We start from the raw sequence: 56,352 nt of genomic DNA, 5'->3' as shown, positions 1-56,352 counted from the left end.
CTATTCAGATGACACTTTTTTTATGTGTGCCATCGGCTTTGGGTTTAATGGTTTTTGCAAAACCTATTATCAGCCTTATTTATCAATACGGGCATTTTACCGATTATGATGCTTATCAAACAGCTCTGGCGCTAAAGGCCTATGCGATGGGGCTTGGATTTTATGCCCTTATTAAAGTTTATCAGCCGGCTTTTTTAGCTTTTGATGATGCCAAATTACCCATGCGGGTGTCACTTATTTCCATCGCGGTTAATTTTGTGTTGGGATATTTAATGGTTTTTTATTTTCACTTTTCTCATTGGGGATTGGCACTGTCCACGTCTCTTGTAGCCTCCATTAATTTTGCGCTGTTGGCTTTTTTCTTTAAAAAGAAGGCGAGTGATGTTTGGGATAATGAGTTGATTGCTACTACGTTTAAAATTATTCTCGCATCAGCTGTATCGGTAGGAGCGGGTTTTGCTTTGCAGCTGGTATTACCCCACGGCAGATTATTTGTCCCCCTTGTTCCCATTTTACTGACCTCTCTTGTTTATATGGCTATTTCCAATGCGCTCAGGTTGGAGGAAGCTACGGCGTTAATGCAGTCCATCAAAAGAAAAATTAGACTTTGACGAAGATTTTAAAATCATTTAATTTTCCACAAATTTTAATTTGGAGGTCTTATGAAAAAGGGTGTGCTTTTTATTTTTCTTTTATCAGCTGTGATTAATGGTTGTGGTAAAAAGGAGGAAGCGGTTGCTCCCAAAAAAGAAGAGCCGGTAGAACAGAGTGCTCCGGCTGCAAATCCCGACAGGGCCATTTTGGCTGCTTTTGGAGCGTTGCCTCCCGTGATGGAGAGCACCGATAACCCTGTTACCGAAGAAAAAGTAAATCTGGGGCGCCAGTTGTATTTCGATAAACGTTTGTCCAAAAACCATGATGTTTCGTGTAACAGTTGCCACGGTTTAAGTACTTTTGGTGTGGATAACAAAGCGGTTTCGGAGGGGCATAAGGGGCAGAAGGGCGGGCGTAATTCACCCACGGTTTATAATGCCGCCGGTCATTTTGTACAATTCTGGGATGGGCGAGCTCCCACGGTGGAAGAACAGGCCAAAGGGCCGGTGCTTAATCCCGTTGAAATGGCCATGAAAGATGAAGCCAGTGTGATTGCCTTGTTGAAATCGATTCCTGGTTATGTGGAAAGCTTTGGAAAGGCTTTTCCGGGCGAAGCCGACCCTGTTACCTACAACAATTTTGGAAAAGCCATCGGTGCTTTTGAGCGCGGGCTTACAACCCCATCTGCTTTTGATGCCTATATTAACGGTGACGACAAGGCGCTGACGGATGCCGAAAAAGCCGGGCTTAAAAAGTTTGTGGATACCGGTTGTATTACCTGCCACATGGGGACTTATGTGGGAGGTGCCATGTATCAAAAGCTGGGGCTGATTATTCCATATCCCGATCAGAGCGATTTGGGGCGTTTTGATCACACCAAAAACGAAGCCGATAAAATGTTTTTTAAAGTGCCCTCACTGCGCAATGTAGCCAAAACGGCGCCGTATTTTCATAACGGCAAGGTGGCTTCTCTGGATGAAGCGGTGGTGTTGATGGGCAAACACCAGCTGGGCAAAGATTTATCGGGTGATGATGTGGCCTCGATTATTACTTTTTTAAACACACTTACCGGTAAGCTGCCCACCACTTATATTGAGGAACCTGTTTTACCACCGAGCAGCCCCACAACACCGGCTGCCGATCCGAATTAACCAATTGCTTATATAATGAATGTAAAAAGCCCCCTTATTGAAGGGGGCTTTTTGTTTAGGGTTTAATCTGATGATGACTTGACACCTGAAAACCTAATTTTTTTTGGGGGGATGGGGCCTCTTCTAGTTCTGGATATTTTAAAAAAGCACAGTAATTTCAATGGTTATAATTTGGCATATCTGTTGCAATAAATCCTACATGTTTAACTGGGCGGAAAATGGAAAAGGGGCATTTTTATGAAAAATACAATCTTAACAACTTTGGTTTTATTGATGGGTTTTAGCTTTATGAAATTTGCTTATGCTGGAGATTATAATTTTAATAAGAAGGTAGTTGTTCCTGATGTGAGTTCGAGCCAATTTGTTATGGCGAAAAATGCAGAGGATGCTTGTTGTGATGCTGCTGCTAATGTGGTGGCTGTGTGTCAGATAACTCATTATCCGGCTGTATGTATGCAAGAAATAAAATCTGCCGCGAAAGTGTGTGATATTGATGTTAGTGGCATATATTTGCAGGATTATCAGGGCTTTGTTAATATGGACAACACTTGTAGTTTTGATGATTCAAGTATTATTGAGCAGGCATCTCTATCAAACATGGTTCGTAACATGCCGCAGGACTAAATATAAAGTTTTTACTCTTGAATAGCCCCGGCTCAGCCCGGGGCTTTTTTATTTAAACTCAATCGTATCATTTTTCCCGAGCGTAGCCTTAATCGTATCGCCTTCCTTAAATTTTCCTTCGAGCACTTCAATTGCTAATGGGTCTTGAATCATTTTTTGAATGGCGCGTTTGAGAGGGCGGGCGCCGTAAACAGGGTCGAATCCTATCTTTGCAAGGTTATCCAGTACATTTTCATCCACTTTAATTTTTAAATTACGACGAGAGAGGAGTTTTTGCAGATGTCCCATTTGGATGGACACGATATGACGAATGTTTTCCTCACTGAGCGGGCTAAAGAAAATAATATCGTCCACGCGGTTTAAAAATTCGGGCTTGAATGATTTTTTTAAAATTTCCATCACGCCCGCTTCCGCTTTTTTCATGTTGCTTTCTTCCAGCAGGAGTTGCGAGCCGATATTGCTCGTCATGATAATCACCGCATTTTTAAAATCTACCGTTCTTCCCTGACCGTCGGTTAAACGACCGTCATCTAAAATCTGGAGCAGAATGTTGAAGACATCCGGATGCGCTTTTTCAATTTCATCGAGCAAAATAACGGCGTAGGGTCGACGACGTACGGCTTCGGTTAAATATCCGCCTTCATCATAGCCCACATAGCCTGGAGGTGCGCCAATCAGGCGGGATACAGAATGCTTTTCCATAAACTCCGACATGTCAATGCGCACCATGGCTTGTTCATTATCAAATAAAAATTCGGCTAAAGCTTTGGCGGTTTCGGTTTTACCTACACCGGTGGGCCCTAAAAACATAAACGAACCAATGGGGCGGTGCTCATCCTGCAAACCTGCACGGGCGCGGCGGATGGCGTTGGAAACTTTGATGACGGCGCTTTCCTGGCCTACCACGCGTTCTTTTAAGCGTTCTTCCATGCGGAGCAGCTTTTTGGCTTCGCCCTCCAGCATTTTGGAAACCGGAATACCTGTCCAGCGGGCTACAATGCCGGCAATATCTTCTTCGCCCACTTCTTCGCGCAGCATTTTTTGATCTTTCTGAAGCTCGGCCAGTTTCTTGTTTTGATCTTCCAGATTTTTAGCAAGCTCATGCAGCTTGCCGTATTTAAGTTCGGCGGCTTTGTTTAAATCTCCATCGCGCTCGGCACGTTCGGCCAAAATTTTGGTTTGTTCAATTTCTTCTTTAATAGCTCTAATTTTTTGAATGGCATTTTTTTCGCTTTGCCAATGTGCTTTAAGCGTGCCCGATTTTTCTTTTAACTCCGATAGTTCCTGATCAATTGCTTTTAAACGTGTTTTACTTGCCAGATTGTCTTCTTTAGAAAGAGCCTGTTTTTCGATGGAAAGCTGCATTACTTTACGTTCAATTTCATCGATAGGAGCAGGCATGGAAGCAATTTCAATGCGTAACTTGGAAGCCGCTTCATCCACCAGATCGATTGCTTTATCGGGTAAAAAACGATCACTAATGTAACGGTGGGAGAGGGTAGCGGCTGCTACCAAGGCGGCATCCTGAATTTTAACGCCGTGATGCACTTCGTATTTTTCTTTAAGCCCGCGTAAAATGGCAATGGTGTCTTCCACCGTTGGTTCGCCCACATACACCTGCTGAAAACGGCGTTCTAAGGCCGGATCTTTTTCGATGTACTTGCGGTATTCATCGAGTGTTGTAGCACCAACGCAACGCAGCTCTCCTCGCGCTAAAGCGGGTTTAAGCATGTTGGAGGCATCCATCGAGCCTTCGGCGCCACCGGCGCCTACCAAAGTATGAAGCTCATCAATAAATAAAATAATTTCACCGTTAGACGAGGATATTTCTTTTAGTACCGCTTTTAAACGGTCTTCGAATTCGCCGCGGTATTTGGTGCCGGCAATAAGAGCGCCTAAATCGAGTGCTACAACTTTTTTATTTTTTAAAGTTTCAGGTATGTCGCCATTGGCAATTCTTATTGCTAAACCTTCCACAATAGCAGTTTTACCAACGCCCGGTTCACCAATTAAAACTGGATTATTTTTAGTGCGGCGGGAGAGTACTTGCACCACACGGCGTACTTCCTCGTCACGACCAATGACGGGATCAATCTTGCCTTGGCGTGCAATCGCTGTTAAGTCGCGCGCGTACTTTTCTAAAACCTGATATTTTTCTTCGGGATTTTGATCGGTAATGCGTTGATTACCACGTATATCAACCAGCGATTTAAGCAGGGCATCGGCTGTTACACCGTTTTTGGTTAAAATTTTCTGAGCGGGCAAATCTTTTTGGCTTAAATAAGCCAGTAATAAATGTTCGGTAGAAACGAAATCGTCTTTTAAGCGGGTTGCTTCTTTAGTGGCTTCGTTAATGAGAATGCGAATTTTGGGCGACATGTATTCGCCGGCAGCTCCCTCAACTTTAGGGAGTTTTGCTAATTCACGTTCTACATCGTTTGTAAGGCTTATTGTATTTATCCCCATTTTTTGAAGGAGGGGAGTAATGAGGCCGTCTTTTTGTTTCAGTAAAGCATTGAGCAAATGCTCGGCATTCATTTCCTGATGGCTCATTTCAAGCGCCGTATTTTGCGCATCGGCCAGAGCTTCTTGTGCTTTAATTGTGAGCTTGTCGGTTCTCATTATTCTTTTCTAAACGCGATGTAAAAAATTTGCCCATCGCGCACTAAACTTAAGCGTACAATTTTACCGGGTTGCACGGCATTGTATTTGGCCACAAAAGTTTTCATACCATCCACTACCGTATTATTAATTTCTACCAGTACATCTCCTGCAGCTATACCCAAAGCATCGGCATCGCCAGAGGGTTTAACCTGAGTTACCAAAACACCGGCCCGGTAGCTTGATAATTCTTGCTGTGTTAACTCGCGCACCACCATGTCCATGCCGGCTATTGTGGTTTCGGCCAAATTACCACCAGCCAGCGAGGCGTTGGGATCGTCTAAGGAACCCAGGGTAATGGTACGCTCGTACTTGGAGCCTCCTTGCATAAACACAATTTTGGCCTGGCTGCCCGGCAGCGCCTTGGCTACCAACGTAGGGAGCATGTGGGCATTGTCAACCTTTTCACCGTTAAATTCTAAAACAATATCTCCGGCTTTTATTCCAGCTTTGTCGGCAGGGCCTCCCTTAACTACGGTACCAATAACCGAGCCTGTAGCCTGGGTTAAACCCAAAGCCTTTATTTCGTCGCTTGTCATTTCTCTAATAGCCACGCCCAGCCAGCCGCGCGAGACAGAACCTTTGCTAATAAGCTGCGGTACTATATCTTTTGCAATATTAATGGGGATAGCAAAGCCTAAGCCTTGGCCTGTAGCAATGATGGCTGTATTGATGCCAATCACTTCGCCGTTGGTATTAAAAAGAGGGCCGCCCGAATTGCCGGGGTTAATGGAGGCATCGGTTTGAATAAAATCGTCATACGGGCCAGCGCCCAGCACGCGTGCTTTGGCCGATACAATGCCAGCGGTGACAGTGTGACCCAAGCCAAAGGGGTTACCAATGGCCACCACCCAGTCGCCCACGTTCATGTCATCCGAATTACCCAGGCTGGTGTAGGGGAAGGGACCTTGGCCGTCTATTTTAAGCACGGCAATATCCAACTTTTGATCGCGTCCCACCGCTTTGGCGTTAAACTCGCGGCCGTCATCCAGTTTTACCGAAATTTCATCGGCTCCCTGAATAACGTGAAAATTGGTGAGTACATAGCCTTCTTCGTTAATAATAAATCCGGTTCCTAAGCTGTAGGCTTCTTTGGAAGCATTTTGCTGATTGTTGCGATAGGGGTTGTTAAAAAATGGATTGCCTGCATAAGGATTTTGACGCACTTCTTTTGCGGTAGAAACGTTAACAACCGCCGGTTTTACTTTTTTAACCAGTTCGGCAAAACTATTAGGTTGTGCAATGCCAATGGCAGCAGGCATGCCTAGAGGATTAGAATTGGTGTGAAAGTAGTTTTCGTCAGGCTTGGTATTTGTTGTGTTATGAGTTGCAGCAGGGTTGGGCGGCAGATTGGATTTTTGATCGAGCAGTGTATTGGCTAAAAAATAAGATCCAATAATGACGGCTAAAAAGATAATAATAAGCGATTTATTTTGTTTCATAAGTTTTTATTTTTTGGCTTCGTTAATTTTGTTGGTTACTTCTACATACACCATCCGTAATTCGTAAATTACCTGCTTTAACATTTGCGCTTCTTCTTCGTCTAAATTGCCACGTGTTTTGTCTTCGAGCATGGCTAAAATATCAATGCTTTGTTTGGCGCTGGCCAAATTGATGCGTACTTGATTGGTAACGGGGTTGGGCATAAGGCCCAACGCCATTTGAATGGAAGAGGCGAGTGAGAAAATAAATTGTGGAAAACTGATGTCGTAATCACCTTTTGGAGAAGGGGTCCGGGGTTCGGGGTCCGGGGTTCGTGAAGAAGGTATTTGTTGAGACTCAGGAGCAGCTTGTGGTGGCGGAGCTTTGGGTGCTGGAGGAGGTGTTTTGGGAAGTGGTTTTTGTGCAATTTCTTCGGGGGCCTCATCCCGCATGCTGCCATCGGTGTTAAATCTACGTCGGTCTACTACTTTAATAGGACCGTCATTCTTTTCTTCGTCACGCATATGCCCTCCAAGTATTTGGATTTATAGTCCTTATTTATTACACGTCAAGCTCCCGTTTGGTGAAATTTTTTTAAGGGAGCGTCCATAAACTAACCATAGGGGTTAGTTTGCGGTAGAGTAGGGTTTGGGAGGCGGTGTATGAGGCTTTAAGTATGAGCCCAGCATTTTTCGCCAGTTTTTGAACGGCTATCCATTCTTCATCGCCCTGGTTAATGATCAGCACCTGCCCATTGGCATTTAAGGTTTGCGCCACATGTTTAAAAAAAAGCTCCGGTTTAAACTCCGAAAGAGGAAGCCCCCAGCGAATAAGCGGTTCGGAAATAACAAAAGGATAAAAGAGAGTGATGATATCCGTTTTTTCGCTAAAATTTAAAAAATTGATGGGTAAATAACGGCTACGGCCTATTTGTTTTAAATAAAACTCGGCGTAACTCTTGCGGGTATGCAAGTCATCGTACAATACAAAAGCATCCAACTCAATGCCGGTAAGGCTTTGGGGCTTAAAAAATATTTCAAGTGTTTTGGCGTAATAAAAATTTTTACTGCCCACATCGCACACGTTTTTATTTTGTGGAAGAATCCAGTTCCATTTTTTTTGGACGGTGCCCAGTAAATGGAGGAGGTGGTAGTTTTCGAGGCTGTTGCCTCGATTGAGAGTATCTTCAAATTTAATTTGATACTGTTTAGAGAGTTTTTCTATTTCATTTTTTGTTTCGGGCTGAAGGTCGTTTAGGGCGCGAGCTGATACTTCGGAATAATTACTACGGCTTAAATGCACGTGACGGCGGATGAAATAAAAAATAGAGTTTAAGAAGGAACGGATTTTGAGGAAGAGAGACATAAGAGTAACCCACCACTGTCTCCTCCCTCCTCGAAGTGGCCCCTGTGGGGTAATTTAAGGGAGGAGGACTTTCTTCGCTCCTCCCACTTAAATTAAGGGGGAGGACGGGAGGGGGTTAGAGCCCCATCAACTTCGATATAATTTCATTCATCACCTCCGATGTACCGGCACCAATATTATATAAACGTACATCGCGATACATGCGGGCAATATCGTATTCTTCCATATAGCCGGCTCCACCGTGAAATTGCATGCATTCGTAGGCCACTTTGTTGGCCAGTTCCGTGGCAAACATTTTGGCCATGGAAATTTCTTTAACGGCCGGGAGTTCGCGATTATGCAAATCGGTGGCGCGATACACCAGTTCTTGTGCGGCTTCAATCTCTGTCGCTAACTCGGCAAAGCGATGTTTCCATACCTGAAACTTAATAATAGGGCGTCCAAAAGCTTCGCGGGTTTGGCCGTAGGCAATAGCATCTTCTAACATCATGCGCATGCCGGCCACACTCATGATGGCAGCAATGAGACGTTCGCCTTGGAAATTGGTCATAATATAATAAAAACCAAAATTTTCTTGTCCTAAAAGGTTTTTAGCGGGCACGCGGCAGTTTTCAAAACTGAGTTCGTGTGTGTTAGATGAATGATTCCCCAGTTTTTCGAGACGGCGGCCAATGTTAAAGCCGGGGGTTTGTTTGCCGTTTTTATCGCGCGTAGGAAAAAGAATAAAACTTACTCCCTTATGGGCACTATCCCAGTTTTCTTTGGTAAGGGCCGGGCCGGTGCGTACGGCTAAAATAATAAAATCGGCGCGTGAGCCGTTGGTAATATAAGTTTTAGCACCATTAATAATGTAATCATCGCCCTCGCGGCGGGCGGTGGTGCGGATATGGGCTACATCGGAGCCGGCACCAGGTTCGGTAACGCCCAGCGCGGCGATTTTTTCGCCTTTAATAGCAGGGACTAAAAATTCCTGTTTTTGTTCTTCGGTGCCCAGTTTATTGAGAGCCGGGGTGGTCATATCGGTATGTACCATCACATCCATTACAAAACCATTGGCGCGGGTGCGCACCATTTCTTCGCAAAAAGCTACTTTGTACCAAAAGTCGCATCCGCTCCCACCATATTTTTCATCGTAATTAATCCCAAAAAATCCCTGCTCGGCAAGCTTGGTAAACACTTCGCGAGGTACATTTTTATCTTTTTCCCATTGTTTGGCGTGGGGAGCGAGTTCCTTTTCTACATAGCTGCGGACAGACTTGCGGAAAATTTCGTGATCGGGGGTAAAGTAGGGACGGTTTTCGGTATGACTCATGGGGGTTCTCCTTAAAAATTAGTTCTAGCCATTTACAGGCAGATTTCTATAATGCAAAAAATTATGGCTAACCTTAAAGAACTCAATCAAAACATTCAATCCAAAAAATCAACCGCTTTAAAAATGGGGGGCGACGATGAAGTTAAGCGCCAAAAGGCGGCAGGCAAGCTTACCGTACGGGAAAGGATTAATCTCCTTTTTGATGCGGGTACTTTTATTGAAATGGGTATTTTAGGAACAGCCCAAGGCGATGACCCTACCTTAAAAGACAAGCTCACCCCGGGCGATGGTATTTTAGTAGGTCATGGTTTGGTGCAGGGACGCCGTGTGTGTGTAATAGCGTATGATTTTACCGTGATAGCCGGAACCATTGGTGAAGTTGGCGAGCGCAAATGTGACCGTATCCGTGAAATGGCGCTGGATATGCGGGTGCCTCTTGTATGGCTTTTAGATTCTGCCGGTGCCCGCGTGCAAGAAATTGCTTCTTCGCGTTTTGCCATGACAGGTAAAATGTTTCACGACCAAGTAAAAATGTCCGGAGTCGTCCCGCAAATTGCCGCCATGATGGGGCCATGTGCGGCTGGTACGGCATATGTTGCTGGCCTTGCCGATTTTGTACCGATGGTGAAAGGGACGTCGTCCATGGCCTTAGCCGGTCCTCCGCTGGTAAAAGCAGTGATTGGTGAAGATGTGAGTGTAGAAGATTTAGGTGGTTCGCGGGTGCATTGCGAAGTGAGTGGCAATGGTGATTTAGAAGTAAAAGATGATAAAGAATGTATTGAAATCGTCAAACAGTATCTCAGTTATCTGCCGTCGCATTCCGGTGAAAAACCCCCGGTAGTACAACCCAAAGCCAATGACAGTGATCGCTTGAGTCGTTTGATGTCCGGCGATGCGGGCAATGTAGAACGTATTGATGATAGTATTCTCGATTTAATCCCAGAAAATTCCAAACAGTTTTACGACATGCGCAAGGTGATGGAAAAAATTGTGGATGGAGGGAAGTTTTTAGAAATTAAACCTAAATTTGGACAAGGTGTTATTACGGCGCTATCGCGTATTGGTGGGTATTCCGTGGGTATTGTGGCCAGCCAACCGGCGTACATGGCGGGTGTGCTCAATGTAGACGAAGCCGATAAAGCCGCGCGTTTTATTAATTTGTGTGATGCCTACAATATTCCGCTCCTTTATTTACAAGACGTGCCCGGATTTATGGTGGGTTCGCAAGTAGAGCACAAAGGTATTATTCGTCATGGGGCGAAGATGTTATTTGCCACTTCGAGAGCTTCAGTTCCTAAAATGACGGTAATTGTACGCAAAGCATACGGTGCTGGTTATTACGTGATGTGCGGAAAAGCCTACGGTCCGGATTTAATCGTCGCGTGGCCTACGGCCGAAATTAGTTTGATGGGGGCAGAAGGGGCGGTGAATATTGTGTTCCGCAAAGAAATAAAATCCGCTGCGGATCCGGAGGCCAAAAGAAAAGAATTGGTCGATCTCTACCGCGAACGCATTGCGCTTAGTATGGCTGCTGAAGGTGGTTATATTGATGACGTGATCGATCCACGTGATACACGCCGGGTGTTGATTGAAACGCTCAAGCTTACGGCCAATAAAAAGATTAATACACCTGACCGGAAGCATGGCGTGGAGCCGGTGTAATATAAGGCTGTCTGCCGTTGTCTTCTAATACAATTTCAAAAGAACAGATGAAAAATTTAGATATTGAGCTTGTACTGGTGACGCTTTTAAAAATACCGGTGTATGCCGCCTGGTTTTATTTGGGATTACGTTGGATGTACAAGTGTTCCAGCAAGAAAATAGCGTTTGTTTTTGGTTTTTTTCGTGTTGTTGTGCCACCTCTTTTTCTTATTCCTTTGTTTTCTCTTAAGGGTGCCAAAATGACGGGATTTTTTATATCACCACTTTTTTGGATTATCTCTTTTGTGGTTCTCAATATTTATATGGTGCATCTTGGAAAACTAAAAATGGACAGGCTTTTTAAACCTCTTGCATGGATAATGGGTGGAGCTATTATTTCTTTTATAATAAATTTTATTTTAGCTATTTTTGAAGTGCGGCATGTAAATTTTTGCTAGCTGTAAGAGGGCCAACTCTTGAAACTTGAAATTTTTTCAGCTTTCAAGAGTTGGCTCCTAGGTAATTAACTGTGTTTTTATCGGCAACTAAAATAAAAAGTTGCCTTTAAAAAACTAAAAAGCTTAATAATTTTAATTAGTTATAAACTTAAAGCATTATTTAAAATCATACTAAGCGGCCGCTCCCTTATAAAATTAGCAACTTTCTTAAAGATATACCGAAAATATAAACGGGCATAATCTCGTAATTAGGTTTTTTACTGTCTTGGATTAATGTGGCTCTCAGTTGCTTGAGCGGCAATGAGGGTATGTTTGTTAAACTCGTGAGGTTTATATGGGATGGGCATTGTCTGAAATTGCGGAAAAATATTCATTGGGATCGCTTAGAGATTACTACTTGCTTCATAAGGGGCCATCTGATGACGAAAACATTGATACACTTCATGAGGCTCAAGTTGTTGAAAGTTATTTTATAAAAGTAGCTCCCAGTTATACCGCTGTATTGGTTCAAGATCTTAGACTATATGCGGTTACAAATTATGCTTCTCTATCTCAGGCTATAAAGCAGGCTAATAGTGAGCTCATATCTTTATGGAAAGAAATGCCAAACACACATAGCAACATGTATTTGGCCCCTCAAGAAGTCAGGTCGGAGCCTGACTATTATTCGAAAATTAGCTATACACTTGAAGCGGTGCCTAGTGGGTATGTAATTTTGAACAAGGAAACACCAAGACCAAGAAGCTCGAGAAATGATTCTGTTGAATTGAGTCGTCTAAGTTCTAGCGCCTATGATTATTATGATTATATTGAGGTTACCAATGAGCTTTTGCCAACTGATGTTAAAAAGGAGATTGATATTATTGATACGATACTTAGTTATGCTACTAGCCCAGTGACATGGAATTCCACTACAGCTGATGCTATTTTTAGCAAGCTTGCTCGCATAAAAAGCGTATTAATAAGGCTCGATGGACTTTTCACAAGAGTAAGCGCTTAATCATTGGTTAGGTTTTTACAGCGTAAAATTTTTTAAGTAACCAGGCCTAGTTACACCAAGTCTACCAATGATATGCCACATCTTCTAATAGTAACTTTTTTGGTTTTGTTAGTTATTCTTCTTAGAAATTTTAACTATTTAAAAATATGCCAGCGTTGTAAAAAGCTTAATTACTCTCTTGTTTTATGGCCAGATAAAATTTGCAGGCATTGCCACCAGCCCATTTTTGCATTTAAGCCAGTCAATCAAGTTTTAGAAAAAACAATGCAAGGGCATCTAGAATTATTCTTTGAGCAGGGAATGGAGTATGAAGGCGATTGGTGTTTTGTTGATGATAGCAAACCGACGTCGCGCGATAATCTCTGGCCTCTTAGCATAGGTGATTTTTTAACCATTTATGATGAAGATAAGGTGCTATGGGAGGGGTGGATTGAGCCTAAAGAAAAATGGCCTTATTGGGTACAGCAAGGAGTGGCTGAAGATGTATGGAGGGGATGGTTTAAATGTAAACCGCCTCTTAGATCAGTGTTAAAGCGATATTCTAATAGCATACATTGATCTTGGCAAAAAATCCCCTTCGCCTTCACACATTTCCTTTGCATAAGCTAATTCATGTGCAAGTATGTTTTGAGTTTCTTTTTCTGCATCCCATACGAAACAAATAAAGTATTTATCTTTAACCATATAATAGTATGTAGTTTCATTTTGGGACTGTTTGAAACGCCTGTGAGACTCTAGTAAAAAAACTTGATTGTACGCCCGTTTCAGCTACAAATCTTTTTATGGATAACAACCTTCATTCTTTTCGCTTGGCGAGCGGCTCTTCTTTTTTAGAATGCCGTGTTTTGGAGAGGGATGCGACCTCGCATGATTATTTAGTGGGGGTAGAAGTTTCTTCCTCAGGTTTTAGTGCTCAGCACGAGCTGTGGGTAGAGCGCTTTTCGGTGGAAGCTTTTAATCGAGACCTTAAAATTTTATCTTCGTCTTTTACCGGTAAAGCATTTTTAAAGGGGATGAGTCCTAATAGCTTTTTACTTTCTCTTACTCCTCTAACAAAAACCGGATATCTTGCTGTTACCGGTAACATTAAAAAGCTGGCCTATACTTATAACACCCATTTTGATCATGAAATGCACTTTTGTTTTGAATGTACCGTAACGGATTTGGAAAAAATCAGCCTTTAAAAATCAATCAATGACACTCAAAACCTTCTGTTCCTATGCGTTTCATGGCTTCTGTAGCCCCGATGCCTGGCACGCGTCGAGGAGTATGGAAAATAAAAAAACACTGATTTAAAATCGCTGACATTTCTCTTTTAAGAAGATAAGAAGCTGCAACTTATGATTAAGGCGTGGCTAAAACCTGTTTTTATCTTGTTGGTTCTTTTTCTGCTAACTTTCATTTTACCCAATACTCCCGTCGATCCGTGGGCCTTATTAAAGCCTAAAAAAATAGTATCCATTATTTTTGTATTAGCCTTCATACAAGTGATGGCGTCAGTTGCTGTTAAATTTTTAGGGGCTAAAAAGGGGGCACTGTTTAGCGGTTTTTTTGGAGGCTTTATTTCGAGTACCGCCACAACAGCTAATCTTGCTCGTCAGAGCAAACTATTTCCTTATCAAAATGTTTTTTCGGACACCCTTGTTTTTTTAGCGGCTACTCTCGCTATGTTGTTTGAAGGTGTTTGTATCCTTTATTTTGCTGCCGATAATTTTCATTTTTCATTACTAGTTATCTTCATTGGCCCTATAATTTTAACGATAAGTTTGATGATGGCTATATCTAAAAAGATTACAGATGCGCCTATGGCCATAACGGATCATCAGCTGGATATTTTATCTATCCTTAAGCTTTCAGCTTTTATTGTGCTTATTCTGGCGTTGTCAAAAATTTTACAAAATATTTTTGGTGAAGTAGGGCTTGCTCTTCTCACTTTTCTGGTTTCTCTATTTGAAGTGCATGGATCGTTTGTAGCTAATATTCAAATGCACGATGACGGGAGTTTGGGAGTGATTCAATTAGGTGGTTTGCTTGCTGTTTCCATTGCCGCTTCTTACGTATCCAAATTATTCCTTATTTACTCACTGGGAAGCGATGCTCTTAAAAAATATATTTTGAAGTATACTATTTTGTTATTTCTATCCCTGCTGGCAAGTTGGCTGTTTTTCTTTTTTGTGAATTAGGTTTTTACAACTGAAATTATGATTGCAGATTAAACACTTCCGATAGGCCCCAATAGTTGTTTGCAGATTTGTGAATAACAATGCGACAGGTTCCCTCTTTTGTCAGCTGGCACTCATTATCTTTTAAATTCCAGGTGAAAGACATTATTGTTGCAAAATTATTGAAGCTATCTACTTGTGTCTATAAAGGAGGCAAGGAATATGCATATTCCGATTGCTGCAAGGGTGACACCTCCCAATCTGAAGGTGTTGGCGTTCGGCATGTACAGTATATTAAGGAGGAGTTTATCCCTAATTTTTTTTATAAAAGAGGGTTGATTATATAAAAATATATATTCCTTACAAAATTTGACGTATCCGTAACCAATAAATGAAAATAATAGACCCAGTAAACCAATAAAAAAACGCTGCATTACACTACCATTCGAAGCAAAAGTTGTAAACGTGGTGAAATAAAAAAAGATAAGTAAAACAGTGGAATAAGCTGCCATGCTTAAGCGTTTCCACAATATTGCTTTTTTGAGACTTCTTTCATTAGGTTGACTGTCAGGCATAAAATTTAGAATGCTATAATGTTCTTTTTCTATCAATTAGCCAAATATTTTCTGTTGCTGCACATTTTCCCTTTAATCCGCCCGGTACCTCTACGCCTTCAATAAAAGAAATATGATAGGTCTTTTCATAATGTCCTTTTATTTCCTCTGTGCTAATTGAAAATGGAGGGCCTTCTTGTTTGGTTTGATCATATTCAAAAACGATCATCAGTTGCGGGGCTTTGTTGGTGATGGCTGTCAGATGGGCTGTGTATTGTTTGCGTAAGTCTTGAGGTAAAGCTAGTAAGGCGGCGCGGTCATAAATAGCATCGATTGATCCAAGTGTTGCGCTAGTTAAATCAAAAATATTCCCCACAAAAATATCAATATTGTTGGCGCTGTAATGAGTAAGTTTGCCGAGTGTATCAATTTTTGGTTGAACACCTAAATCGGTAAAAAGTTGATCGATAGCAAGAGAACTTAATTCCGCTCCGGCTACATGATATCCCTGGGAGAGTAGCCAATGGATATCGGCCGTTTTACCGCATAGGGGGACAAAGATACGGCTTCCTTTTACCAATGAGAGTTTAGAAAAATGTTTCACAAGCAGAGCATTAGCTTTTCCTTCATGAAAGGCAATCTCGTTATTTTTCCACCGGTTGTGCCAAAAGCTTTCATCCATAAAAATTCCTTTAAAATTAAAACAGCCGTGCTAGTTCTTTTACATGTATAAAAACTTATTACAACCCCTTGATCTTGGTTTCACCACCCTTAAAAACCGCGTACTCATGGGCTCCATGCATACGGGCCTTGAAGAAGAAAAAAACGGTTACGAACGTATGGCCGCTTATTTTGCGAGGCGGGCCGAAGGCGGGGTGGGGCTTATTGTTACCGGAGGTGTGGGCCCCGATTTTTTTGGCCGTGTTCATCCTTTTGCTGGTGATTTAACCAATAAAAAAACAGCGTACAAACATCGCGAAGTGACGGAGGCAGTGCACAAGGCCGGTGGAAAAATTTGTTTACAAATATTGCATGCCGGCCGTTATGCGTATCATCCCTTAGCCGTTGCTCCTTCACGTATTAAATCACCCATTAGTAAGTTTACTCCCTGGGCGCTTCCAGGTTGGGGTGTTAACAAAACAATCAGCAATTTTGCCCGTTGTGCCAAGCTCGCTCAGTTAGCCGGCTACGACGGCGTGGAAGTGATGGGCTCCGAAGGTTATCTCATTAACGAATTTATCAGTGCCAACACCAACAAACGCACCGATGAATGGGGAGGCTCTTACGAAAATCGTATTCGCTTTCCTATAGCTATCGTAAAAGCCGTGCGTGAAGCGGTTGGGAAAAATTTTATTATTATTTATCGTTTGTCGATGATTGATCTCGTCAACAACGGATCGACCTGGGATGAAGTTGTTACGTTAGCCAAAGAAATAGAAAAAGCCGGCGCCACGATTATCAATACCGGCGTTGGTTGGCACGAAGCGCGTATCCCTACCATTGGCACCATGGTACCGCGTGCGGCTTTTAGCTGGGTAACACAAAAATTAAAAGGCGAAGTAAAAATTCCACTCGTTACTTCCAACCGTATCAACACGCCGGAGGTGGCCGAAAAAGTGATTGCTGATGGCCATGCCGATATGGTGTCGATGGCGCGGCCTTTTTTGGCGGATCCTGATTTTGTAAAGAAGGCGGCAGAGAATCGCAGCGATGAAATTAATGTGTGCATTGCGTGTAACCAGGCTTGCTTGGATCATACGTTTAAGATGCAAACAGCCTCTTGTTTGGTTAATCCCGAAGCGTGTCACGAAACGGTTCTTACAATTAATCCAACAAGCTTTCCTAAAAACATTGCGGTAGTAGGAGCAGGGCCTGCGGGCCTTGCATGTTCTATCACACTGGCCAAGCGTGGACACAAAGTTACCTTATTTGAAGCCGATAAAGAAATTGGCGGGCAGTTTAATATTGCCAAAGAAATTCCCGGCAAAGAAGAGTTTAAAGAATCGATTCGTTATTATTTAAAGCAAATTGAAGTCACGGGCGTGACTTTAAAACTTAATACACGGGCTACTATCGAAACACTGAAGGGTTTTGATCATGTGGTGCTGTCTACCGGGGTAGTGCCGCGTACGCCCGAGTTTGAAGGGGTGACTCATCCCAAAGTTTTAAGCTACGTGGATGTGCTGAAAGATAAAAAGCCTGTCGGTAAATCTGTCGCCATTATCGGTGCCGGCGGTATTGGTTTTGATACGGCTGAGTTTCTCTCTACCGATCATAGCCCTTCGCTTGATAATAATCTTTATTTAAAAGAATGGGGTATTGATAAAACCATGCAAGCGCGTGGTGGTATTACGGGAGTAAAGCAGGAGATTGCTCCATCACCGCGGGAGATTTATTTGCTGCAACGTAAAGACAGTAAGCACGGTAATAGCTTGGGTAAAACCACCGGCTGGATTCATCGCACCACTCTAAAAAACAAAAAAGTAAAAATGCTGGGCGGTGTTACTTACAATAAAGTGGATGATGAAGGTTTGCACATTTTAGTGGGTGATCAGCCTCAGGTGTTAAAGGTTGATCATGTTGTTCTGTGTGCGGGTCAATTATCCGATAAATCGCTTGAAACACCTCTTAAAGAAGCAGGCCTCAAATATGACATTATTGGCGGGGCCGATGTGGCTACCGAAGTGGATGCCAAGAGAGCGATTAAACAGGGGACTGAATTGGGGGCAAGCTTATAGCGGGTTTCATTAACAAAAAAACCTTGGATTTCTCCAAGGTTTTTTTGTTTTAAAGTTTTTACTGCAAAGCTTTATTCAAAGCTGAAACGGATATCCTCGATGCTGCATAAATCGTTATCCTCCTCATCCGTTACCGATTCTAATCCGTTATTAATATCTACAACAAATGTACTCGACTGGTCGCCACTAATAATCAAGGGCGCACCCAAAGCACCGCCACGGGTTGGGATCTCTGCTGTAGGAGGTACAAAACCATTACAATCGGTATCGTCATCGCAACCAGCCTCATCATAGTCTTCAGGGGTTACAATGGTATTAGCCGTACTTAAATAAATGGTCACGCGGTCTTCACCGGTGGTGCATTCGCCGTCGGTTCCATCAAACAATAAAAGTGGGCCTTCATTACATACACCTTTGGATGCTTCCACACCCTCTTCGCAGGCTCCGTCTGTGGCATCGGGTGTATAGGTAAAGGTGTCTGAAATTTCAATGATGATGCAGGGGTAGGTTCCATCGGGAATGTCGCCTGAGCCGAGTGTGGGGTTTTGGGTCAAATCTTCTTCTACGGGTTCTTCATTTGTAAAAACAGTGATGGGGTCCGAACAGAATTCATCCGTAGAAACTGCCAGTGAATAAATTTTCATGAAGAGGGAGCTGGGGCTTACCGAAAAGTTAACAGGAGCACTTTCGCTGGCATCTGCCGACGTACTGGAGCCTTGAAGGGTAAAGGTAGAAGTATTTCCTGTTGTTCCATCGCAATTTATGAACAATAGCGAGTAAACAATAATAAGACTTAAATGACAGATTTGATTTTTAAAATTAGATAGACGCATTATAACCCCTTTTTAAGAATTGATAGGATAAAGGTATATAGTGATGGATATTTACAGAAGTGTAAATGTTTTTTATTTAATATGTGTCGGTATTTAAAGTTAATTTTCACTATTATATTGATATAATCGTGAATAGGATTGTTATCCCACTCCAATTTAATCAACAAGGCTCATCGCCAAACCATAGAAGCTTTTTTAGAAAAAGGAATATGGAAAATAGCGATGTCTCATAAATTATGAAATCAATTTGGAATTCAGCGCTAGTATCAACCATCAATCTGTGGCGGGGCACCCAAGTTTATGGAATGCCCGTTCAACCTAAGAAGACTCTCGAGCTGTACGATATGGAAGGGGGCCCTTATTGCCGTTTGGTGCGTGAGGTGTTAACCGAGCTTGATTTGGAGGTTATAATTTATCCGTGCCCCAAAGGCGGAACACGTTTTAGGCCCATAGTAGAAAAGTTGGGTGGCAAAATGCAGCTGCCCTTTTTGGTAGATCCCAACACAAACACTACCCTTTATGAATCGGGCGACATTATTGATTATTTGTTTAAAACTTATGGCAAGCGTCCAACACCGCTTAAATGGAAACTGGGTTTATTAAATAAAAAGACATCTAAAATATCCAGCCAATTGCGTGCTGGTGCTGGCTTGTTTGCTAAAAAATCTAAAAAGCCAGCCAAGCTTTTAGAGTTGTATAGTTTTGAATCGAGCCCATACTCTCGTCCGGTGCGCGAGCTTTTATGCGAGCTGGAAATTCCTTATTTGCTGCATAATGTGGGTAAACACGAGTTGACCGATTATATTTTGCCCAAAATTCGTAAAGTTATTTTGCCCAATTATCATTTTAAGGGAGCTCCGCGACAGGAACTTGTAAAACGAGGCGGGATGATGATGGTGCCTTATTTGATTGACCCCAATACTCAAACGGCCCTGTATGAATCGCAGGAGATTCTTAAATATTTAAAGGCAACTTATGCGGTTAAAGAATAAGGCTTAAGAAAACCCCAACGCTTTTCTGGCTTCAGTAGTAGTCGCCACACCACGGCCGGTTTGTATTGCAATTTTAGCCAGTGCTTCAATGAGCGGTCCGTTTGAATCTACTTTTTTCCCATCTGCCAAATAAAAAGTGTCTTCCACGCCAGAACGCAAATGTCCGCCTAACTCCGCAGTGCGCTGATGAAGAGGCCAGATTTCTTCGCGTCCAATGGCTGTTACTTGCCAGTGTGTGCCGGGCTTTACGAGTTTAAGAAGAAGAGGGAGCCATTCGGGATCGCACGGCATACCGCTATCAACTCCCATCACAAAGTTTACCGAGGGATCTTTGCACATGCCGGCCTGTTCGTACATTCCTACCGAGCGCACAATGCCTGTATCGAAACATTCAAACTCAGGCTTTGTACCTACTTTGTTCATCACGTCTAAAAATTTTTGAATTTTATCCACGTTATTGTCAAAAATCATCGGAGGCCAGGCCCAGGTGCCGTCGGCTTTAATTTTTAAGTAGTTGAGCGTGCCGGCATTGCAGGCGGCATATTCGGGTTTTACGCGTTCGATGCATGAGAGAGGGCCGCTCACATCTTTACCAATTACACCCGTGCTTAAGTTGATGATGATATCGGGTACTTCTTTTTTAATGGCATTGATCACTTGTTCGCAAACATCTGGATCCCACGAGGGTAGATGACCCAAGCCTTCTTGTTGTTGTCTTAAATGAACATGCACAATAGAAGCGCCGGCATCATGGGCGCGTCTTGCTTCTTTAGCCATTTCCGCTGGAGTAACAGGAACAGGATGGCGTTTAGGATCGGTTAACACGCCGGTTAGGGCACAGGTGATAATAATTTTATCGGACATATTGTGTTGTCATTCTGAATGTAGTGAAGAATCTAGGAGATCCTTCGCTAACGCTCAGGATGACGCGTCTATAGCATTGTTTTAATGAGTGTATCCACTTGTTTTTTTGTTTTAGCCAAAGTTCCCGAATTATCAATCACAAAATCGGCTCTTTTCTTTTTTAGTTCAATAGACATTTGAGAGCTAATGCGGCTTTTAGCTTCGGCTGTTTTAAATTTATTGCGTTTTATAAGGCGCTTTAACATGTGTTTTTCGGGGGTATAAACTACAATCACATGATGGCATAATTTATCTAATCCGCTTTCAAATAAAAGAGGGATGTCTAAAACAACGGCTTTCTTTTTTAAGGTGTGTTGCTTTTTCAGCCAAAGGGCCATGTCGTTGCGCACCTGCGGATGTACAATGGCATTGAGTTTTTTTCTTTTTTTTATGTTTTCAAAAACAATTTTTCCTAAAATGGCACGGTTGATGGTTTTGTCTTTTTTTAAAATTTCTTTCCCAAAAGTTTTAACAATTTTTTGATAGGCTTTTCCTTGCGGACGAATGGCGCGGTGAGCTACTTCATCGGCGCATAACACCGGCAGGCCCTTTTTTTTTAGAAGGCGCGACACTGTTGTTTTACCCGAGGCAATAGAACCTGTGAGGCCGTATACTTTCATGCTTTTTTACGTTCTTTTAAAAAACTGAGGGCTTTTTTTTGTGCCTGCTTTAAGGCAAGTAGCGATTCTACTAAAGGATAAAGTGCTTTTTCTTTGTGTTTGATGATTTTTTCAATGAGATCATCCTCAGTTTCTTCGGCGCAAGCCATCATTTGACTGATTAAAAGGGTAATTTCTTTCCATACCGGTTCCAGTTTGGCATGAACACGTTTTAAACCGGGATTGGAAAGCTCCTGACTTTTCATGGTCCAATCCAAATTTTTGGCAAAGTCGGCATTTGTCCAGGGTTTATCTATAAGCGAATGGGTTTTAATGAGGCGCGCCAGCAATTCCAAAGTTTCACCGTTTTTTTTCAATTCTTTTTCGTACAAAGGCATAGCCTTGGCGTATTTTTTTTTGGCAAAGAGGGCATCGGCTTTTTTAAGATACGATGAGGTTTTATCCGTTTTCTTTCTCATACTTTGTCCTTGGGAAAATTTTCTTTGATGAGTGTATCTAAATTTTCTTTGGTGTTCAAGGAGGGATCATCAATTACTTTTTCTACCAAAAGCTTTTGAATAATTCCCAACAGAGGTCCGGCTTCATATCCCATGGCCATTAAATCGTGGCCGTTTACAGCTAAATCTTTGGCTGTAAAAGGAGGTAGCTTGGCCAGTTCCTCCCGGATACGCACGCGCAAGTTCATAATGCCCTTCATACTGTTGGGAAATTTGCCGCCTTTTTTATCGGCAATTCTAAGATCTATTAAGTCGTAAATATGTCCTATGCCCACTTTGCTTACAAAACGGCGGATGGCTTTATCGGAATAAAACGATTTAGCCTCAAACATATGGTTTCCTACCAAATTAAGCACTTTGCCAATATCAACTCCAATAGTGGTGGCCTTGTATGTATTAAGCCAGTTTTTAGCAATGCGGCGCGATACATTGTGATGATTGTAAAATGTAGTTTTTTGTTTTTCTTCGCTAAAACCTTTGGTGGCGGGTTTACCGGTATCGTGGAGTAGGGCTGCAAACATAATATCCAAATCGCCCGGTTTTTCCATTTCGGTAGCATGGCGTGAGGCATCCAGCACTTTCATGGTGTGTTGGTAAACATCCTCATTTTTTTTCATGGGTTGTAATACACCAATCATGTCGTGCACAAAGGGAAAGATAAGCGGTAAAATTCCCGTCTCGCGCATGATGTCAAAACCGAGTGAAGGCTTATCGGCTGTAAAGAGTTTGCCTATTTCTAAAATAATACGCTCTTTACTTACTGTATTAATGAGCTTGGCATTTTTAATCATGCCTTCTTTAGTTTTAGGATCAAGAGCCATGTTTAACCTGGCTGAAAATTGGACGGCACGCATTAAACGCAAAGGATCTTCCACAAAAGTATTTTCAAAAACCTGACGCAGTATTTTATTGTTTAAATCTTTAATGCCCCCAAAAGGATCAATGTAGGTGTTGTTAGATACATCAAAGGCAATGGCATTAATTGTAAAATCACGACGACCTAAGTCGTCGGTTACACTTAAATTGTGATCAAACTCTACTGCAAAATCTTTATGACCACTGCCGGTTGATATTTCCTTGCGAGGCAGGCTTAAATCGTATTCGTGCGTATCGTCTTTTTTGTTTTTATATTTAATGACACCAAACGATTTCCCTACCACGTTCACATGGCCTGTTTTTTTAAGAAGAGTAATGAGAGTTTCAAGAGGTATTTTTTCAACAAGTATATCGTAATCTTTAACAGTTTTACCCAGTAGACTATCGCGCACCGAGCCACCCACCGGATAAATTTTCCCGCCGGCGCTTGTGACGTCGTTTAAGAAAGGAAATTGAGAGGGAGTAAAAGTCATTTTTTTGTCATTCTGAGCGAAGCGAAGAATCCATTGCGAGATCCTTCGCTTCGCTCAGGATGACAGCATTGCTCGATTGGTATGTGTAAAGCTAGAAGTACCTTTTAATACTGGCACTGTCTTCGGCATCTTTAAGCCAGGCCGAAAAACTGTCCATAGCCATTTGTTTTTTAACTTCGGCTATTGTTTCTTCGGCTTTAAATTTATCCCACTCAGGTGATGTGCGTGAAATGAATTTGTAAAAATGATAGCCATCTTCTCCTTCTACAGGAGAAGGAGGATAGGGTTTATCTTTAGACAGAGTAAAAATTTGCGCCAAAATAGTGATGTCGTTCACGTTTGAAAAAACTTCGCCGGCATTGGCAATAGAAACGGGTTCAGTTTCTTTTTGAGTCAATCCATACTTTTTGATTTCGGCATCCAAATTATTGCCTTTAGTAAAAAGCGGCCATAATTCTTCCGATAGCTTTTTATTTTCGGCGGCAATGGCCTGGTTTTTTAATTCTCCAAGCGCTTCCTCTTTTATTTTGGCATCATCAACAGGGGCGTTCAAATCGGCCATGTCTGTTTTTTTGGTTGCAATCAATTCATTAAGCTTTTTGTCGTCGGGTGCAAAGTTGGGGATATCTTTAAGCGCAACAAGCACGTCTTTTAGCTTGATGGTTGTATTTTGCGCCTCATAAGCTTTTTTAGCTTCGTTTTCTGTTACTATAACCGTGTTTTCAAAGCTTTTAAGCAATTTGTCACGTACCAGGTTATTACGCATCCAGGGCTCAAAATCCATACCGTAGCGCTGATTAAAGATAGGTTTAAAGTTATTATAACCCTCGGCATTAAACTGGCCGTCTTTTTGGAAAGCGGGGTATTTACGGATAGAATCAATCAGTTCTGGATCGGATACAACAATACCTGCTTTTTGAGCGCCTTGCAGCATGATGCGTTCCTGAATAAGGCCTTCAATAAGTGACCCACGGATCATTTGGAGGAATTCATCGTTTATATTGGCAAACATGGGGTCGTTTTCCTTTTTAAGCCGGATAAAGCTTTGCAGATCGCCTTCGGTAATTTCGTACCCGTTCACTCTAGCCAATATATTGGCAGGGTGGCCAGCCGTACGGCGCAGGGTAGATGTTCCAAAATAGAACACAAAGACCACTACAATGAGGCCCAAAATGGTTTTAACAACAATGGAAGATGATTTTTTTCTTAAAATGTCGAGCATGATGCGGTTTTGTTTACCAAAAGGCGTAAAATTGCAACAAAATTCTTGCCTCACGAGGCTACATTTGTTACCACTATTAAAATTATGTTTCTCGATCCTATTCTTGGTCTTTTTTCAAACGATTTAGCAATCGATTTAGGTACAGCCAATACCCTGGTGTATGTGAAAGGGAAGGGTATTGTTTCGTCCGAACCTTCGGTTGTAGCCGTGAGGCGTGATGCGCGCGGTAATAAAAAAGTATTAGCGGTGGGTAAGGAGGCCAAAGAAATGCTGGGCAGAACGCCCGGTAATATCGAAGCCATCCGCCCCATGAAAGACGGCGTGATTGCCGATTTTGAAGTAACCGAGGCTATGTTACGTTATTTTATCCGTAAAGCCCACAACCGGAAAACTTTAGTGCGTCCCCGTATTATGATTTGCGTGCCTTTTGGTATTACCGAAGTAGAAAAGCGCGCCGTAAAAGAATCGGCCGAATCGGCTGGTGCCCGTGAAGTTTATCTTATTGAAGAACCCATGGCTGCGGCCATTGGTGCAGGGCTGCCTATTACTGAACCATCCGGTAACATGATTGTAGATATTGGTGGTGGTACTACCGAGGTGGCCGTTATTTCGCTGGCCGGGATTGTATTTAGTAAATCGGCTCGTGTAGCCGGCGATAAAATGGACGAAGCTATCGTTCAACACATTAAACGCAATTATAATTTGCTTGTTGGTGAAAGAACCGCCGAATGGATTAAAATGACAATTGGCAATGCTTTCCCCGATTCCGATACAAAAACGCTAGAAGTAAAAGGCCGCGATTTAGTAACTGGTATTCCCCGTATTTTACAAATTACCTCCGATGAAATTCGTGAAGCTATTACCGAACCCGTTCATGCCATTATTGAAGCTATTAAAATTACTCTTGAACGTACACCGCCAGAACTAGCTGGTGATATTGTAGACAAGGGTATTACTCTTGCTGGTGGCGGCGCTCTTTTAAAGGGGCTTGATAAACTGGTGCGTGAAGAAACAGGTTTGCCTGTTACAATCGCCGAAGATCCACTCTCGTGTGTGGTTCTAGGATCGGGTAAAGCTTTAGAAGAACTTGATATTTTACGTGAAGTTACTTTAAATTGACTTGCCTAATTCCCATCTAAACAGTTAAAAAACAATCATGCTTAAAAAAAGGGGCTTGCTGGTTTTAATTTTGGCTTTTCTTATTGTTCTCTTTTTTCAAGTGCGCCAAGAGGCCTCCCAAACAAAAAGTAATCCATCTTTTATCGATCGCATTTTAGTGAATGTTTTAAGCCCTGTTACGCGCGCTTTGCGTTCGGTGCGCGATGGTGTGGTACATACGTGGGACCACTACTTTTGGCTAGTGGGTGTAAAGGACGAAAATAAAAAACTTCAGGAAACTGTTGATCTTCAAAATTTATTTATTCTCTCATTAAAAGAGCGTCTTAAAATTAAAGATCAGGAAGCGCGCTTAGATCAGAGCCTTCATTTTATGGGGTATAATGGTGTTGTGGCTCGGGTTACGGCTTATGATGCCAACATGTTATCGCAAAGTTTGTGGGTTGATGCCGGCACAAAAGATGGTGTTATGGTGGATATGCCTGTTATTGCGCTTAAAGGTTTGGTGGGGCGAATTATTAAGGCATTTGATTCATCGTCGATGGTGCTTCTTATGACCGACCCTCATTTTGCTGTAGACGTAGTAGATGAGCAAAGCCGTATTAGAGCGATGGTGGTTGGTAACGGCCGTTCGCCCGAATTTACTCCGTATCCCATTATGAGCCATCTAGAATATCTCCAAATGGGCTATCCTATTAATAAAGGTGATTTGCTGTTAACATCGGGCTTGGGAGATTTATACCCCAAAGGAATTCCGGTGGGCAACGTGGTGGCCGATAATAATATTTTACCCATGGTTGACTTTAATACACTGGAAGAAGTGATTGTGATTACGGGAGGCAGTTCAAAGTAATTGCAACATTTTATTTTATGCGTGCACTTTTTGCCACAATTTGGGCTCTTATTTTATTGGTGCCGCAAATAACCGTTCATGTAGCGCCGTTTGGTATTCCTCTGGGGCTTGGGCTTATCACCATTTTGGTTATTTTTGTGGGGTTCGAGTTTCCGGCAGGGCGCGGACTTGTAGCCGTTACAATCATATCTTTTATGGCCGAAGTGTTTTCGCGCATGGTGCATGGCCATATTATTTTATCGCATCTTATTTTGTTTTTTTTCATCCAGGTGGTGATGGATAAAATTTATACAGAGGCTTATCTCACCAAATGTTTTTGGGTTTTTATTTTTTCTATTACGCATCTTCTTTTTGTTGGTTTTGTATTAAGTCCTAATTTTGTAGAGCTCGATTTGGGGACCACATTGCTGCAAATTTTATTGCAAAGCTTAGTTAACGGAGTTGTATCGTTTCCGCTGCTTATCTTATTTGATACAACCTTTTCTTTTTGGTCTTCCGCTAGCTCAAGGCGTAAAAAGAGCGTTACCGGAGCCGACTGGTTTGCCGCCAAAAGTTCCCAAAGAAAGTATATAAAATAATATGGCCATGCGTTCACAAGAAGATGTTGTGTTTGTGCAAAGGAAAGCTCCTTTTGTGTCGCTAGCGTTTTTCATCTTTTTTTCCATTGTGGTGTCACGCTTGTTTTATTTGCAAATTTATCAGGGTAACATGTTTAAGTCCCTGTCCGACCAGGTGGCTATGCGTGAAAAAGAAATTAGGGCCACCCGGGGAGTTATTACCGATCGTAACGGACGCGTGTTGGCCGATAACCGCCCGTATATGGAAATCTCCATTATCCGTCAGTATCTTAAAAATAAGGATAAAACTTTAGATAGTCTCACCAAAATTATTCCGCTTAAAAAAGAAGATATTTTAAAAAAGTTAGATGATGCTCGTTTTGAAGCGGCGTTTACACCTGTTACCATTGTAGATGATGCCCCCTACGATTGGGTGACTACCCTGCGCCAATACGAAAAACCCGAATATGATGAGAATCAGGGTTTATATTTAGAAGGGGTAGAAGTAAAAGAGTGGCAATTGCGTACGTATCTGTTTCCCGAACTTTTTGCGCATGCCCTTGGCTATTTAAAAGAGCCCGATAAAAAAGGATTGGAAAAACTGGAGGCTGAACATCCTGGTCGTTATTCTCAAGGCGATTTAATGGGGGCTAGCGGTGTAGAATCATCTTACGATTTGGATTTGCGCGGTATTGATGGTGTTGATGCTCAGGTTGTAGATGCCCGTGGTAAGGCCGTTACAGGAAATCAGGCTTTAGAATTGTTGGAACAACGGGCCAGTATTGCCCCTCAGCAAGGCAATTCCCTGATGACCACCCTCGATTACGACACTATGGTAGCGGCCCAAAAGGCGGTGGCTGGAAGGAGAGGAGCCGTTGTTGCGATAGATCCAAATACGGGAGAAATATTAGCTCTCTATAGTTCCCCCGGTTATGATCCTAATCGGATTACCAAAACCATCGATAAGGAATATTGGCAAAAAATTAATTTTGATGAAGATAAATTTCTTTTAAACAGGGCTATTCAAGCAACATATCCTCCAGGTTCCATTTATAAAATGGTTCCAGCACTAGCGGGACTAGATACAGGTAAGGTTGATTTAACAACCACTTTTAATTGTGGGGGAGGCATACAGTTTGGAAGCCGATTTTTTAAATGTTGGAATCATGGTGGGCATGGTGCGGTGGCTTTGTTGCGCGGTATTGCTCAATCGTGCGATGTGTATTTTTACAAAGTGGGCTTGGCTGTAGGGGTAGACAAGCTTAAAGAATATGCTGGCTATTTTGGTTATGGGCACAAAACCGGCATTGATATCCCATTTGAACAAGCAGGGCTTATTCCTAGCAGTGAATGGAAAGAAAAGCGTTTTAAGTTACCCTGGATTGAAAGTGAAACTCTTTCTATTTCTATTGGGCAAGGATACGATTTGGTAACGCCGCTGCAGGCTGCACGCATGGTTTCGTTTATTGCTAACGGGGGTTACGAGATTACGCCTCATTTAGCAAAAAAGATTGTTGATCCCAACGGAGAAGTGGTGCGTGAAATTAGTGGAGAAAAAGGAAAACGTGTTATCCCTGAAGATCATATCAAACCTATTCAGCAGGGGATGATTAATGTGGTGCATAGCCCAGAAGGAACAGCCAAACGGGTTGCCGCCTCGCCTTACATGATTGCCGGTAAAACGGGAACGGCGCAGGTAATTGGTCACGATTCAAAATTGGCAATGAACTCACGGCGTGTGGCTCATGGTTGGTTTGTTTCATTTGCTCCTTATGATGACCCTAAAATTGCCGTGGCTGTTATTATTGAAAACGGCGGTAGCGGTTCGGGGGCAGCGGCTCCAGTGGCTATGGAAGTGATTAATGCCTATCTCGATAAAATTATAGGTCGTGAGGAAATGGAAAAACGCAAGAGTCATACAGGAGATACAGAAGCATCAGGAGGCGTGGAGGAATAAAAAATGTTTGATAGACGACTCATTACCAATTTTAACTGGCCACTGTTGATAGTGGTGATGGTGTTATCGGCCATTGGTTTAGTCAACTTATTTAGCGCTACTTCTAGCTTTGGTACGGATGCCCAGGAAAATTATTTTAAAGCTCAACTCATGTGGACAGGTGTGGGTATTTTAACATTACTGGTGACTACCAGTATCCATTACCGTTTTTTTTACTCTTCAAGTTATGTGTTATACGGTATTTCAATCATTCTTCTTATTTTAGTGTTGGTGATTGGTCATCGCGTGTCGGGATCGCAAAGCTGGATTCAAATTTTACCCGGTATGCGCTTGCAACCATCAGAAATTGCCAAGCTGGGTTTTATTTTAGGTTTTTCGCGTTATTTATCGTCGCTCGATGCCCGTCGACCACTGGGTTTTGTGGGTTTATTACCGTCCATGGTGTTTGTACTGGTTCCATTTTTACTTATTTTAAAACAGGGTGATTTGGGATCTAGTCTCTTCTTTGGACTTATTTATATCACGATGATTTTAGTGCATGGAGTAAAAATGCGGGTAGTGGCTACTTTTGGTATTTTGGGTGTTGTGCTTGTTGTTGTGGCCTATATGTTTTTTTTGTCGCCTTACCAAAAAGACCGCGTGAAGAATTTTTTAAATCCCGAATTGGATCGTAAAGGTTCTGGGTATCACGTGGTGCAGGCTAAAATTGCGGTGGGTTCGGGCGAGTTTTGGGGAAAAGGTTTTTTAAAGGGGCAAAACCACAAGCTTAAATTTATCCCCGAACGTCATACCGATTTTATCTTTCCGGTGCTGGCTGAAGAATGGGGTTTTTTTGGTAGTTTTGTGGTGCTGATGCTTTTTCTGCTATTTCTTTTTCTGGGTTTGTCGGTGGCATCTCATTCGCCTGAAAAATACGGCTTTTTTGTGGCTTTGGGTATTTGTGCGCTCTATTTTTGGCATATGGCCATCAATTTGGGTGGGGTTTTGGGCTTAATGCCCCTTACGGGTGTTCCTTTGCCTTTTTTAAGCTACGGTGGGTCTAATTTGCTTACCAATTGGTTGGGTTTTGGTCTTTTACTCAATATCAGCATGCGGCGTTTTATGTTCTCATAATCAGGTTTTAAGACTTAATAGAGCCTATTTAATTGTTTGTCAGGTTTCTAAACTTTCTGTAGAATATAAAATCTTTAATATTCTTATTACCTTAGGGGGATGTCATGGCTAAACGTGATACTTTGAGCATTACCGACAATAGAACCGGCAAACAATACGAAATACCTATCGAATTAGGTGCTATTAAGGCGCCCGATTTACGTCAAATCAAGACCGATGCTGATGATTTTGGGATTATGAGCTATGACCCTGCCTTTTTAAATACCGCCAGCTGCAAAAGTAAAATTACCTATTTGGACGGCGATAAAGGAATTTTGGAATATCGAGGTTACCCTATTGAGCAATTGGCCGAAAAGAGCAATTTTTTGGAAGTAGCATATTTGCTTATTAAAGGGGAGCTTCCTACTAAAAATCGTTTTCGTGTATGGCAGGAAAAAATCACCATGCACACCATGATTCACGAAAAAATCAAAAAATTTATTGAAGATGGCTTTTTGCACGATGCCCATCCCATGGGAATTTTAGTGGGCTCCATGGCGGCTATGTCTACTTTTTATCCCGATGCTAAAAATGTGGAGGAGGAGTCGTCACGTCGTTTGCAAACATATCGTTTGATGGGAAAAGTGATTAACATATCGGCATATTCCTACCGTTTTAGTCGTGGTTTGCCCTATGTGTATCCCGATAACGAATTAAGCTATACCGGTAACTTTTTAAACATGCTTTTTAAAATGACCGAGAAAAAATACAAGCCTAACCCGGTATTAGAAAAAGCCTTGGATGTTCTTTTTATTCTGCATGCCGATCATGAACAAAATTGTTCAACCTCGGCTATGCGTGGCGTTGGTTCGTCTCGTGTAGATCCTTTTTCGGCTTACTCGGCAGCAACAGCAGCTCTTTATGGCCCGTTACACGGTGGTGCCAACGAAGCCGTTTTGCGCCAATTAAAGGAAATAGCCTCGGTTGATAAAGTTCCTGAATTTATCCGTAAGGTAAAAGCGGGGGAAGCTAAGCTTATGGGGTTTGGTCACCGTGTTTATAAAAATTACGACCCGCGTGCAAAAATTATCAAAAAAATTGCCTACGAAGTTTTTGATGTGTTGGGTAAAAACCCACTTTTAGATATTGCGCTGGAGATGGAGCGCATTGCCCTTCAGGATGAATATTTTGTAGAACGTAAGCTTTATCCCAATGTCGATTTTTATTCGGGTCTTATTTATCAGGCTATGAAATTTCCCATGGCTATGTTCCCGGTGTTGTTTGCTGTGGGCCGTACGCCGGGCTGGATTGCTCAATGGCGTGAAATGATTATGGACAAAGAACAAAAAATTAGTCGCCCACGTCAAATTTATATTGGGCATGAAACGCGTGATTATGTTGCTATGGAAAATCGGGAATAATTTATCCTTGGGGAAGTTCGTCTAAACTCATCACGGGCGACCGTTCAATTACTTCACGTACAGGGTTGTGAGTAATAATACGCGGATAGGTGAGTACCACCTGAATATAAAATTCATCAGTAGTGTCTTTTAATAAAAATAATTCTTCGTTGTCGCTTTTGTTAAATGTAGAAAGAGGACAAACTAATAAATTACGTCTCTCTTCTTTGTTGCACTCAATCCGCATAGTACAATTTAGTGCATATTCTTCTTCGTCAAAGCATTCAGGAGAGTTTCGTTTAATTTCAAATAGGAGCCTGCTGTTTGGGACGCCTTCAATAATGCTGTCATAGGCATTAGCGCTTAAGGAAGTAAGGATGACACCCATTTTATGCTCATAAAAGCGGGAAGAATCGGCTAGCTTAACAGGGGCGTTTTCTGAAGCTAGAACCGAGCCGTAAAAACTGAATAAAAGTGATATAAAAAGTATAGCTTTTTTCATAGCTTAGAATTGCTATAAAGAGAGCAAAGAAGATGCCAAAAAATGTTTTGTAACTAGTTGATTTATAGTAGGGTTAAAAACCTAACTTATATAAAAAGAGGTAACCTGGAAAAAAGTATCCGGCAAAAAAGGACAGGATGAGCTTCGATAAAATAAAAATATGTAAAACAAACGATGTGCCTGTCAAGGAAGGGAAGGCTTTTTTAGTGGGTAATGACGAAATTGCTATTTTTCGTCATGAAGGCCATTTCTATGCTATTGATAATGTATGTCCGCATCAAGGGGCTCCCTTGGCAGGGGGTGAAGTGCGTGATGGGGTGGTGATTTGTCCCTTTCATGGATGGCAATTTAAGGTAAGTGATGGGCAAAATCCTAGCGTTCCTGAATTATGCGTAAAAAGTTATCCAGTGATGGTAGAGGGGGATGATATTTGGGTTATGCTTCAGTCTTAATGTGTTCTAATTGCCCAATGACTTTTATCATTCTACTCTCATTATAATAGCAGGGTTTTTGATGGGTGATACGCTCATAAAACCAGGCTAAATCTTGTCCAAATAAGTTCTCGTTGCCTACTCCTGCTTTCATCGTCAGGGGGCCTTGTTCCATAGTAAATTCAAAACGACGCAAGCGAGGGAGGTTTTCGGCGCGATGTTCTTCAAATAATAAGATGTTGCCAGACGGTTCAACTTTTAATTCAATTTTTAGCTTATAAGTATTTGAATTACAAATAAATTTATGCTTTACAATTTGAAGGTCTCCCAGCAGTTCGGCGGCTTGAACAAGTCTGGATAGTGCTAAAAAAGGGAGGGGACCAGTGTAGGCAGGGTCTGCCAATTTAGTATTCCATCCAGCGGTAAAACGAATGGAGCCGTTTAAAAAGACACCCATCGTTTGAAGATCGTTTTTGGCTTGAAGATGCGCTTTGGTTAAAAGCCCAATGTGTTCGGTATGAAGAATGCGTTTCTTTTCGCCGGCTAATTGATAAAGAGAAGAGGCTTCACTTGCTGTAAAGGCTAAAGGATAATCACAGAGAACATGTTTATTGTGAGTAAGAGCTTCTTTTACCAGCAAAGCATGTTGGGTGTTTTCGGTAGAAATGGCCACGGCTTTTATATCATCTCGTTTTAAAACTTCATCCCAAGTGATGGTTTGCAGTTCTGAGCGACGGGAGGCAATACCGGCCAATTGAAAATTAGGATTTTCGTTTACAGCTTTAAGTCGCGAGCGGCCAGCAGAGCCTAAGCCGATGAGGGCAATTGAAATCATTCCTTATAATTAAATTTTAAGTCTACCACTACATCGGGATGGAGTGACAAACTTACCGGACAAGTTTTAGCGGCATTTTCCAGTTTTTTACGGTTATCTGGAGCAAATGAGGTGAGAAAGGTAAATTCTAACCCTATACGAGCAATACGGCGTGGGGGAGGTGTCATCTCTTTTGTAATGGAGCAGGTGGTGCCCGTTAAGTCCCAGTTTTCACGTTTGGCCAAAATGCCCATGATGGTCATCATGCACGAGGCAAGCGAAGCGCTACAAAGATCTGTAGGTGAAAAGTTGCGGCCGCGTCCCTGATTATCCACTGGGGCATCGGTGTGCACGATGGTACCTGAAGGGCCGTGCGTGAGTTTTACTTCTAAATCACCTTTATATTCTAAACTCATGTTTACCATAAAAACCTCTTATTTCTTTTTGTGTGGATGGCTATCTATGAATAAGTAATTTCATTACTCAATTCATCCACATCCTGTTTTTCGTATGGGAAATACTGAATTAGTTTATTGCCAATTTGCTCAATGCCAATACACAAACCTTGAGCAAAAAAGTTTTGTTTAAAGTGTGGTGTAACACTTTCTACTACATCCTGCCAAAAATTTTGAGGGACAACATTATTAATGCCTTCGTCCCCAATTATTGTAAAGTGATTCAATTTAGACGCCAGAACAATTAATACGCCATTACGTTTCTGTGTGGCGGTCATGCCCATCTCTTCAAAAAGTTTTATAGCATATGCGTATAGATCATCCGGTTTTTTGCCTGTTACATGTACACGAATTTCGCCCGATGTTTTGAGTTCGGCGTGCTTAATTTTATTTATAATAGTTTCCCGTTCCTTTTTTGAAAAAAAGAAGGAGGGGCTTTTAGATCGTTCAAACATTTACCATCCTCCGCTAGCGCCACCGCCACCAAATCGTCCACCACCTCCGCTAAAACCACCACTGCTGCTGCGTGAGCCTCCCGAATGACGGCTTGAAGCTAGAATTTTTAAGATAAACAAGAGTATCGAAAATCTAAAAAACCATTCCAGCACACTGTAACGATTATGATAAGCACGGTTGCTTATAAAATAAAAAGTATAACGTAAAAAGTCGATAAGCGCTCCTAAAACTAAAATCAAAATAATAATGCCAAAGTCGCCATTATTTTTTTTGTGTGAATGCTGGGAGGGTGAGGGTGTAAAGCCGGTTGTATCGCCACCTACTATTGCCATGATACTATTGACGCCGTTTAAAATTCCCTGGGCGTATTTTCCCTGTTTAAATTGAGGTGCTATTACATTACGGATAATTTGATCGGAGAGAGCGTCGGTTAAATAAGGTTCTAAACCATAACCTACTTCAATGCGTATTTTGCGATCTTCTGTAAAAATGAGGAGGATCACTCCGTTGTTTTTGCCTTGTTGGCCAATTTTCCAGGTGTCGGCCAAACGAATAGAAAAGTCTTCCAGGCTTTCTCCCTCTAAGCTGTTAAAAATAGCCACAGCAATTTGATTGGATGTACTTTGCTCGTGGCTCCTTAATACAGTTTCAATTTGCTGCCTGTCGCTAAAAGAGAGGATGCCAGCAAAATCGGATACATAACCAGTGGGACGAGAGGGAATTTCTAACGCGGAAGAGGCGACGGAAAAAAGAATGAAACAGATGGCAAGATAAACAATTCTCATGCGTTGCCTGTAGGGGCATGAAACGCCATGCCCCTACCTCTGTAGCAATCAGTTAAACTTCACCGTAGGAGCTTTTTCACTACCTGCGTCCGATTTAAAATAAGCTTTTTCTTTAAAATCGAACATTTTGGCAATTAATACCGTGGGAAATTTACGGCGTAAGGTGTTGTAATATTGTGAAGCTTCGTTAAAACGTTGGCGTTCTACGGCAATGCGATTTTCGGTGCCTTCCAATTGACTTTGCAATGCTAAAAAGTTTTGGTTTGCTTTTAAATCGGGATAACTTTCTTTAAGAAGCATAAGCTTACTTAAAGCAGACGTGATTTGATTTTGAGCTTCCTGAAAACGTGCCATTTTTTCGGGGTTGTCCAAGTCTTCAGCTGTGAGATTGATTTTGGTTAAATTGGAGCGGGCCTCAATAACACCTTCCAAAGTTTCTTTTTCGTGAGAAGCATAACCTTTCACTGTTTCTACCAAATTAGGAATAAGATCGGCTCGTCTTTGATAGACATTTTCAACCTGAGCCCAACTTCCTGATACGGCTTCATCGGCTGATACCAGGCTATTATAGCCGCACGCATTAAGATTTAATAAAATAAGCAGGCCTAAAAATGATAAGAGTTTAGTTTTCATGTCATTCTCCATTAATTAATGAATTAGTGAACGCCGCCGCCAATCAACAAATTGGCAGGGTTAATTCCCATATCGGTTAAAACGTTTTTCCAAACCTCGTCAGGATTGGTTTTAAATAAATGAGTGGTGTTGATGGGGGCTGTAATCCAAGAGCCATCAATCATTTCTTGTTTAAGTTGTCCTGCATCCCATCCGGCATAGCCTAAAATGAGTTTAAAGGGTTTTCCTTCTTCTTGTAAAAGTTTTTCTAACGATTCTTTGGTAACACTAAAATAAAGTCCGTCAGCAATTTTTTGCTTTTCTTCAAGAGTGTCATTGGTGTGCAAAATCCAGCCACTTTCAGGTTGTACAGGTCCTCCACAATACACCGGCACATCAATAAATGAAGGATGATATTCCATTCCCTGTGTGCGCGCAAAGCGGTCGACGGATAAATCAGGGAAGGCATTATTAATGGCAAGTCCCATGGCGCCATCACTAGCTTGATGAATCATGATAACAACACTTTTTACGAAATTGGGATCCATCAATTGAGGCATGGCCACTAAAAAGCATGGATTTTCCGTAATCATTCGGGTAAAAGTAGCACTTAAATGTGTAAAAACAAGTATTTTTTAATTCCTCATTATGACCAATTTTGAAAAATCGCTTAAACCCCGTTCGGTGGAAGAATGGCTAGATTATTACTTTTACCGTAGGGTGGCCCATTTTTTGGTGCCTCTTTTTATTAAACTTAAATTTTCGCCCAATCAAATCAGTACGCTGAGTATGCTTACCGGTTTTTTGGCAGCTTACATGGTTTTAAGGCATCATTTTATTCTATCGGCACTTTTGGTGATGCTTACTATTGTGTTTGATTGTTCCGATGGGCAGGTAGCTCGTCTTACCGGACAAACAAGTCCGTTAGGTCGTATTGTAGATGGCGCTTGTGATTTCTTTTGGGTACTCTCCTATTGGCTGGGTATTTATTTTTCGGGCTATTTTCAGGCGCACAACTTGCCGGTATTGTATTTGATGATTGTGTCGGGAGCGGGTGTGGCTATTCATTGCTGGCGTTATGATGCTGCTAAAATTTTATACCAAGGTTTTTTGGCAGATCAGCCTGAAACGCCCATGAATCAGGATGATGCTCGGCGTATTATCAAACAATCGGCCCAAAAATGGGATGTGGTGGGGACCTTTTTGGGCATGTGTATGTTTATTCAACTTTACTTTGTAAATGATTCCATGGCACAAACCCGACATGTGGCTTATTCACCCGAGGCGCGCGAAAAAATAAAAGAAGTTTTAGAACCCATGATGCGTTCCTGGACCTGGATGGGGGAGAGTCATCACAACACAGCGCTATTAATAGGTGTATTATGTATGGCTTTTTCGCCGTATCCTCTAATAGCTATTTTTATTTATATTTTGGTGCCGTTAAATCTTTGGTATTTTAGTTTAGAATATCGTTGGGGCAAAGCTGTAAAGCAGATTAAAGACACAATAACATGAAAGGCCTTGTTACACTCACAAGCGATTTTGGCACTCAAGATGCCTACGTGGGTTCTTTGCATGGAGCTGTTTACAGCACCTATCCAAAAGCTGTTATTGCCGACATTTCACACCATATTGCTTCCTATAATATTGCCGATGGTGCTTTTGTACTGGGAGTTGCTACCCGCACTTATCCTCAAGGTACAGTGCATGTAGGAGTTGTGGATCCGGGAGTAGGGAGTAGCCGTAAACCTATTATTGTGGAGGCCGATGGGCATTTTTTTGTGGGGCCCGATAATGGATTGTTTAGTCTTGTTTACCTCCAAAGTAAAAAAGTAACGGTATATGAAATAACTAATAAAAAATATTTTCCCAGGGCTTTAAGCTCTACCTTTCATGGTCGTGATTTATTCTGTCCTGTTGCTGCGCATTTGGCTAAAGGTGTAAAACCGTCTCGTATTGGAACAAAAATTAAAAAGCCTGTTGTACTTGATCTTTATCAGAATCAAATTTCCAAACAAAAAGTAAGCGGGCGTATTGTGTATATTGATAAGTTTGGAAATTGCATGACGAGTATTCCCAAAGCGGCAGCTATCGCTTTGTTAAAAAAGAAATTTACGGTAACGGTTAAAAACAAAAAGTTTTCTATACTTCATCAAACCTATTCGCAAGTACCCGTTGGAAAACCCGTGATGGTTTTTAGCAGCCATGGCTTGCTTGAAATGGCACGCTTTAAGGCGAATCTGGCTACGCTTTGGAAATTAAAAGTAGGGGATAAGGTTACGATTGTTTCAGGATAAGTCCAGCTTGCATCCATTTTTTAAAATAACGGGCGATTTCTTGTGGGGCTTCATCTGTTTTCACTGTTTTGGCTATTTTTTGAGAAAGTTCTCCGGCGGTAATTTCTTTTTTAAGTTTATTAAGAAGGCCTGCTTCTGTTTTGGAAAGAGTTCTATAATAAACTTTAAAGTCTTGTCGCCATACGCAGATATACGTTTCTTCCTTTTTTATTTTTCCCAATTTTTTCTTTTTTATGCCTGCCTCATAAATCATTTTGAGAGGCCAGGCCGATTTTATAAGTATGACCGAAGGGCTTGTGGTGAGTGTTGCATTGGCCCATGAATCTGGCGTGTAAGCTTTTAGATCTTCCATGGTAAGAGGTTTGTCATCGGCAGCGTCAAACGAATCAAGCAGTGCCCATTCAAGAGAAGCTAAATCTGAACTATAGGGGTGTTTTTTTGATAGGGGATGTTTTTTTAAAAAAGTGGCCAGCTTTTCTCCCGTGAAACGCAGCGAATAATAACGGGATGGGTTTTTTTGCAAGTAATCGGTAATCAGATTATGAAAGGTGTCATGGCCAAGCACGTGATAACACGCTTTGTAATCACTCATCAAGGCGTCGCGGATTCTAAAAAAATACATATTGGCATAAATATCCAATCGCTCCACGCTGGTGAGCTTTTTACCCGCTTTAATGGGCAGAGAAATCTTTTTCCGCTTAAGAGCTTTTGCAACTCCTTCGGGTTCTTTAAGAAGCCGCCAGATAAGATTTTGGGTTTTTTGTAAACTCGTCCTCATAAATCCTTTTTGCAATTTGTAATTCTTCAAAAAGCTTTTCAAATGCTGGAATTTTATCGTCTCGTTCAATCATGGTGGATACGGGGCCAAAGCGTTTTAAAGCGTAACGATAAAGTTCCCATACCGATTTTTTAACCGCGTGATCGTGCGTATCGAGTAAAAATGATTTTAAATTGCTATGACCTGCCAGATGAAACTGTTTTACCTTATCCTGAGGGATGGCATTTATATACGTTACAGCATCAAAATTGTGATTTTTAGCACTCACATAAATATTGTTAATATCGAGCAAGAGGTAACAACCCGATTCTTGGGCGACTAACTTTAAAAAATCCCATTCGGTAATATGGGAATGGGTATATTCCAAATAGCTGGAAACATTTTCTACCAAAATAGCTTGCCCTAATTCGTTTTGAACTTGTTTTATTTTGGAAACAATATTGTGGAGCGCTTCATCGGTATAGGGCAAGGGTAAAAGATCGTGCGAGTTTTGTTTCTGAATACCGGTCCAGCACAGGTGATCGGACACCCAACGAGCCTTGGTACGCGCCATCAGTTTTTTTAATTCATTTAAATGTTTTCTGTTGATGGGGTCAGCCGAGCCTAGGGACATCGACACGCCGTGGAGAACTATAGGATAGCGTGCAGCGATTTGATCTAAGTAATAAAGGGGTTGTCCACCCGGGATCATGTAGTTTTCAGATAAAGCTTCAAACCAATCCACCTTGGGCCAGTGGGTTGTGATGGTGGGATAATGCTTGGGGCGGAGACCTAAGCCAAAACCTAAAAAGGGAAAATTCATAGGAAATAAAAAACCCCTCTTGCGAGGGGTTTTTTTGTCTTACTTTTCAACTGTACCGTGTTTATCGGTACATTCTTTTTCGGTAGCTGTTTTTACCCAGCCTTTACCTTTACATTCGTTTTTGCCGGCGCAACTGTTGGTGGCGCTGTGGCAGGCTCCGTGGCCTTTACATTCGTTAACGCCTTTGCATTTAACGGTTGTTTCGGTTCCGGCAGCATGGTCATCGGTGGCCATAACATTTCCGGCAAGCATTAAACCAAAAGCGGCTGTGGCAACTAAAGTGCCAACTGTTTTCTTTTTCATAAAGTTTTTCCTCTGTCTAAAAGTGACGAACTTTGTGGTGAATCCACAGAAGTTTCGTGATAGAAGGAAGGTATAGAAGTTATTTTATGGCGACAAGTTAATTTTAACTAAGTTTATAATTTTTATGAGCTCACTAGACAAAAAATATATGAAAAAGGCAATTTTTGCCGCTAAAACTGGTTTTAAAAAGGGACAATCGCCCTTTGGAGCGGTCATTGTCAAAAACGGAAAAATTATTGTGGCCACTCATAATCATGTGTGGAAAAACGGCGATGCCACAGCTCATGCTGAGGTCACTGCTATTCGTTTAGCCTGTAAGAAGCTCAAAACAATCGATTTATCGGATTGCATAATTTATTCCACAACCGAACCTTGTCCCATGTGTTTTGCGGCCATTCATTGGGCACGGATTGGCACAATTGTTTATGGAGCAACTATTGCCGATGCGGCACGGGCGGGTTTTAACGAGCTGAGTGTGTCGAATCGTACTCTTAATAAATTAGGGAAAGCCAAGATGAAAATTAAGAGTGGAGTTTTGCGGAAAGAAGCTGTGGAGTTGTTTAAAGTGTGGACGAGGAGTGCGTTTTATCAGCCATATTAAGACAAAGAGTAACCCACCTCTGTTTTCTCCCTTACCTTAAGGGAGGAGGACTTGCTTACAAAATTGTGCAGATGTCCCTCCCCCTTAAAGTAAGGGGGAGGCTCAGGAGGGGGTTACTCTTAAAGATACTTCTTAAACAAATCATCGTAGTGTTTCTGAATTAAGTTCATATCAATCTGATTAAGAAAACTAGAAAAAGCCATCCATACGGCCACTCCATTTAAATCGCGAAATTGTGGGGGGAGAATTTTGGGTGCATCAACAATACCTTCCTGATGCAGGCGGTATAAGAGGGGGATGTCCTGAACATTCACTTTTCCCACAAATAAAAAAGGAATGAGATGAGGTTTTCCAAGGCGAATAGCCGCACGCATGAAGTTATAGTTTTCTACAAAGCCACGGCAATAAACAATATCTTTTGTAAAAGGGGCTCCGCCTTCCAATGGACCTCCCCGAAAAACACGTTTAGCCATGGTAAGACATTCATTTTCGTCATAACCCTGGTCTCTAAAAAAACGGATTACATCTAAAATATTGGCACCATCTTCTGCCATGTTAATGCCTAAAATGCGGTTGTTGATTGTTTGTGCGCGCTTAGGATAAGTATGAAACGAAAAAATTTCCATGATAACAGCCAGCCCCTCTTGAGTGGTAGTGCAGCGAGGAGGACCCTTACTCAGCCATTTGGCAACGCTCTGACTTTTTCCATTTAATGTTGTTCCTAAATGAACCCAGCCCTCGTGAACTTCTAAAATATCAATATCTCGTTTAGAAAATGTAGCACCCCGCTTTATTTTTACTTTGTCACTGCCAGCTGCGGCATCAGCAATAATACCATCCGAAATAAGTGCTTTTACCGGTAGCCCGTGAAAATAATCTTTAAAACGCTTATTTAATATGTTGACGGCTCTTCCCGCTGAAATATCTTCTATTTGCTCGGGGCCAGGGGTGCAGTCATGGATTTTCCCCAAAATATTATTGAGCATAAAACCCAAATCGAGGGTTGATTTATTCTTGTCGTAAAAGTGGTCTTTGGGGGAACCGTAGAGTTTTTTGGAATATTCCCAAAACTTTTTAGTTCCGCGTGATTCCACCATGTGTATCACGTCGATATATTGTTCGGTCATCGAAAGAAGTAAGCGGCCAACGGGATCTTTTGCCCCAAGGCTTCTAACAATTTGAGCTGCAATTTCTACAAACTCCTCTTTTTTGTGAGCCGGATTATATCCTAATTTGATTTTAGCATAATCAGCGGGACTTAAATGAGGAAAACTTTTAAATTTCCACTTTTTAATTTCGGCTTCAACCCAGGGCTCCCATTTAATGGCATCCAATATACGAATAGGTTTTTGAGCTTCTATGATCCGCTCGGAGAGAGTTTTAATTTTTTGTTTGTAAGCCGCAAGAGACATGATGGAGAGTATAGATAATTTTTTAATTTATATGAAGGATTTATACAAGATAGTTTGATTTTTGAAATGTTATAAAATCCTCGGGGATAGGAGCAGTAAGAATCATCGTTTTTTTCGATTCTAAACCAGGGAGCGTTAAGCTTAACGCATGCAGCTGAGTTCTGGGGGCAATGCTTGTATTTCCCTCGTATAAATCATCACCCACAATAGGAAATCCCAGATGTTTTAAATGCACCCGTATCTGGTGTGTACGTCCGGTAATGGGGGAAGCTTCAATTAAATGGAGCTTATCTTTTTCGCCTTTGTAGCTAAAGCGTGTGTGGCTAAAACGCGATTTGTCGTCCTTTTTCTCGGCGGCTAGTTTAAAATAAATTTTGGGGAGTCTCGAGAAATCACGCACCATGTAGCCTGTTGTTTCCCATGTATCTTGCTCCGGCTTTTTCTCAATCCAGGCGTGATACTGTTTGTGGATGCTATTGTTTTCAAATTGTTTCATCACCCAGGCAATACGTTTCTCATCGTCACTGAATAAAACCACACCACTGGTTTGGCGATCAAGTCTATGCAGGGCCGTAAGCTTGGGGCGTTTTAAAAATTCTCTTAACTTATTTTCGAGTGTGTACAAAAGGCTCACGCGTGTTCCTTGGGTAGGGAGCCATGCGGGCTTATTCACGGCCACTAAACCTTGGTTGTTATAAAGGATGTGCTTGTCATTGAGGGGAATATCCTCCGGCTCACTTAAAAAACGATACAGCGTAATGGCCACATTCTTAAAAACTTTTTCGGGAATCGTTTCTTTTAAAATGCGGTTGGTTTCTACATAAATCCCGCCGTGGGTGATCATGTTATCAAATTTTTCGGTAGCCAGTTTTAATTTGTCACAAAAGATTTTTTTGAATTCGTCAAAGCTCATGTCGCTTTGCGGAAACCACTGATAGCGTTTTACGGGAGGGTCAAAGCGAGTGGCAGCGCTATTGCGACTTCGAGGTTCTAAAGGAGATTCAATCATGCGGCTTTTTGCTTTATTTCCATTTTGCGCTTTAGGCTAGAAGCACCACTTACTAAAGCGGCCGTAATGGCTGCTAAATAGGGAAAGCTTTGAATGATGAGTGCAACAATCCAAATAATGGCCGAAAAATTAACGGTTCCAAAAACACGATAAACACCAAAGGCCGATGCATATAAAAGAGTAGTAAAGAAAATTTCCTCGCGTACCGATAACAGGTTTTTAAGAATGGGGGCATCTTTATCCATTTTAGGTGTGCGATAGAAAGGTTGTGAGTTGGTAATTAAACCCTGCATCACAGCGCGTGCAATACGGTGAGTAAGAGCGCCTCCGGCTATCATGGCCATCAGTGTTCTTCTTTTGCCAATTTTTACACGAGCCGTGTAGGTCCATAAAGTACCTAAAATACGTAATACAACCAGTGCCAGCGCGGGATAAATAAAGATAGGCTCAGGAAATTCTGTTTTAAGCGGATCAAAAATAAGCATGCCGCTCCACAACAAGCCTGTAAAGGTAAAGAGCAGGTGGAGCGAATCACCAATCCAGGGAAGCCAGCCTTTAACAAACTGATAGCGTTGTGCCGGATTTAAATTACCTTCTAAACCAAACATGGTTTTCCAATGATGTCGCAAAATACGCATGGCCCCATAAGCCCATCTAAAACGTTGCTTGGCATAGGCTTCGTAACTATCGGGCACAAGTCCATGGCCAAAAGCGTGATCGAGATAAACCGATTTTTTCTTTTCATTTAAGATACGTAAACCCAGTTCGGCATCTTCACAAATGCACCATTCGGCCCAGCCATTTAGCTTTACTAATGTAGCTCTGTCGATGAGTGTCATGGTGCCGTGCTGGATAATAGCATTGTGTTCGTTACGCTGAACCATGCCAATTCTAAAAAAGCCGGTGTACTCATCGTTTTCCATACGCGTGAATAAATTATCACTCCATTCACGATGTTCTTGCGGGGCTTGCACTAAAGCAATATCTTTATCGGCAATAAAATAGGGAAGAGTGGCTTTTAGCCAATTAGAGGCCACTACATAATCGGCGTCTACCACACCTACAACTTGTGCACGTGGGTCGGTTTGTTTTAATGCAAAATTAAGGGCTCCCGCTTTAAAGCCTGGCCATTTTTCTAAATGAAAAAATCTAAAACGCTTACCAAGCTCTTTACAGCGTGCTTCTACGGGCTTCCATAGGTTTTCATCGGGAGTATTGTTATCAACCACAATCACTTCGTAGTTGGGGTATTCCAGTTTAGCTAAGCTATCAATAGTAGCAATCACCATCGACGGTGGTTCTTTACAGCAAGCTAAATGGATAGAAACAAAAGGGGCATCTGGAGGTAAATCGGCATTTGCCGGGAGATAGCGCCTTTTAAGCGGTGCATTACCCACCACGTCGGCAATTTCTACCGCATCCGTCAGTAAAATAATAGCAAGCAGGGTTTGAGCTGTAATGACAATCATCCAAAAAATAATGTCTCCGGGTGACATGTATTGATCGGAGGCTTCTCGGGCTAGCTGTGTGGCCAGAGCCGCTGCCAGCTGAAACATGAATACCGAAAAAATACGTCCTTTTAAATGCAGATCGTGGCGTCTTAAAACAAAAAGACTAGAGGCCAGTAGTCCCAAAATAGTAGAGGCAAAAGCCCAGTATTTCCAATTTGGATCTTCTAATACCGGACCTTTGATAGGAAATTTGTCATGACGGTCGGCATCCATAATGCCCCAGTGTTCTCCCACATTACCTTCTGTGGATTGTTTCCAGGGTTGATCAAATGCTTCAATGATATTGTAGGGAATTTTTTCTTTTTCGGCGCGTTCAATAAAGTCGCGAACAAATTGTGCCTGGTTTGTTACAGAAGGAACTGCCGCTCCTCTTTGAGGGCCATCGCTGGGCCAGCCTGTTTCGGCAATAAATACTTCTTTGTACGGATACATGTTTTTTACCGCACGGTATTTGCCTACTACATAATCTACGGCCTCATTAATAGGAATTTCGGCCCAGTAAGGTAGTACGTGTATAGCAATAAAATCTACATTATCGGCAAATTCAGGGTTAGTAATCCAAAAATCCCAAGGTTCGGCTGTGGATACTGGAGTGCGTAATTTTTTGCGAGCCCGTTCCAAATAGGTTACCAATTCTTCTTGTGGTACGGTTTTGTGCAGCTGTGTTTCGTTACCAATAATAAGTTTAGTTACATTTCTGTTATTACGGGCCATTTCAATGGCTGCGTCTACTTCTATATCATTTTGGGGGTTATCAACCAATTTATACTGAATAAAAGCGCAGCCAATCACGCTCAGTTTATATTTTTTGGCTACCTGGGGGGTAATTTCCATACCAAAAGTGGAGCTATACAAACGCAGAGTTTTAGATTTATTTTTAAGGAGCTGAATGTCTTTTTCTAAATGATCGGGAGTAATAACCGTGCCGTTAAAGGGCGATTCGTAACGTTGATACGGATTAAATGAAATACTGTTGATAGGGTAGCTTGATTCTACAGGGTGGTGAGGTTTATTGATAAATACCCACAGTAGAAAGCTGATAACAACAGTGGTAGTTAAAATCGCAATCGAAGAAGATCTCATAAGCGTAAGGGCTGTGGCTTTCTAGCAGAGCTTGATATGGGTAACAAGGGTTAAATCTTAATAGGTTTGTATCTTTTTTAAGATAACATCAGAACCGTCTAAAGTTGCCTGGGGGGTTGATATTTCTTCCTGTTTCGCAGTTTTTTGGTCATAATTTTCCCACTCAGCCCTTAAAGCCTCGCCAACAGGGGTAAGTTGAGCCGCATAAGATTGAGGATAGCGGGTAAAATAGATCGGACGTACAAAGGGTGAATAATAAAAGGAAGAATAATAGGGTAAATAGAAAAAAGACGGGGCAAAGCTTACCACCCTCAAGCTATGAGCTTGGGCGGCTGTTGAGGCCAGCAGTAAAAAGGTAATGAGGAGCAGCTTTTTAATCATCTTACTTGTATTATCGGCAAGCTTATAAAAAAGTTGCGTTTTTAAATAAAGCTTTAAAAATAAGGCTTTTGTATGCAAGAAAGTTCCATGCTTAATATTGTTTTGGTAAATCCCCAAATTCCGCCTAACACCGGTAACATTGCGCGTTTGTGTGCCGGGCTATCGCTTAAACTTCATTTAGTAAAACCTTTGGGTTTTTCTACCGACGATCGCTATTTAAAGCGTGCAGGGCTCGATTATTGGGAGCATGTCAACTTAACCTATCATGAGTCTTTTGAGGCTCTTCAACAACAATATCCTACCGGACGCTATTATTATTTGACGACAAAATCCAAAAGGCCGTATACTTCGGTTAGTTTTAAAGAAAATGATTTTTTAGTGTTTGGGCCCGAAACTGCCGGGCTTTCCAAAGATCTTTTAGAAAAAAACGCCGACTACACACTGACTATACCCATGACTGGTCCTATCCGTAGCTTTAATCTATCCAGCAGCGTGGCCATGGTAGCCGGTGAAGCCTTGCGGCAAATTCGTGAATCGCTGATCGCTTATCGTTGATCGCAAGATTAAATCCAGTTTTTCTTTGCGATAAACGATCTGCGATAAGCGATCGGCTAAAAATGACTATTTCAAACTTAAAAGAAATTTTAGATCCCAAAGCTCGCTATATTTTTTTAGACGACCAGGGCTTAACCGAGGCTTTAATGCTAACCGGTATTGAAGACCACTCTTTTCTTGTTGTAGATCCCAAATCGGATATTAACGGTAAAGATCGCAGTGGTTTTTTTGTGGCGGCCAATGGACGTGGTATTGTGCGTTTTAAGGCTACAGGCCAAAAAGCGGGAGTGTATAAATTAAATGCCGATTTTAGCTCGTTTAACATTATTAACCGCCGTGAATCGGAACGTATTCGTGTAAACGTTCCTATTCCAATTTATTTATCGTGTGATGGCAAAAGAGTAGAGGCCTCTCTGGTGAATATTTCGGAGGGTGGTGTTCGCTTGGTGGCCGATGAAAAATTGCCTCTGCATGCTGTTTACCATTTTGAACTATCTCTTCCTCATAAAAACGGCCCTGTGCTGTTTAAAACCGATGGTATGGTGGTATATGCCGAACCCGAGGAAGATCCCGATACTTTTATGACAGGTATTACCTTTGTGGCACCTGCCTTTAAATCGGACGAAGAAAAAAACAACTACCTTGCCATGCGCCAAGATTTGGTTTCTTATCTTAATCAAAATAAAACAGGATTATCTTAAACTATTAAGTAACGCGGTACTTGGGTTTGGTGGGTGTATCCAGATTGGCAAACGACCCACCCAGGCGGATGGATTCGGAGTGACGCGCGACGGATTTTACGTAATTTTGTGTTTCGCTAAAGGGCGGTACTTTGTTGCCGTATTTTTCTACATTGCCAGGCCCTGAGTTGTAAGCGGCTACGGCCAGTGTTACATTGCCATCAAAACGATCGAGCATTTCTCGCAAATATTTGGTGCCTCCGGCAATATTTTGTTCGGGGTCATAAATATCTTTTACCCCCATCATTTTAGCTGTGCCGGGCATAAGCTGCATCAGACCTTTGGCTCCTACGTGTGACCTTGCTTTGGGATTAAAATTAGATTCCTGTTTCATCATCCCGGCCACCAAATTGGGATCGAGATTGTATTTTTTAGAGTATTTAACAATAAGCTCTTTATAGCTTTCCAATTTCTGAGGGCGTGAGGCAGTTACTTCTCCATCAAGCATTAAATCTCTTTCCAGGATTTTTCCCTGTTTGGCAAAAACTGTATTTTTACGGTAGTTTTTAGGAACGGTACGATCGTCCCCAAATGATTCTGGTCCTTGAGGGGTATTGGGAAATTCAGGGGCGAGGGGAGCTTTTGATACATTTTGCCAATTGGCTCCTCTGCCAATTAAACTATTGGGCGCTTCCGATAGAGGTGCTTGTAGTGTAACTCCTTGTTTTTGATTAAGAATATCGGTAAATGAGGTGGTGTTAGTACGCGACGAACGGTAATCTTGGTGTTTGTTGCCGGTTTTATTCGTGTTGTTTGTTCGCATGTAATACATCATTCTACCATTATTATCGGAGAACTGTCCTCAAAAAGTGCGAAAAACCTCAAAAAAGTTGCATTAAAATATTTAGTAAAAACGAGTACTTATAAAGTTTATTCCTTGATATTACTCTCTTTTTTGGCTACACTTCTATAACGGATGAAAAATTTTGTACTTAATGCCTATTTTAATACAACTCTTCAAATTGATTCGTTTATTGTATCCCATGATATCAAGCGCGCCTTGAGGGAGTCTCAGGTTTTAAATGGCTTACTCACCATATATTTGCCTAAATCGGCTGCCAGTATAATTCTTGTTGAAAATGATAAGCTTATTCAAGAATCATTAAAGCAACTAATTAGTTCTTTTGTGAGTGATGAGGAGGGAGAGCGCCCTCAAAGACGTTCGGGAACAGGTCGTGAGTCTTCTCATTTAAGAGCCTTGCTTCTTCCGCAAACATTGAGTATTCCCATAAAAGACGGAAAACTTTTTTTAGGTCCCTGGCAGGAAGTTGTGGTATATGACTTTGACGATAAAATTGGCCGACGCGAAGTGATGATTCAGGTGATGGGTGACGGAGCCGAGGAGAAGGCCCCAGCCCCTAGAAAGTAAAAAAAAGGGTTTTCACAGTCAGCATGAAACACAGCACAGCTCAAGTTATCAAACTCAACTTCGACGATAATAATCTGGCTCGTTCTCTTTTTGGACCTCACGATAACAATTTGCGTTCTATTGAAGACCGTTTAGGGGTAGATATCAATGTCCGTGGCGGGCATTTACACATTTCTGGCCAAAAAGAACGCATCAAACTTGTAGAAAATATCCTCAATCAGCTCTACACGCTTTTAAAAAAGGGCTATCCCATTCTGGGACGTGATATTGAGCAGGCCATTAAACTTTTATCCGAAGATGATAATTTAAAGCTGGGAAATCTTTATCTCGATTCCATTTTTATTCCAGGTAAAAAAAAGGTGATTGCTCCCCGTTCTACAGGGCAGGCCCAGTATATGCGGGCTATTTTGCAAAACGATTTGGTATTTGGTTTGGGGCCGGCGGGAACAGGAAAAACTTTTTTAGCCATGGCGATGGCGGTAACTTCTTTTTTAAAAGGAGAGGTGTCGCGCATTATTTTAACACGCCCAGCTATTGAAGCCGGTGAAAAGCTGGGGTTTTTACCGGGTGATTTGGTGGAAAAAATAGATCCTTATTTGCGTCCCTTATACGATGCTTTACACGATATGCTGGATTCCGAAAAAATTTTAAAAATGTTGGAGCGGGGCGATATTGAAGTGGCGCCGCTTGCTTTTATGCGAGGGCGTACGCTAGCAGACTCTTTTGTTATTTTAGATGAAGCCCAAAATACTACACGTGAACAAATGAAAATGTTTTTAACACGTATTGGTTTGGGTTCTAAAGTAGTTGTAACCGGCGATACAACCCAAATTGATTTGCCGCGCGAAAAAATGAGTGGATTGTCGCATGCGGTCAATGTTTTAAAAGATGTAGAAGGAATTGCCTTTCACTTTATGAATGCTAGTGATGTTACTCGGCATCAATTAGTGGGACGCATTATTACCGCTTACGAAAAAAGTGAACAGTAATATGATAAATCTTTTTGATAAAGTTTCAGAAAACTTAAACTCTAAAATTGAAGATCCGGTCATAAAGGCCCGTTTTGATAACTTTGCCAATGTGGGGCTTTTACTTGTACTGGGGTTAATAGTAACCATATTACTTACTTTTAATCTTGATCAACTTCCTCAGCATTTAAGTGTTGGTTCGGTTGCTATTAAAGATATTAAGGCCGATCAAAATTACGAAATTATAGATGCGCTCTCAACGCAAAAACTAAAGCTTGATGCTTCTCAAGCCGTGCGTCCTGTGTACGATTATGATCCTCTAGTATCTTCTAAAACAGCTCAAAAAATTTCGGAGGCTTTTTTAGGATCGCGTCAATTTTTGATACAGAATGCGGCCTTTTTTAAGGGACGCGATGTTTTGGATGAAGCTTTGGAATTTCAGCTTCGTAGCGAATTTCAGGAAGCCTTGGGAGGTATTATTAGTGATGATGCTTACGCGCTCTTTAGAAAATACCGTTTTAATGGTCCTCTAGAAAAAGCACTTATTACTATTTGCCGTGAGATGTATGTAACCCCCGTTATTCTTAATAAATCGGAATTAGAATCAGTTTTGGAAAAGGGTTTTACCTTTAGAGAAAAAGTAAGTGAAGGAAATTTTGCCGAAGTGCTTAAAACCGATGCAAACGACATTGTAAGTTTAGATGATGTGATGGCCAAGATGGAAGGGCTGAAAACAGGTTTTTTACGGGATGTTTTGCATTTAGAATTTTTAACCTCTGAACATTTTACCTTGTTAAAAAACGTATCGCTGTCACTTTTAAAACCAAGCTTGGTTTATAATGCTGCCGAAACAGATGCACGGCGTTCTAAAGCTACCGAACATGTAAACAACATTGTTATTAAAGTGAAGCGTGGTGAATCTATTGTGCGCAGTGGCGATCGCTTTGAACCCTGGCATTTAACCGTGCTTGAAGGTATCCGTAAGGCGCATCAGCAGTCTAAAAAAGCGTTTAGTTTTTTGGGCGTATTTCTGTTTGTTAATCTTGTTTTGGCTATTGTCTATTATTATGCTTCCAAATACATTCGTAAATTTAAACCTAATCGCAAAGATTTAGTGTTTTTGGGCACGTCACTGTTATTCTTTTTGATACTGTTGCGCGTAAGCGTGTTTATGGCGAGTTCCATTAAAGATGCTTTTCCATTTTCGCTTAGTGTAACCACATTATATTATGCTATTCCTATTGCCGGTGGCGCCATGCTGGTGCGTTTTATTCTTAACTCCGAAACCGCTCTTATTTTTTCAATTATCTTAAGTTTGTTTTCGGGCATCTTTTTGGAAAGTAATTTGGAGATGACCGTGTATTACATGATTAGCGGTGTGTTTGCTGCTCACGCTATTGCTTATGTTGATAAACGAAGCTCGGTTTTATACTGTGGCGTTTTAACAGGTTTGGTAAATGCGCTGGTGGTGTATTCGATGAATCTTATTAATTTAGGCATGGAAGCCGAATCTGTGGCGGCTATGCCTATTTTACTTAATGCGCTTTCAGGCTTTTTAGGTGGTATTTTTACTTCTATTATTGTGTTAGCACTTACAACCGTCACCGAAGTTATTTTTAATTATACAACCGATATTAAATTATTAGAGCTGGCAAGCTTGAGTCATCCTTTATTAAAAGAAATGATTTGGAAAGCACCCGGTACTTATCATCATAGTCAATTGGTGGGTATTTTATCGGAAGCGGCCGCTCAGGCTATTGGTGCTAATCCTTTATTTGCACGTGTTGCTAGCTATTATCACGATATTGGTAAAATGAAAAAGCCACAGTATTTTATTGAGAATCAAAAAGGTATTAATCCACATGACAAATTATCTCCATCAATGAGTGCTCTCATTATTGCTGCCCACGTCAGTGATGGTATTGCCATGGCTAAAGAGTTCAAGTTGCCACAAAAAATTACCGATATGATACCGCAACATCAGGGAACTAAGCTCATTGGCTTTTTTTACGAAAAAGCCAAAAAACTGGCCGATCCAACTATGGATAAAGTGGATGAACGTGATTACCGTTACGAAGGACCCAAGCCGCAAACCAAAGAAGCCGGTATTATTATGTTGGCCGATACAGTAGAAGCCGCAGTGCGTGCTTTGCCTGAAAAAAGTCCGCATAAAATTCAGGCCACGGTAGAAAAACTTATTAACATGCATTTTGTAGATGAACAATTAGATGAATGTGATTTAACTTTAAAAGACCTTCATCAAATAGCCAATGCTTTTGTAAAAATATTATCCGCCATCTACCATCAACGGATTGAATATCCCGAGAATACGGCAGAGGGGAACGACAACAATGGACCTTATCCTCCACAACTCTCAAACTCGCTATCCAACGTCTCGCCATTATTTCGTAAAAAACCTCACGAAGGCGCTTAAGATATTAAATATTAAAGGGCAGGGGGAAATAGGGCTCCATTTTGTATCGCCACAAAAAATGGCTGCGCTTAATAGCCGGTACATGCATAAAAGGGGTGCTACCGATGTTTTAAGTTTTCCCGTTAGTCTCAATCCATTTTTGGGTGATATATTTATTTGCCCGGCTGTAGCTGCCCGCCAAGCTAAAAAGCTTAATCATTCTTTACCTCAGCAGATGATGTTTCTTGTTTTTCACGGCTTGCTGCATCTAACAGGGTACGATCACCATACATTAAGCGCCAAAAAGAAAATGGTGGCTGCTGAAAAAAAACTAATTGCTAAGGTCCTTCATATCACAGATTATTCGCTTCTGGCAGATACACGCCTTTAATATGCTTTTACTTTGTATTTTATTAACCGGTTTGGCCGGAATTTTTATTTATCCGACCGTTTTTTTTGGGCATCGCTTGCCCGAAATGGGGTATTTGGCCTGGTTTTTTTTAGTTCCACTCTTGTACTGCCAATTTAAAAATTCAAAAAAACTTTTTATTAAATCGTTTACTGCTGCTTTTATTTTTTATGCGGGAAGTTTGTATTGGCTTGTTAACGCCATGACTAATTTTGGCGGGCTTGGATTTTATGAGTCTGTTGGTGTGCTTCTTCTTATTGTTGTTATTTTATCGCTCTATTGGGCTACCAGTAATTGGCTGGCCCATAAAATATCCATTTATTTGCCCATTCCATTTTTTGTTAGTTTTACTATTTTAATGGTGACAATGGATTTTTGCCGTACCTATTTTCCTGTGGGCGGTTTCCCATGGGCCATGCCGGCTTATTCGCAGGGGAGTTTTTTACAGTATTTTGAGTGGGTTGATGTAACGGGGATGTATGGTTTAAATTTACTCATTTATCTTATAAATGCACTTTTAGCTGATATTTTATTTCATGTTTTTGAAAAAAGGCGAGAGGGCATGGTGGTGCGTGCGGTGGTACTTTTAGTTATTGTTGTTTTTTCCGTCTTTTTAAACTTGGCGCGTAAAGCATCTACATTTGATGATGTAGCGCAAAATGACAACGGGGTGCTTACGGCTTTGGTGCAAGGCAATATTTCGCAGGACATGAAGTGGAATGTGCGCGTGGCTAAAGAAAATGTAGATGAGCATTTAAAGCTTACCGAAAAAGCTACCGAAGAGGGTGCCGAGCTTGCAATTTGGCCCGAAACAGCCTATCCCTTTACGGTTAATTTAAAAGACGATACCGATTTCCCCTATTTATTTTGGCGAGGCCGCACGGTATTGCCCATGCCACTGTATGTTGGGGCTGTAAGTATACAAGAAGATGGTGTAGCGCAATTGGTTTACAATTCATCTTTTTACTTAGATACCAAGGCACAAATTAAAAGTATTTATCACAAGCGCCATTTAGTACCTTTTGGTGAATATATTCCATTTAAGGAATATTTATCGTTTGCGCGCAGGCTAACAGTAGCTGTAGGAGATTTTACTCCAGGAAAAGAACCGGTAGTGGTAGAACATGGCCGTTTAAAATTGGGTGCTCTTATTTGTTACGAAGATATTTTTCCCGATTTAGCCCGTAGCCAAACCAGGGCTGGCTCTAACGTGTTGGCTAATTTAACTAACGATGCTTGGTATGGCAATACTTCGGCTCCGTATCAACATTTGGTGTTTTCGCAGATGCGGGCTTTAGAAAATAGGCGTTATTTATTGCGTGCTACCAATACGGGACTCACTGCGGTGATAAACCCTCATGGCATGGTGGAGGCCACGCTTCCTCCTTTTGAGGCTGGGTATCTGGTACGTGCTGTTTATCCTATTGAAAAAATGAGTACCTATACTCTTTATGGTGATTGGGTGGCGTGGGTGTGTTTTGCGCTGGCTGGTTCCTCTGTAATTGCTATTGTGATAAGGCGCATTGTTGGAAGATAATAAAAGGTGGATAGTGGATAGTGGATGGTGAATGGTAAAAAGAGAAAATTTTTCTTTCTATTCACTATCCACCATCCACCATTCACTTCTTCAAAATGAAAGATATTTTAGAAAAGTACAATCAATTAAACGACACCTGGCAAAGTTTACGGAGGTCACTTTGACGTCCCTAAAAAACTGGATTTGTTAAAGGGACTTGAAAACGAAAGTGTACGTGAAGGTTTTTGGAATGATCAGGACAAGGCCAAAAAAACCATGGCCGAGGTTGATGACTTAAAATCCAAAAAAGCCGATTGGGACAGTGTAGAAACTCATTTATCCGACGCGAAAACTCTCTACGATCTCTCTATAGAGGCCGGTGATACCTCCTCCGAATCTGAAATCAATTCTTACTTAAACTTAGTTAAAAGCGATTTGGCTCGCATTGAATTTCAAAAAATGCTTTCGGGTCCGCAGGATAAATCATCAGCCTTTTTTCAAATTAACGCCGGCGCTGGTGGCACCGAATCGTGCGATTGGGTTTCCATTTTGCTGCGCATGTATCTGCGTTTTTGCGAGAAGAAGGGCTATAAAACCGAGATGATTGATTTTACCGAAGGTGATGGTGCAGGGTATCGCTCGGTCACTGTGTTTGTAAGCGGCCTCTATGCGTATTGTCATTTAAAAGCCGAAGTAGGGGTGCACCGTTTGGTGCGTATTTCGCCCTTTGATGCCAATTCCCGCCGTCATACGTCGTTTGCCTCCGTCTTTGTGTATCCCGATGTTGAGGATGATATCGACATCGAAGTGAAAGAGGCGGATTTGCGCATTGATACCTATAGGGCTGGTGGAGCAGGTGGGCAAAAGGTAAATAAAACCGATTCGGCCGTGCGTATGACGCATTTGCCCACAGGCATTGTGGTGCAATGTCAAAATGAACGCAGCCAGCATCAAAACCGCGCCGTGGCCATGAAAATGCTCAAAGCCAAATTGTACGAGTTAGAAATGGAAAAAAGACGTGCCGAGCAGGCGGTGGTAGAAGCCAACAAAAAAGACATTGCCTGGGGCTCGCAAATTCGCTCGTACGTGTTGCACCCCTATCAAATGATTAAAGACCATCGTACCGATTTTGAAACCTCCGATAGCCAGGGGGTTTTAGATGGGGAGCTGGATGGGTTTATTAGGGATTATTTGCTCAAGAGTTGTTAGATTAAAAAGGTCAAAAAAATAAGTTAGAAAAGAAAAGTTTGGTATGAACAATGAACGTACTGAATATTTACTCAAAAATTTTACTGATGTATTGGTTCGGCTTAAAGAAGCTCTGCAAAATCCTGGTACCGGTGATTTGTATATAGACGGTACTATTCAGCGCTTTGAGTTTGTATTTGAATTGTGCTGGAAAACCCTGCAAAAATTTTTGCAGGAAGAAGGGATTGATTGCGGAACGCCGCGCGAAACTCTTAATAAAGCCTACGCCTCTCAATGGATTGATGATGAAGAGGTATGGTTAGGGATGCTGACCGATAGAAACGAAACGTCCCATACCTATAACCAAACCAAGGCAAGCCAGATTTATAGCCGTATTCAGGGGTATGTTCCTTATTTTGAGCAAACCTTGCAGTTGTTGAAGAAAAAGCCCTGAAAACAGATTATTAATTTCCCTTTACTTTTTAACCGTCTTACTGCACAATTTAATTGTGCAGTATTCTTTGGATAAAAAAAGATTTCTCGCCTGTATGAAACGCTCGGGTATTCCTTCGGTTTTAGAACTTTCCCGTAAAACCAAGCTTCATCGTAATACCATTAATTATTATCTTTCCGGTCATGCTGTGTTTCAGCCTGCTATTTTAACTTTGGCCAAAAAAATAGGGCGTGATCCTCTGGATATTGTAAAAACACAGGCTAAAGATCCGGTGTGGAGGCCTATTGCCGGCTTAATTGATGCTTTGCACAGCGCCTATCCTCACATCACTTTTTTTCTTTTTGGTTCACGCGCGCGCGGCCTTTATAAAAAGTTTTCTGATTACGACGTGGGTTGTTATGCGCAAAAAGGCATTTCCTTGGAGGAGTATTTTAAGCTCATCGACATTAAAGATGATTGGTGCGATAAAGAGGAAAATGTACTCTATCAAGTAGATTTGGTAAATTTTTGCAGGGCTGATAAGGATTTTATAGACGATAACAAAAAAGATTTTATTTTTCTAACAGGAAGTCTTATGGATTGGCTGTTTTTGATTGAGGGAGGAGTACATGACAACGGATAAAAAATTACAAGTGGCCATCAAAAAACTAAAAGAAGCTTTAAAGCATGAGGAAGAAGCGGTAACCAATGAACTTGTGTTTGATTCTATCTGTAAGCGATACGAGGTATGTTTTGAGTACACCTGGAAGTTTTTAAAAAGCAAAGTAGATGAAACAGGTGTGGAAGTATACAACCCACGGGATGTGATAAGGGAAGCTCATAAGGCAGGGTATGTGGATGATTTGGATTTGTGGCTTGGTTTTTTAAAAAGTCGCAATATGTCGGTACACGATTACATTGGTTTTGCCGACTTGGCTTATCTCAAAAATATTAGTAAATTCTACGAAGCCGTTCAGGCGCTGTTAAGCAGCTTCTGAGTTCAAACAATAGATGCACCACCTAGTTGTGATACTAGGCGTGCATGGTAGAAAAACAGAGGAAATATAAGCTAATAAGCGAAATAGACAGAGAAAGGATTTGGGAGCTAAAGCTGAGAGGTAAAAAAGGGCGCGCCATAGCCAAAGAGCTAGGGTTCAGCCACACAACCATTAGCCGGGAGTTAAAAAAGAACTCATTTAGAGAGATGCCTGAAGCTTATTCTCCCGTCATTGCCCGTAATCTGGCGCAAGAAAGACGTTCCAGACGAGGACGTAAAAAGCAGATCCTGCATCCTCAAATCCTAGATTATGTGAGGGTTAAACTCGAAGAAGGCTGGTCGCCACAGCTTATAGCAGGTCGGATCAGCAAGGATCACCCAGGTTTAAGCGTTAGTCACGAAACAGTTTATCAATACGTCTTTGAAAATCAATTACACCATTTACTACCTAGTCAACGT

At 41.6% G+C, this 56,352-nt stretch carries 60 protein-coding genes (1 of these 60 only partly in view); 33 read left to right on the top strand and 27 right to left on the bottom strand.

The window, feature by feature from the left end:
- From murJ to K1X76_04495, 3 genes are all read left to right on the top strand, one after another.
- A protein-coding gene (murJ, locus tag K1X76_04505) for a murein biosynthesis integral membrane protein MurJ (GenBank protein MBX7148323.1) crosses the window boundary here: on the top strand, positions 1–611 show its 3' end. The gene continues 1,003 nt to the left of window position 1, outside the view; only the last 611 of its 1,614 coding nucleotides appear in the window; its start codon lies beyond the left edge, outside the window; its stop codon occupies positions 609–611.
- A 51-nt stretch (positions 612–662) separates the two neighbouring features.
- Positions 663–1,745: a cytochrome-c peroxidase gene (locus K1X76_04500; protein ID MBX7148322.1), complete on the top strand. Its 1,083-nt coding sequence runs from the start codon at positions 663–665 to the stop codon at positions 1,743–1,745.
- A gap of 237 nt (positions 1,746–1,982) precedes the next feature.
- Positions 1,983–2,369 (top strand): hypothetical protein, encoded by a 387-nt coding sequence (locus tag K1X76_04495; protein ID MBX7148321.1) that lies wholly within the window; start codon positions 1,983–1,985, stop codon positions 2,367–2,369.
- A 48-nt stretch (positions 2,370–2,417) separates the two neighbouring features.
- Here the strand turns inward: K1X76_04495 and clpB are convergent, their stop codons facing one another.
- The 5 genes from clpB to K1X76_04470 all read right to left on the bottom strand — a co-directional run bounded on the left by clpB (position 2,418) and on the right by K1X76_04470 (position 9,129).
- Complete coding sequence (gene clpB / locus K1X76_04490; GenBank protein MBX7148320.1) at positions 2,418–4,991, bottom strand: ATP-dependent chaperone ClpB; 2,574 nt, start codon at positions 4,989–4,991, stop codon at positions 2,418–2,420.
- Complete coding sequence (locus tag K1X76_04485) at positions 4,991–6,472, bottom strand: Do family serine endopeptidase (protein ID MBX7148319.1); 1,482 nt, start codon at positions 6,470–6,472, stop codon at positions 4,991–4,993. Before K1X76_04485 ends, clpB begins: the two co-directional genes overlap by 1 nt.
- Positions 6,473–6,478: 6 nt before the next feature.
- A complete protein-coding gene (locus K1X76_04480) occupies positions 6,479–6,976 on the bottom strand; it encodes a DUF1844 domain-containing protein (protein MBX7148318.1) in 498 nt (165 codons plus the stop codon).
- 70 nt (positions 6,977–7,046) lie between these two features.
- Entirely contained in the window at positions 7,047–7,817 is a 771-nt protein-coding gene (locus K1X76_04475; protein MBX7148317.1) for a hypothetical protein, read from the bottom strand.
- A 115-nt stretch (positions 7,818–7,932) separates the two neighbouring features.
- Complete coding sequence (locus K1X76_04470; GenBank protein MBX7148316.1) at positions 7,933–9,129, bottom strand: acyl-CoA dehydrogenase family protein; 1,197 nt, start codon at positions 9,127–9,129, stop codon at positions 7,933–7,935.
- Positions 9,130–9,192: 63 nt separating this feature from the next.
- Between K1X76_04470 and K1X76_04465 the strand changes: the two genes are divergently transcribed.
- The 6 genes from K1X76_04465 to K1X76_04440 all read left to right on the top strand — a co-directional run bounded on the left by K1X76_04465 (position 9,193) and on the right by K1X76_04440 (position 14,411).
- Positions 9,193–10,791, top strand: a complete 1,599-nt coding sequence (locus tag K1X76_04465) for an acyl-CoA carboxylase subunit beta (GenBank protein MBX7148315.1) — start codon at positions 9,193–9,195, stop codon at positions 10,789–10,791.
- A 47-nt stretch (positions 10,792–10,838) separates the two neighbouring features.
- Positions 10,839–11,228 carry a hypothetical protein gene (locus K1X76_04460; GenBank protein MBX7148314.1) on the top strand — a complete coding sequence of 130 codons (390 nt, stop codon included), beginning with the start codon at positions 10,839–10,841 and terminating at the stop codon, positions 11,226–11,228.
- 334 nt (positions 11,229–11,562) lie between these two features.
- The gene (locus tag K1X76_04455; protein MBX7148313.1) at positions 11,563–12,228 is read left to right on the top strand and encodes a hypothetical protein; all 666 of its coding nucleotides are present in this window, start codon (positions 11,563–11,565) and stop codon (positions 12,226–12,228) included.
- Between the two features lie 72 nt (positions 12,229–12,300).
- Positions 12,301–12,786, top strand: coding sequence for a hypothetical protein (locus K1X76_04450; GenBank protein MBX7148312.1), 486 nt, complete (start codon positions 12,301–12,303; stop codon positions 12,784–12,786).
- Positions 12,787–13,010: 224 nt separating this feature from the next.
- Positions 13,011–13,412, top strand: coding sequence for a hypothetical protein (locus tag K1X76_04445; GenBank protein ID MBX7148311.1), 402 nt, complete (start codon positions 13,011–13,013; stop codon positions 13,410–13,412).
- Between the two features lie 156 nt (positions 13,413–13,568).
- On the top strand, positions 13,569–14,411 hold the full coding sequence (locus tag K1X76_04440; protein ID MBX7148310.1) for a DUF4010 domain-containing protein: 843 nt from the start codon (positions 13,569–13,571) through the stop codon (positions 14,409–14,411).
- Positions 14,412–14,978: 567 nt separating this feature from the next.
- Here K1X76_04440 and tmpT read toward each other — a convergent pair.
- Complete coding sequence (gene tmpT, locus K1X76_04435) at positions 14,979–15,626, bottom strand: thiopurine S-methyltransferase (GenBank protein MBX7148309.1); 648 nt, start codon at positions 15,624–15,626, stop codon at positions 14,979–14,981.
- 43 nt (positions 15,627–15,669) lie between these two features.
- Here tmpT and K1X76_04430 point away from each other — a divergent pair, with 43 nt between their 5' ends.
- Positions 15,670–17,682, top strand: a complete 2,013-nt coding sequence (locus K1X76_04430; protein ID MBX7148308.1) for an NADPH-dependent 2,4-dienoyl-CoA reductase — start codon at positions 15,670–15,672, stop codon at positions 17,680–17,682.
- Positions 17,683–17,753: 71 nt separating this feature from the next.
- Here K1X76_04430 and K1X76_04425 read toward each other — a convergent pair whose 3' ends face one another.
- A complete protein-coding gene (locus K1X76_04425; GenBank protein MBX7148307.1) occupies positions 17,754–18,515 on the bottom strand; it encodes a hypothetical protein in 762 nt (253 codons plus the stop codon).
- 236 nt (positions 18,516–18,751) lie between these two features.
- On the opposite strand from K1X76_04425, the gene K1X76_04420 reads away from it, so the two are divergent.
- Positions 18,752–19,507, top strand: coding sequence for a glutathione S-transferase N-terminal domain-containing protein (locus K1X76_04420; GenBank protein MBX7148306.1), 756 nt, complete (start codon positions 18,752–18,754; stop codon positions 19,505–19,507).
- 3 nt (positions 19,508–19,510) lie between these two features.
- Here K1X76_04420 and K1X76_04415 read toward each other — a convergent pair whose 3' ends face one another.
- The 5 genes from K1X76_04415 to K1X76_04395 all read right to left on the bottom strand — a co-directional run bounded on the left by K1X76_04415 (position 19,511) and on the right by K1X76_04395 (position 24,098).
- The gene (locus K1X76_04415) at positions 19,511–20,371 is read right to left on the bottom strand and encodes a 3-keto-5-aminohexanoate cleavage protein (protein MBX7148305.1); all 861 of its coding nucleotides are present in this window, start codon (positions 20,369–20,371) and stop codon (positions 19,511–19,513) included.
- Positions 20,372–20,439: 68 nt separating this feature from the next.
- The gene (coaE, locus tag K1X76_04410) at positions 20,440–21,030 is read right to left on the bottom strand and encodes a dephospho-CoA kinase (GenBank protein MBX7148304.1); all 591 of its coding nucleotides are present in this window, start codon (positions 21,028–21,030) and stop codon (positions 20,440–20,442) included.
- Complete coding sequence (locus K1X76_04405) at positions 21,027–21,488, bottom strand: hypothetical protein (GenBank protein MBX7148303.1); 462 nt, start codon at positions 21,486–21,488, stop codon at positions 21,027–21,029. The genes coaE and K1X76_04405 overlap by 4 nt, the downstream gene beginning before the upstream one ends.
- Entirely contained in the window at positions 21,485–22,876 is a 1,392-nt protein-coding gene (locus K1X76_04400; protein MBX7148302.1) for a CCA tRNA nucleotidyltransferase, read from the bottom strand. The genes K1X76_04405 and K1X76_04400 overlap by 4 nt, the downstream gene beginning before the upstream one ends.
- Positions 22,877–22,967: 91 nt before the next feature.
- Positions 22,968–24,098, bottom strand: coding sequence for a SurA N-terminal domain-containing protein (locus tag K1X76_04395; GenBank protein MBX7148301.1), 1,131 nt, complete (start codon positions 24,096–24,098; stop codon positions 22,968–22,970).
- Between the two features lie 84 nt (positions 24,099–24,182).
- Between K1X76_04395 and K1X76_04390 the strand changes: the two genes are divergently transcribed.
- The 6 genes from K1X76_04390 (at position 24,183) to K1X76_04365 (ending at position 31,094) form a co-directional block, all read left to right on the top strand.
- A complete protein-coding gene (locus tag K1X76_04390) occupies positions 24,183–25,217 on the top strand; it encodes a rod shape-determining protein (GenBank protein MBX7148300.1) in 1,035 nt (344 codons plus the stop codon).
- 37 nt (positions 25,218–25,254) lie between these two features.
- Positions 25,255–26,067, top strand: a complete 813-nt coding sequence (locus K1X76_04385) for a rod shape-determining protein MreC (protein ID MBX7148299.1) — start codon at positions 25,255–25,257, stop codon at positions 26,065–26,067.
- A gap of 17 nt (positions 26,068–26,084) precedes the next feature.
- Complete coding sequence (locus K1X76_04380; GenBank protein ID MBX7148298.1) at positions 26,085–26,645, top strand: hypothetical protein; 561 nt, start codon at positions 26,085–26,087, stop codon at positions 26,643–26,645.
- Position 26,646: 1 nt separating this feature from the next.
- Positions 26,647–28,581 carry a penicillin-binding protein 2 gene (mrdA, locus tag K1X76_04375; protein ID MBX7148297.1) on the top strand — a complete coding sequence of 645 codons (1,935 nt, stop codon included), beginning with the start codon at positions 26,647–26,649 and terminating at the stop codon, positions 28,579–28,581.
- Between the two features lie 3 nt (positions 28,582–28,584).
- Complete coding sequence (rodA, locus tag K1X76_04370) at positions 28,585–29,694, top strand: rod shape-determining protein RodA (protein MBX7148296.1); 1,110 nt, start codon at positions 28,585–28,587, stop codon at positions 29,692–29,694.
- Positions 29,695–29,798: 104 nt separating this feature from the next.
- The gene (locus K1X76_04365; protein MBX7148295.1) at positions 29,799–31,094 is read left to right on the top strand and encodes a citrate synthase; all 1,296 of its coding nucleotides are present in this window, start codon (positions 29,799–29,801) and stop codon (positions 31,092–31,094) included.
- Between the two features lies 1 nt (position 31,095).
- Here the strand turns inward: K1X76_04365 and K1X76_04360 are convergent, their stop codons facing one another.
- On the bottom strand, positions 31,096–31,575 hold the full coding sequence (locus K1X76_04360; GenBank protein ID MBX7148294.1) for a hypothetical protein: 480 nt from the start codon (positions 31,573–31,575) through the stop codon (positions 31,096–31,098).
- Between the two features lie 137 nt (positions 31,576–31,712).
- Between K1X76_04360 and nirD the strand changes: the two genes are divergently transcribed.
- On the top strand, positions 31,713–32,027 hold the full coding sequence (nirD, locus tag K1X76_04355) for a nitrite reductase small subunit NirD (GenBank protein MBX7148293.1): 315 nt from the start codon (positions 31,713–31,715) through the stop codon (positions 32,025–32,027).
- Here the strand turns inward: nirD and K1X76_04350 are convergent.
- Genes K1X76_04350 through K1X76_04325 form a run of 6 tightly spaced genes read right to left on the bottom strand, consistent with a single transcriptional unit; the run spans position 32,011 to position 35,721 of the window.
- The gene (locus tag K1X76_04350) at positions 32,011–32,841 is read right to left on the bottom strand and encodes a Gfo/Idh/MocA family oxidoreductase (GenBank protein ID MBX7148292.1); all 831 of its coding nucleotides are present in this window, start codon (positions 32,839–32,841) and stop codon (positions 32,011–32,013) included. The two genes, nirD and K1X76_04350, sit on opposite strands and share 17 nt — an antisense overlap.
- Entirely contained in the window at positions 32,838–33,245 is a 408-nt protein-coding gene (locus tag K1X76_04345; protein ID MBX7148291.1) for an OsmC family protein, read from the bottom strand. Before K1X76_04345 ends, K1X76_04350 begins: the two co-directional genes overlap by 4 nt.
- 35 nt (positions 33,246–33,280) lie before the next feature.
- Positions 33,281–33,730 (bottom strand): TPM domain-containing protein, encoded by a 450-nt coding sequence (locus K1X76_04340; GenBank protein MBX7148290.1) that lies wholly within the window; start codon positions 33,728–33,730, stop codon positions 33,281–33,283.
- Positions 33,731–34,516: a TPM domain-containing protein gene (locus K1X76_04335; GenBank protein ID MBX7148289.1), complete on the bottom strand. Its 786-nt coding sequence runs from the start codon at positions 34,514–34,516 to the stop codon at positions 33,731–33,733. It abuts the gene before it with no gap.
- Between the two features lie 48 nt (positions 34,517–34,564).
- Positions 34,565–35,149 (bottom strand): LemA family protein, encoded by a 585-nt coding sequence (locus tag K1X76_04330; protein MBX7148288.1) that lies wholly within the window; start codon positions 35,147–35,149, stop codon positions 34,565–34,567.
- A gap of 23 nt (positions 35,150–35,172) precedes the next feature.
- Positions 35,173–35,721 carry a YqgE/AlgH family protein gene (locus K1X76_04325; GenBank protein ID MBX7148287.1) on the bottom strand — a complete coding sequence of 183 codons (549 nt, stop codon included), beginning with the start codon at positions 35,719–35,721 and terminating at the stop codon, positions 35,173–35,175.
- 55 nt (positions 35,722–35,776) lie between these two features.
- Between K1X76_04325 and K1X76_04320 the strand changes: the two genes are divergently transcribed.
- On the top strand, positions 35,777–36,643 hold the full coding sequence (locus K1X76_04320) for a CDP-alcohol phosphatidyltransferase family protein (GenBank protein ID MBX7148286.1): 867 nt from the start codon (positions 35,777–35,779) through the stop codon (positions 36,641–36,643).
- On the top strand, positions 36,640–37,425 hold the full coding sequence (locus K1X76_04315; protein MBX7148285.1) for an SAM-dependent chlorinase/fluorinase: 786 nt from the start codon (positions 36,640–36,642) through the stop codon (positions 37,423–37,425). Before K1X76_04320 ends, K1X76_04315 begins: the two co-directional genes overlap by 4 nt.
- Here K1X76_04315 and K1X76_04310 read toward each other — a convergent pair.
- From K1X76_04310 to K1X76_04300, 3 genes are read right to left on the bottom strand one after another with little or no spacing between them, the layout of a single operon-like run.
- Positions 37,406–38,203, bottom strand: a complete 798-nt coding sequence (locus tag K1X76_04310) for a DNA-binding domain-containing protein (protein ID MBX7148284.1) — start codon at positions 38,201–38,203, stop codon at positions 37,406–37,408. The two genes, K1X76_04315 and K1X76_04310, sit on opposite strands and share 20 nt — an antisense overlap.
- Positions 38,154–39,005 (bottom strand): DUF692 domain-containing protein, encoded by an 852-nt coding sequence (locus tag K1X76_04305; protein ID MBX7148283.1) that lies wholly within the window; start codon positions 39,003–39,005, stop codon positions 38,154–38,156. The genes K1X76_04310 and K1X76_04305 overlap by 50 nt, the downstream gene beginning before the upstream one ends.
- 39 nt (positions 39,006–39,044) lie before the next feature.
- Positions 39,045–39,308: a hypothetical protein gene (locus K1X76_04300; GenBank protein MBX7148282.1), complete on the bottom strand. Its 264-nt coding sequence runs from the start codon at positions 39,306–39,308 to the stop codon at positions 39,045–39,047.
- 148 nt (positions 39,309–39,456) lie between these two features.
- Between K1X76_04300 and K1X76_04295 the strand changes: the two genes are divergently transcribed.
- Positions 39,457–39,909 (top strand): nucleoside deaminase, encoded by a 453-nt coding sequence (locus K1X76_04295; GenBank protein MBX7148281.1) that lies wholly within the window; start codon positions 39,457–39,459, stop codon positions 39,907–39,909.
- A gap of 119 nt (positions 39,910–40,028) precedes the next feature.
- On the opposite strand, the gene K1X76_04290 is transcribed toward K1X76_04295, so the two are convergent.
- From K1X76_04290 to K1X76_04275, 4 genes are read right to left on the bottom strand one after another with little or no spacing between them, the layout of a single operon-like run.
- The gene (locus K1X76_04290; protein ID MBX7148280.1) at positions 40,029–41,321 is read right to left on the bottom strand and encodes a flavohemoglobin expression-modulating QEGLA motif protein; all 1,293 of its coding nucleotides are present in this window, start codon (positions 41,319–41,321) and stop codon (positions 40,029–40,031) included.
- A 40-nt stretch (positions 41,322–41,361) separates the two neighbouring features.
- Positions 41,362–42,330: an RluA family pseudouridine synthase gene (locus tag K1X76_04285; GenBank protein ID MBX7148279.1), complete on the bottom strand. Its 969-nt coding sequence runs from the start codon at positions 42,328–42,330 to the stop codon at positions 41,362–41,364.
- Positions 42,327–44,924 carry a glycosyltransferase gene (locus K1X76_04280; protein MBX7148278.1) on the bottom strand — a complete coding sequence of 866 codons (2,598 nt, stop codon included), beginning with the start codon at positions 44,922–44,924 and terminating at the stop codon, positions 42,327–42,329. The genes K1X76_04285 and K1X76_04280 overlap by 4 nt, the downstream gene beginning before the upstream one ends.
- A gap of 57 nt (positions 44,925–44,981) precedes the next feature.
- Positions 44,982–45,383 (bottom strand): hypothetical protein, encoded by a 402-nt coding sequence (locus K1X76_04275; GenBank protein ID MBX7148277.1) that lies wholly within the window; start codon positions 45,381–45,383, stop codon positions 44,982–44,984.
- Positions 45,384–45,392: 9 nt separating this feature from the next.
- On the opposite strand from K1X76_04275, the gene K1X76_04270 reads away from it, so the two are divergent.
- Together K1X76_04270 and K1X76_04265 are read left to right on the top strand one after the other, a co-directional pair.
- Positions 45,393–45,860, top strand: a complete 468-nt coding sequence (locus K1X76_04270) for a tRNA (cytidine(34)-2'-O)-methyltransferase (protein ID MBX7148276.1) — start codon at positions 45,393–45,395, stop codon at positions 45,858–45,860.
- Positions 45,861–45,922: 62 nt separating this feature from the next.
- Entirely contained in the window at positions 45,923–46,561 is a 639-nt protein-coding gene (locus tag K1X76_04265) for a PilZ domain-containing protein (protein MBX7148275.1), read from the top strand.
- A gap of 4 nt (positions 46,562–46,565) precedes the next feature.
- Here K1X76_04265 and K1X76_04260 read toward each other — a convergent pair whose 3' ends face one another.
- Entirely contained in the window at positions 46,566–47,048 is a 483-nt protein-coding gene (locus tag K1X76_04260; GenBank protein MBX7148274.1) for a lytic transglycosylase domain-containing protein, read from the bottom strand.
- A 468-nt stretch (positions 47,049–47,516) separates the two neighbouring features.
- Between K1X76_04260 and K1X76_04255 the strand changes: the two genes are divergently transcribed.
- The 10 genes from K1X76_04255 to K1X76_04210 form a co-directional block, all read left to right on the top strand.
- Positions 47,517–47,969: a secondary thiamine-phosphate synthase enzyme YjbQ gene (locus tag K1X76_04255; protein ID MBX7148273.1), complete on the top strand. Its 453-nt coding sequence runs from the start codon at positions 47,517–47,519 to the stop codon at positions 47,967–47,969.
- 23 nt (positions 47,970–47,992) lie between these two features.
- Positions 47,993–48,958: a PhoH family protein gene (locus K1X76_04250; GenBank protein ID MBX7148272.1), complete on the top strand. Its 966-nt coding sequence runs from the start codon at positions 47,993–47,995 to the stop codon at positions 48,956–48,958.
- Position 48,959: 1 nt separating this feature from the next.
- Positions 48,960–51,371, top strand: coding sequence for an HDIG domain-containing protein (locus K1X76_04245; protein MBX7148271.1), 2,412 nt, complete (start codon positions 48,960–48,962; stop codon positions 51,369–51,371).
- Positions 51,289–51,741: an rRNA maturation RNase YbeY gene (gene ybeY / locus K1X76_04240; GenBank protein ID MBX7148270.1), complete on the top strand. Its 453-nt coding sequence runs from the start codon at positions 51,289–51,291 to the stop codon at positions 51,739–51,741. The genes K1X76_04245 and ybeY overlap by 83 nt, the downstream gene beginning before the upstream one ends.
- A 1-nt stretch (position 51,742) precedes the next feature.
- Entirely contained in the window at positions 51,743–53,296 is a 1,554-nt protein-coding gene (gene lnt, locus K1X76_04235; protein MBX7148269.1) for an apolipoprotein N-acyltransferase, read from the top strand.
- 95 nt (positions 53,297–53,391) lie between these two features.
- A protein-coding gene (gene prfB / locus K1X76_04230; protein ID MBX7148268.1) for a peptide chain release factor 2 occupies positions 53,392–54,484 on the top strand; the annotation gives its coding sequence in 2 pieces (ribosomal slippage) (positions 53,392–53,448 and positions 53,450–54,484; 1,092 coding nt in all).
- Positions 54,485–54,527: 43 nt separating this feature from the next.
- The gene (locus tag K1X76_04225; GenBank protein ID MBX7148267.1) at positions 54,528–54,917 is read left to right on the top strand and encodes a nucleotidyltransferase substrate binding protein; all 390 of its coding nucleotides are present in this window, start codon (positions 54,528–54,530) and stop codon (positions 54,915–54,917) included.
- 94 nt (positions 54,918–55,011) lie between these two features.
- Entirely contained in the window at positions 55,012–55,539 is a 528-nt protein-coding gene (locus K1X76_04220) for a nucleotidyltransferase domain-containing protein (protein MBX7148266.1), read from the top strand.
- Positions 55,526–55,894: a nucleotidyltransferase substrate binding protein gene (locus tag K1X76_04215; GenBank protein ID MBX7148265.1), complete on the top strand. Its 369-nt coding sequence runs from the start codon at positions 55,526–55,528 to the stop codon at positions 55,892–55,894. The genes K1X76_04220 and K1X76_04215 overlap by 14 nt, the downstream gene beginning before the upstream one ends.
- A gap of 44 nt (positions 55,895–55,938) precedes the next feature.
- Positions 55,939–56,352 (top strand): helix-turn-helix domain-containing protein (locus K1X76_04210; GenBank protein MBX7148264.1); only part of this gene is annotated, 414 nt, incomplete at its 3' end.

The sequence above is a fragment of the bacterium genome (assembly GCA_019695305.1).
In the GTDB taxonomy this organism is placed as follows: domain Bacteria; phylum UBA10199; class UBA10199; order UBA10199; family JAIBAG01; genus JAIBAG01.
The sequence above is the reverse complement of the archived record's forward strand: the minus strand, read 5'-3'. Positions and strand labels throughout refer to the sequence as shown.

Bases quoted from the DNA above. Each gene is read 5' to 3' on its own strand.
- K1X76_04245 (MBX7148271.1), top strand. From the start codon at position 48,960: ATGATAAATCTTTTTGATAAAGTTTCAGAAAACTTAAACTCTAAAATT.
- K1X76_04340 (MBX7148290.1), bottom strand. From the start codon at position 33,730: ATGTTTGAACGATCTAAAAGCCCCTCCTTCTTTTTTTCAAAAAAGGAA.
- K1X76_04335 (MBX7148289.1), bottom strand. From the start codon at position 34,516: ATGAGAATTGTTTATCTTGCCATCTGTTTCATTCTTTTTTCCGTCGCC.
- K1X76_04400 (MBX7148302.1), bottom strand. From the start codon at position 22,876: ATGACTTTTACTCCCTCTCAATTTCCTTTCTTAAACGACGTCACAAGC.
- K1X76_04465 (MBX7148315.1), top strand. From the start codon at position 9,193: ATGGCTAACCTTAAAGAACTCAATCAAAACATTCAATCCAAAAAATCA.
- K1X76_04290 (MBX7148280.1), bottom strand. From the start codon at position 41,321: ATGTCTCTTGCGGCTTACAAACAAAAAATTAAAACTCTCTCCGAGCGG.
- K1X76_04350 (MBX7148292.1), bottom strand. From the start codon at position 32,841: ATGATTTCAATTGCCCTCATCGGCTTAGGCTCTGCTGGCCGCTCGCGA.
- K1X76_04500 (MBX7148322.1), top strand. From the start codon at position 663: ATGAAAAAGGGTGTGCTTTTTATTTTTCTTTTATCAGCTGTGATTAAT.
- K1X76_04265 (MBX7148275.1), top strand. From the start codon at position 45,923: ATGACTATTTCAAACTTAAAAGAAATTTTAGATCCCAAAGCTCGCTAT.
- mrdA (MBX7148297.1), top strand. From the start codon at position 26,647: ATGGCCATGCGTTCACAAGAAGATGTTGTGTTTGTGCAAAGGAAAGCT.
- clpB (MBX7148320.1), bottom strand. From the start codon at position 4,991: ATGAGAACCGACAAGCTCACAATTAAAGCACAAGAAGCTCTGGCCGAT.
- K1X76_04345 (MBX7148291.1), bottom strand. From the start codon at position 33,245: ATGGTAAACATGAGTTTAGAATATAAAGGTGATTTAGAAGTAAAACTC.
- K1X76_04495 (MBX7148321.1), top strand. From the start codon at position 1,983: ATGAAAAATACAATCTTAACAACTTTGGTTTTATTGATGGGTTTTAGC.
- lnt (MBX7148269.1), top strand. From the start codon at position 51,743: ATGCTTTTACTTTGTATTTTATTAACCGGTTTGGCCGGAATTTTTATT.
- K1X76_04365 (MBX7148295.1), top strand. From the start codon at position 29,799: ATGGCTAAACGTGATACTTTGAGCATTACCGACAATAGAACCGGCAAA.
- K1X76_04270 (MBX7148276.1), top strand. From the start codon at position 45,393: ATGCTTAATATTGTTTTGGTAAATCCCCAAATTCCGCCTAACACCGGT.
- K1X76_04475 (MBX7148317.1), bottom strand. From the start codon at position 7,817: ATGTCTCTCTTCCTCAAAATCCGTTCCTTCTTAAACTCTATTTTTTAT.
- K1X76_04320 (MBX7148286.1), top strand. From the start codon at position 35,777: ATGACCAATTTTGAAAAATCGCTTAAACCCCGTTCGGTGGAAGAATGG.
- coaE (MBX7148304.1), bottom strand. From the start codon at position 21,030: ATGAAAGTATACGGCCTCACAGGTTCTATTGCCTCGGGTAAAACAACA.
- K1X76_04380 (MBX7148298.1), top strand. From the start codon at position 26,085: ATGCGTGCACTTTTTGCCACAATTTGGGCTCTTATTTTATTGGTGCCG.
- K1X76_04300 (MBX7148282.1), bottom strand. From the start codon at position 39,308: ATGAAAAAGAAAACAGTTGGCACTTTAGTTGCCACAGCCGCTTTTGGT.
- K1X76_04440 (MBX7148310.1), top strand. From the start codon at position 13,569: ATGATTAAGGCGTGGCTAAAACCTGTTTTTATCTTGTTGGTTCTTTTT.
- rodA (MBX7148296.1), top strand. From the start codon at position 28,585: ATGTTTGATAGACGACTCATTACCAATTTTAACTGGCCACTGTTGATA.
- K1X76_04445 (MBX7148311.1), top strand. From the start codon at position 13,011: ATGGATAACAACCTTCATTCTTTTCGCTTGGCGAGCGGCTCTTCTTTT.
- ybeY (MBX7148270.1), top strand. From the start codon at position 51,289: ATGGACCTTATCCTCCACAACTCTCAAACTCGCTATCCAACGTCTCGC.
- K1X76_04415 (MBX7148305.1), bottom strand. From the start codon at position 20,371: ATGTCCGATAAAATTATTATCACCTGTGCCCTAACCGGCGTGTTAACC.
- K1X76_04225 (MBX7148267.1), top strand. From the start codon at position 54,528: ATGAACAATGAACGTACTGAATATTTACTCAAAAATTTTACTGATGTA.
- K1X76_04455 (MBX7148313.1), top strand. From the start codon at position 11,563: ATGGGATGGGCATTGTCTGAAATTGCGGAAAAATATTCATTGGGATCG.
- K1X76_04220 (MBX7148266.1), top strand. From the start codon at position 55,012: ATGAAACGCTCGGGTATTCCTTCGGTTTTAGAACTTTCCCGTAAAACC.
- K1X76_04315 (MBX7148285.1), top strand. From the start codon at position 36,640: ATGAAAGGCCTTGTTACACTCACAAGCGATTTTGGCACTCAAGATGCC.
- K1X76_04280 (MBX7148278.1), bottom strand. From the start codon at position 44,924: ATGAGATCTTCTTCGATTGCGATTTTAACTACCACTGTTGTTATCAGC.
- K1X76_04470 (MBX7148316.1), bottom strand. From the start codon at position 9,129: ATGAGTCATACCGAAAACCGTCCCTACTTTACCCCCGATCACGAAATT.
- K1X76_04215 (MBX7148265.1), top strand. From the start codon at position 55,526: ATGACAACGGATAAAAAATTACAAGTGGCCATCAAAAAACTAAAAGAA.
- K1X76_04420 (MBX7148306.1), top strand. From the start codon at position 18,752: ATGAAATCAATTTGGAATTCAGCGCTAGTATCAACCATCAATCTGTGG.
- K1X76_04480 (MBX7148318.1), bottom strand. From the start codon at position 6,976: ATGCGTGACGAAGAAAAGAATGACGGTCCTATTAAAGTAGTAGACCGA.
- K1X76_04430 (MBX7148308.1), top strand. From the start codon at position 15,670: ATGTATAAAAACTTATTACAACCCCTTGATCTTGGTTTCACCACCCTT.
- K1X76_04285 (MBX7148279.1), bottom strand. From the start codon at position 42,330: ATGATTGAATCTCCTTTAGAACCTCGAAGTCGCAATAGCGCTGCCACT.
- K1X76_04385 (MBX7148299.1), top strand. From the start codon at position 25,255: ATGCTTAAAAAAAGGGGCTTGCTGGTTTTAATTTTGGCTTTTCTTATT.
- K1X76_04460 (MBX7148314.1), top strand. From the start codon at position 10,839: ATGAAAAATTTAGATATTGAGCTTGTACTGGTGACGCTTTTAAAAATA.
- K1X76_04255 (MBX7148273.1), top strand. From the start codon at position 47,517: ATGAAAAATTTTGTACTTAATGCCTATTTTAATACAACTCTTCAAATT.
- K1X76_04390 (MBX7148300.1), top strand. From the start codon at position 24,183: ATGTTTCTCGATCCTATTCTTGGTCTTTTTTCAAACGATTTAGCAATC.
- K1X76_04360 (MBX7148294.1), bottom strand. From the start codon at position 31,575: ATGAAAAAAGCTATACTTTTTATATCACTTTTATTCAGTTTTTACGGC.
- K1X76_04310 (MBX7148284.1), bottom strand. From the start codon at position 38,203: ATGAGGACGAGTTTACAAAAAACCCAAAATCTTATCTGGCGGCTTCTT.
- K1X76_04330 (MBX7148288.1), bottom strand. From the start codon at position 35,149: ATGAAAACTAAACTCTTATCATTTTTAGGCCTGCTTATTTTATTAAAT.
- K1X76_04450 (MBX7148312.1), top strand. From the start codon at position 12,301: ATGCCACATCTTCTAATAGTAACTTTTTTGGTTTTGTTAGTTATTCTT.
- K1X76_04325 (MBX7148287.1), bottom strand. From the start codon at position 35,721: ATGATTACGGAAAATCCATGCTTTTTAGTGGCCATGCCTCAATTGATG.
- K1X76_04305 (MBX7148283.1), bottom strand. From the start codon at position 39,005: ATGAATTTTCCCTTTTTAGGTTTTGGCTTAGGTCTCCGCCCCAAGCAT.
- K1X76_04295 (MBX7148281.1), top strand. From the start codon at position 39,457: ATGAAAAAGGCAATTTTTGCCGCTAAAACTGGTTTTAAAAAGGGACAA.
- K1X76_04395 (MBX7148301.1), bottom strand. From the start codon at position 24,098: ATGCTCGACATTTTAAGAAAAAAATCATCTTCCATTGTTGTTAAAACC.
- K1X76_04260 (MBX7148274.1), bottom strand. From the start codon at position 47,048: ATGCTTGATGGAGAAGTAACTGCCTCACGCCCTCAGAAATTGGAAAGC.
- tmpT (MBX7148309.1), bottom strand. From the start codon at position 15,626: ATGGATGAAAGCTTTTGGCACAACCGGTGGAAAAATAACGAGATTGCC.
- nirD (MBX7148293.1), top strand. From the start codon at position 31,713: ATGAGCTTCGATAAAATAAAAATATGTAAAACAAACGATGTGCCTGTC.
- K1X76_04250 (MBX7148272.1), top strand. From the start codon at position 47,993: ATGAAACACAGCACAGCTCAAGTTATCAAACTCAACTTCGACGATAAT.
- K1X76_04425 (MBX7148307.1), bottom strand. From the start codon at position 18,515: ATGCGTCTATCTAATTTTAAAAATCAAATCTGTCATTTAAGTCTTATT.
- K1X76_04405 (MBX7148303.1), bottom strand. From the start codon at position 21,488: ATGAGAAAGAAAACGGATAAAACCTCATCGTATCTTAAAAAAGCCGAT.
- K1X76_04485 (MBX7148319.1), bottom strand. From the start codon at position 6,472: ATGAAACAAAATAAATCGCTTATTATTATCTTTTTAGCCGTCATTATT.